Genomic DNA, 57,671 nt, shown 5'->3' on the forward strand with positions numbered 1-57,671 from the left:
AATTTTGGGACGACGACATCGACAGAATGCTGAAGGCTTTGGCGCAGTTGGTGGACGACATTGCGCAGAAGAGCGACAGAACTCAATACGACGTGTTCAGACATTCAGCATGCAGAGAGTTGGAGGTGTATTACAAAATGGAGGATAAGGCCTCGACAATAGCGGAAATTGTGGTCGGATGGATTGCCAACCTTAGAAAGGAAATGAAGGAAGCGATGAAGATTATGAACAATCCTACGGAGAAAGCACGACTGTTTGACAAGATGCTGGAGAATTATACCGATGAGACGATGAATGACGAAGATCTGTGGATGGCTAACGACTGCCGAAAGGCTCTTGTGGATATGGCTTCGCTGAGTGACTATCTGAAAATGGCGTTGATTTTCGGCAATAATCATATTGCCCTGATGTCGAACCTGATGAAAAGCGGATGCACAGAGAGGCAGTTGACGACCGTGATGGAGTATGTGAAGTTGACAGAAAAAGTGAGGCAGAGAAACAAAGGCGCACAGGGTGATATTGGACTCGTTAATGTGGGCGGAACGGAACGAGACCGACGCTTCGCCTATGCCGTGAACAACGTGAAAAAGGAAGGGCTGATAAAATTCGGCTACGACTGGACTTGGATTGAGCTTTACTGCGAAGGTGAAATGAAGGATGCCAACTTTTCTACGCCAACTTCGTTTCTCGACTATCTTTCGGTGCTTGGAATCGACTCGTTGCCCGACAGGACAACATTGGCAAAGAAGGTGGATGTGGTAAAAGGCGAATTCCCAAACTGGACGTTCACAGACTCAAAAAGTGCATCGGAAACGATGAGAAGAATACATATTGTCAGAAGGTTTATTTTCCACTACAACAAATTTTTGAGACAATAATTTGGTGTTATCTTCCAGGGCGTGAACTATCGTTGTTATATGCTTAAGGCGATGCCACTGCCTGAAAAGGATAATAATGATTAGTTTCACGCCTTTTTTGTGTTTTTAATCGAAAAATTCACTCAAATATTCACTCAAACGTGCACAAACGTTCACTATCGTTCACGCTGACATCGTCTCTCGACTATTTTTCTGTGCTCGAAATCGACTCATTTACCGACAGAAAACATATATTTTAGTGTATAAAATGTCGTTTTTACGTTTTTAATGGCGATTTTACTGCCTGAGAAGGATAATAACGATTATTTTCATGTCTTTTTTGTGTTTTCAATCGAAAAATTCACTCAAACATTCACTCAAACGTGCACAAACGTTCACTATCGTTCACGCTGACAATTTTGCTATTGCCAGCTATCTTTTCTTGCCTTACCTTTGCATCGTGAATCAGACAAAGATAGTTGCAACTTATTTACTGACCACATAAAACAAAATGTGAAACTTAATAATAAAAGGTATGTTTATAAATTTTTCGATTACAGTATGGAAATACAGATTTTCAGTAACAGTAAGTTTGGGCAACTGAGAGTTGCGCTGAACGAGAAGGGAGAAACGGTGGTTTGTCTCGCGGATGTGTGTAAGGCGTTGGATATCGATAATCCGAGCGATGTGAAAAGGAGGCTCGATTCTAGTAACATCGATACAATCGAGGTTTCTACAAAGTCGGCTAATCGTTTCGGTGAGTTTACCCGCACTACAAAGATGACCTACATCGGCGAGCCTAACCTCTACCGCTGCATCTTCCAGTCGAAAAAGGAGGAGGCGAAGGAGTTTCAGGACTGGGTGTTCAACACGGTGCTGCCGCAGATAAGGAAGACTGGAGGGTACATTCCGGTGAGTGCGGAGGACGACGAGAAATCAATTCTGGCTAAGGCTCTCAACATCATGCAGCGCACACTGGAAGAGAAGGACAGGCTGATAGAGGAGCAGCGACCTATGGCGAAACTCGGCAGACAGGTGACAGGTTCGGAAGAGAACATCATGGTGGGCGAGATGGCGAAACTGCTTTACGAAAACGGCATCGACATCGGACGACAACGACTCTTCAAATGGCTGCGCGAGAATGGCTACATCTTTAAGCAGAGCCGTGAGCCGATGCAGAAATGGATTGAGCGTGGGATAATGACCGTGAGAGAGTGTTGGGTGACAACCGACCACGGCATGGAACTCTCGGTGACGCCGATGATAACGGGCAAGGGTCAGCAACATTTCCTTAACTTGTTTTGCGGAGAGAAATAACATTATTAACTTATTAACTCAAGTTTCTGAAGTGATAAATCCCAATGTATAAGGGTTTTATTTAAACCACAGAGATAAAGAGGGAAAGAGTTTTTTTGTTGATAGAGCAGGTCGCAAGCGACAGAGGAAAAGAGGTTTTGCGCAGCTCTCTATAAGCTCTAAATGCCTTGGCATTCACCCTCTTTCATTAGTATAAATACTCTATATCTCTTAAACTCTGTGGTTTAAAATAACTTCCGAAAGTTGAGTTATTAAAAATAATCACGTATTTAAACATTTCGAACATTATAAACATTTTAAACTTTTATCAATATGCAAGTAATAGCAAAAATCGAGAAGTGGGCGCAGCTGCCCGACGTTCAGACTCAGAACGGAATGACAAGTAAGGCACAGGTTGTGTTGCGCATGTCTGGCGGACGCAACGCCGAGGGACTGGTTGGCACAGCCTTCGGCATCGTGGCGGGAAAGCCGCTGGCTGAAGGCACAATAGTGGTTGCCGACGTGAGATTCTACACTCACGAGTATGAGGGCAAGATTTTCCAGGACGTGAACATCTTCGACCTGATGCAGCTGAAGTCGCCACAGCAAGTTGGTGAACATTTTTAAATTTTTTTCTTATGGCAAAAATTAGTATCAATGGTGTGGGCACTGCCCACGATGGTAACGTGTTTGAGTTTACGCCTAAGTGTAAACGAGTTAGAAGCTGCAAGTCGTTCCGCCGACGTGGGTTGGGCATCATGACCGAGTCGGGCAACTTCGAGTTTTCCACTCCTCCTTCCAAACCGCGAGGAAAGGGAAACAGACTGAAAAAGACTGCCCACGGAGGGCTGTCGGTGACTCTGGATGGAGCATACTATTTCTATTGCAAAGTGTATAAGGACGAAGGTCTTGACTATGCGGAAGTGATGCGTAAAGAACTGGAGGAGGCATTGTCATGAGTTGTTTCGAGGTATATTATGATGGTGGCGTGAAGAAAATGCGCCCCATCAACAGTTTCAAGGACTATGCAGCCATTCGTAACTCGCAGAAAAACCGCCGCAACACGAAAGCAGCACGTGGTGGTGACAGCGAGGCGAAGAAACACATGGTGCAGTTTTGCTACTCGTGTCTGCCTAACGACGATGGTACGCTGAAGGGTACAAAACGTGTGTCGAACTCGGTGGGAATGGACATAGACTTCACGAAGGATATGCCGAAAAAGGAGTTTGAGACTGCATTCGAGATTATGAAGGACAACATTCTCGACAATGCTGAAAAACTCCACCTTCTGATGCTGGAACGCTCGGCTACGAAAGGACTTCACCTCGTGTTTGAACGTCATCCCGATCTCTCTCAGGAAAAGAACCTTGAGTGGGCTCAAAAACTACTCGGTGTTGAGTTCGACAAAGGTGCAAAGGACATCACGAGAGTTTTCTTCACGCCGACAGCCGACCCGAAAGACCTGTTCTTCTGCAAGGACGAACTGTTCATTAATGAAGAAGGTGGAGTGAAGAAGGAAGAAGAAGGTGGAGTGAAGAAGGAAGAAGAAGGTGGAGTGAAGAAGGAAGACCCGAATGCAGCCCAACCATCTGAATTGAAAGAGAGAGTGGGTGAGAGGCTTTACAATGGGTTGCCTTACTCTCATATTGTGAAGGAGTTTTTGAGGCAGTTTAATAACGGCGAAACTCCTGTGGAGGGGAACCGCAATGTGATGACGTTTGAGCTGGCTAAGGCACTCCGTAGTATCTGCGACTACAACATCGATATAATGAAGCAGGTGATACCTCGCTATGATAACTTCCCCGTAGATGAATATACACGCACTTTGCAGAGTGCACTCGACGAACCTCGCCGTGGAGTGAGCTATAAGCTACAAAAGGTGCTTGAGGCGCTTTACAAGAATGAGAAAAAAATGGAGGGAAATGTGGATTTCGAGGCAGAAAATGAACTACCGCCAGAGATGCCGAAAAAGCTGCCTTATCCGCTTGGACTGCTTTCGTCGAAAGTGCCTGAAATGTACAAGGCGGCCGTCTGTGAGGCTGTGTTTGCACCGCTCTCTACTTACGTTCACGGAGTTAAATTCCGCTACTGGGATGGCGTGGAACATGAACCTACTTTTATGTCGGTTCTCTGTGCTCCAATGTCAATAGGTAAGGGCTGCGTGAGAAAGCCGATAAACATCATTCTCGAAGATCTGCTGAAGCGAGACGAGTCGAACAGGGCACGTGAGGCTGAGTGGAAGGTGAAAAACCCGTCTGCGAAACAGAAGAAAGACCCGCGTCCCAGCGACATATGTATACAAGTGCTCATCGATAACCTTACAGACGCCGTGTTTAATCAGAGAGTTTACGATGCCGACAAAAACGGGCAGCGCTATCTCTATACGAGCGTTGACGAGATCGATACGCTTAAAAACATAACGTCACGTGGCACAGCGAGCGAGGTAAGCGTGATAATCCGCAAGGCTTTCGACAACTCGAAGCACGGCCAAGAACGTGTGGGTGCTGACTCAGTGACTGGCATCGCTCCGCTGCGCTTCAACTTCAACGCCTCAACTACACCTAGGAACCTACAAAAGTTTTTCTGTCACGAAATGACCACAGGTACAATAACACGACTCTCTTTGTCTACCATCATCAAGCCTGCCGACGCAAAACGCCCAGTGTTTAAGGAGTATGACTCTGAATATATAGATGAGGTAAGAAAGATAACACAGAAACTATCATCGCTGTCTGGAGAAATACCATGTCCGAATTGCAATGAGTTTGCCGAGCAACTCTGCGACGAGAACGAAAAATTGGCTGCACTCTACGGCTCTGACTCGTATCTGACATTGAGTTACCGCTCAACGGTGATTGCATGGCTTAAAGGCATGATGCTATACGTGATGAACGGCGAGAAATGGACGAAGGAGATACAGGACTACATGGAGTGGTCGCTTCGATATGACCTTTGGGTTAAGATGAACATCATTGGCAAAATGCTCGACGAAGCCCAAAATGAGGAAGTGAACGCTACTTCAAGTCGTGGACCTAAAAATATGCTTCTTATGCTAAAAGATGAGTTTAAAATTGAGGACCTGATTATCCTTAGAAAGAGGTTGCATAAGTCGGTTGATATGGGAGCTATAAAAAACCAGCTCCAAGTTTGGAGGAATCGTAAACTCGTTGATTTTGACAACGTTAATGATGTAATCAAAAAGGTAAAGAAACAATAGTATTACAGAAATACAGAATTACAGTTTAATATTATAAGGTATGAAACTATTATTAGTAAGAAAAAAGTTCTTGGCGGACAGGACTCTCGGAGAGCTATACGTGGAAGGGATCGGGTGGTATTGCGACACGCTTGAACCTCATTGCATCGACTGGAGCAAGGAGAAGAAAGTGAAGGGCAAGACTGCCATACCGGAAGGTAAGTACAAGGTGAAAATCGCATGGTCGCAGAAGCATGGCCGCATGGTTCCATGGCTTCAGGATGTGCCACACTTCGATGGCATACAAATACATACCGGCAATGTGCCGAAACATTCGGCTGGATGTATCTTGGTGGGCATTGAGTCTGCAAACTGCCTCATAGACTCAAACTTAGTGTTCCGCAAACTGATGGACCACATCAAGAGAGAAAAGGAGATAGAAATCGAGGTGACATCTGAAACTGAGGACACCAGTTCTGATGAATACTTCAACAATGTAATCTCAAAATTCCTATAGCCATGTGTAAGCAGTGCTGGCGACTGGGGGTGCGGGCGAGACGCCCACACCCCCAGTGTCCACACCCCCAAAATGGTGGAAATATGACTTTTTTTCCGTTTTGAACGGTGTTTTTCCGTTTTGACCGATTTTTTTCCCGTTTTGTCTTTTCTGTTTCCCCTTTTTTCATTAATTTTGCAGCACAATTTTGTAAATAACTTAAAAAAAATAAATTAGGAATGAAGAACATGGTTCTTTCTGTGATATGGCTTGCGATAGCGGGATTATTCACAACAATGACAATGTCGGCTTGCTCCGACGACGACGAGAACAACAGCAGTAATGGTGGTGGCATTACCATCGAAGGTGTTGACCAGGCGGAGTATTTCCGCAAGAACCTTGGAATCTTTGCCGAGAACGACAGCATCCTCCTTCCAATGCGAATGACTGTCATGGACGCGCTCACTCCTACCGTCTATAGCTTCTTTGTAGAAGATATGGAGGAGGCAGAGAGGTTGTTCCATAACTTCAATAAAGATGAATTGGTTTGGGGCTCATCGTTTACTAATTTAACTCCATATGATGACTATTGGCTTCTTCGTAGCTATGCTGTTAAGGACGGTCAAACACATAGTATTCCACTGATGAATTAACGTGAATCACAAATGAATGGTATCATAACGAGGAATGTTATCCGTGTAGTTTTTATAGTAGCCATCCTTTTTTCTATTATAGGGTGTTCGGATAACGATGAAAACAACACTACACCCTCATTGACTTCCACTAATGTGGTGGAGGTCGTGTTCTCGCCATCCGGCTTCGGTGACTTGGGCTATAACGACATCATACTCACGGGACTTGAGGAGTCGCGCAAGCGGCTGGGCTTCGACGTCATGATGCATGTGCCCGCATCGGTGGAGGACGGTATCGCCATCTACAACAAATGGGCGCAGAAGACCGCCAAGGACGAGAGACGGCTGTTCATCTTCGCCAGCAACCAGTATGAGAGTGCCTTGCGTAACTCCTCGGTGCGCCCTTCGGACGCCAACAGCTCAGTGCTGCTCTACGAGACCCACGAACCCATCAACGGCGTATATACCTTCCGCATAGGCATGTATGGCGCGGCATATCTCATCGGTGCATACACAGCCCTAACCAATAAGGATGAATCTGACTACAAGGCAGCCGTGCTTGCCGCCAATCCCTTCGACCGTAATGTTGACGGAGCCGCACAGGGATTCCGCGACGGGTTCATTGAGGCAGGAGGAGCGGATGCCACCATATCTTATATCTCCGACAAGGAAGGCGACGGCTACAACATGCCCAATGAAGCATACGCCCTCTGCAACCGCCTATACGAATCAGGACACACCTTCTTCTTCCCCGTGGCAGGCGGCAGCAACAAGGCTGTATATCAGTTCTCGCGCAACCAAGGTGTCTATACTGCGGGTATCGACGGTGACATGTCTGCATATTCGGGTCTGATGAACTGCTCTCTCGTCAAAAATATCGGCAGTGCCACCAAAGACTTCATCGCCCTGTGGCTTGATAAGAAGGAAATACCCCAACACCAGGATTTCCTCTGGGATTCGGGTTATGTCAACGTCATCTATTGTCACGACTGGAAGGAAACTGACGCACAAGGCATAGAAACATTCAAGAACAATATCTTAGGAAAGGAGACAGAGTATGAAAAGAGCAAGTAACTTCTTTAACTCCCTATTAATAATAATCTTCCTCCTCCTCTTCTCCTGCTCCGACGACAACAACATCGCCACCGACAGTCCTGAGGTCATCTCCAACCGCGAGGTGAAAATAGCCGTGGTGCTCAAGAAGGGCGACCGCCAGGAGCGCGTGCAGCGCATACTCGACATGGCACGCGAGAACATCACAATGGCAAGGGGTGGGGTAGTGCCATCCTACGAATACTACGACGAGGACACCACTGCCCTCGCTTCCTTGGCCGTGGAACTTGCCACGCGCCAGGACATAGCAGCCGTGGTGGGTTGCTATGACGACCAGCACACCAAGACGCTCGCCTACGAGTGCGCCAAGACCGACAAGACCATGTTCACCTTCAACACCTCGCAGGAGCTGGCGCGCATCTTCGGTCAACACGGCAACTACTGGGGACTCTCCGAGAGTGACATCACGCAGTGCGAGATACTGCTCTCGCTCATGGCTGATGGAGGGGTTCAATTTGATGTAGCCCTGCTTGCCTGCGACAACGACTACGGACAGACCTTCGTGGATTGGTTTGCCTTCCAGGCAGCCGAGATGGGACTTAATCCCGTGGGCCTTGCCACATATAAGGACAAGTCGGAAATCCCCGATGCCTATCTCAAGGCGTGCGCCAATAATCCGATCTTGACATTATGCGTGCCAAACAATGCCGAGGAGGCTTCCATCATGTACGAATGTACCAAGATGGACAACTTCTCCCATTTCTCTGTACCTTTCTTCACCGACCGTGCCTACGAGCCCGCCATGCTGAAGAACGAGGGACTTGTGGGACTCAACCTTGTGGCTGACCCCGCTTCGGGCTTTGGCGTGGTGTATAAATCTCGCTTCGGCGAGGCTCCCATCCATGGCGATGCCGAGCTGTATGATGCCATCATGCTCACCTGTCTTGCAAGCCGTTATGACGAAGTGCATAATCTCGACAACCTCAACTATGCCGTCGGCACCCTGCTCTACTACCACTCCGACAGTCAGGGCGGATGGATGTCGGGCAACATGAAGCAGGCTTTCGAGACGATTGCCGAGGGCGGTGTACCCGAGGTGAGCGGTGCCGTGGGCAAGCTCGATTTCGATCCCAAGAACTACACGCTCATCACCCATTCCACCTACGACTTCTGGATGGTGTATGAGGGACAGTTCCTCTCGCTCAACTATATGAAGCGTTCCGAGGACGAGCACTCCTCGTCTCCCATAGTCAGCTGGGAATGGAACAAGACCTACCAGCAGCAGTTCGACGAGCACATGTCCGACATTGGCTATCCTGCCCTCACGGGCAACAAGGCGGTCATCATTGCCGGTTCGGGCGGTTGGGAGAACTACCGTTTCCAGGCCGATGCGCTCGAATACTACCAGATGCTCCGCAATTCGGGCTATAGCGACGACGACATCATACTCATCATGGCTGACGACCTCGCGCAGAACGCCAACAATCCCGAGAAGGGAGTGGTGCGCCGCTCGGTGGATGGAGACAACCTGTATAAGAACGTTGTCGTTGACTACCGCCTTGAGGACATCACCTACAACGACCTTGCCGTCATCTTCTCGGGCAAGGCGGACGCTGCCCACCCCGAAGTGCTCGACAGTGGCGCAGGCGACAACGTGCTCTTCTTCTGGAGTAGTCACGGCACGCAGGCAGGACTTGCCCTTGGCGACATCGACCTTGTGTCGGGTAAGCAGATGGCGCGCATACTGCAGAAGATGAGCGACGAGCAGCGGTTCCGCAAGATGATGTGGATAGTTGAGGCATGCTATTCAGGCGGAGTGGCAAAGGAGTGCGAGGGCATTCCCGGACTGCTCGTGATGACGGCAGCCAATGCCAACGAGTCGTCGAAGGCCGACCTGTGGTATGCCCCCTATAATGTCTATCTTACCAACCGCTTCACTTCGTCCATCATCTCCCGTCTGTATTCCGACCCTGCGACATCTCTCCGCGACCTCTACAACGTGGCGTTCACAGGAACTCTCGGTTCGCACGTCACGATATACAATGCCGACAACTACGGAAACCTCTATCAGAACACAATGAGGGAATTCTTGGGGAAGTAGGAATTAGGGATTAGGTCACTTCAGTACGTAGGTTCGTTATTTGTCGCGAATCAGTGGTACCTGTCCCTATGCCCCGTTCCGTTTACGTGCTCTTTCGTCACATTTTTGTATATTTGGGGCCTATTATTAACAGGACAGGGGACAGGTCACTGTCCCCTGTCCCCAATGAAATATAATAAGGAATACTCATCACCATCTAAACTTATATTCATACTTTATCCTTTTCTCTTGACTCCCAAGTCAGAACATATTTTTCTGTTCCCAAAAATAATGTGAAAAGTTTGGAAGTAATTGTTTTTTTTCGTATCTTCGCAGCGTTTTTCAATAAAAAGAAAGGGGAACGATATGCAGATAAACATCGACGAGTTTAACGCACTTATCGACAAGAGACTGGAAATGTCGGAGGAGATATGTGCACTAAGAAGCAAGCTACAGCGTGCGGAGGAGGAAATCTTAATGCTGAAAGAGGTCAAGGTAGAGCAGGACAGGATTGTGGAGGAACTGAAGCAGGAACTGGAGAAGAAAGAGGCGCGGATAATGGAACTGACAGACATTATTGCTAAATCGACACAAAACGTGAACGTCTTTGCCGTAATAACCGACAAAAACATGTTACCCTTGGCTCTTGAGAAGTTTGACAGGACATTTCACGGCCTGCCCGAGGACTTGCAGTTGGCAACGGCAGGCGTGGTGATGAAGTCGCTGCCCACTGAACTGCCTCCCGGAGAGGACAGGGGACAGGTCGCTGTCCCGCAGGAAAAAGGAAAAAACGGACTTACATAAAGTAAAGTCCCTACAAGCAGAAACATAAATAACAATACGCTAACACCCGACCTCGTGGCTGAAATATGTGTCGGGAAAAATATTATGAATAAAAGATTTACTGCATTAATGACAACGCTCATCCTTAGCGTTTTATTCTCAATCTCTGCATCCGCAGATGTTGTTGAGGTAGATGGAATTTACTATGACATTTCTGAAACAACCGCCACAGTGACGGACGGCGACAATGAATATTCAGGTGACATAGTGATTCCCGAATCTATTACTTATAATGGTTCAAAATATTCCGTAACAAGTATTGGAGAAATGGCTTTTTATGATTGTACCAGCTTGACATCAATCACGATTCCTAATTCCGTGACAAGTATTGGAGAATCTGCTTTCGATGGATGCATCGGCCTCACCTCAGTCACGATTCCTAATTCCGTGACAAGTATTGGAGCTTGGGCTTTCTCTGATTGCAGCAGCTTGACATCAATCACGATTCCTAATTCTATAACAATTATTGAAAAGAGGGTTTTTAACGGTTGCAGCGGACTCACCTCTATCACGATTCCTAATTCCGTGACAAGTATTGGAGGATCTGCTTTCGGAGGATGCAGCGGCTTGACATCAATCACAATCCCGAATTCTGTAACAAGTATTGGAGATTATGCTTTCTGGGATTGCTACGGCTTGACATCAATCACCATCCCGAATTCTGTAACAAGTATTGGAGATTTTGTTTTCAGTTACTGTACAGGCTTGACATCAATCACCATCCCGAATTCAGTAACAAGTATTGGTGATGGCGCTTTCTCTGGTTGTTCGGGCTTAACATCTATCACCATCCCGAATTCTGTAACAAGTATTGGAGAGTTGGCTTTCGATGAATGTTCAGGCTTGACATCAATCACAATCCCGAATTCTGTAACTAGTATTGGAGATTACGTATTGAACCGTTGTGATGGAATAAAAAATACGATAATTGTAAATGATTTGTTTGTATATTTGCCAAAAACATATACTGGCCATTATTCTATTCCAGAAAATATTACAAAAATTATAGGAGGTGCTTTCGATGATTGTTCTGGCTTGACATCAGTCACAATCCCAAATTCCGTGACAAGTATTGGAAGTCATGCTTTCTTTTACTGCAGCGGCTTGACATCAGTCACAATCCCGAATTCCGTGACAAGTATTGGAGATTGGGCTTTCTCTGAATGCAGCGGCTTGACATCAGTCACAATCCCGAATTCCGTGACAAGTATTGGAGATTGGGCTTTCGATTGTTGTGATAATTTAAAAAACGTTTATTGTTACTCAGAGGAAGTTCCATCAACTAATGTTTGGATTTTCAATGGAACATATATAGAAAATGCAACACTTCACGTTCCTGCATCTGCAATCGAGGCTTATAAAACAACAGCTCCTTGGAGCGACTTTGGAACGATTAAGGCTATCGAAGAAACCGTAGGTATTGAATCTGTAGAAGCCCGTGGCATCGCCATCCACTCTGCCGGTGGTTTCATCTACATCTACGGCCTCGACAACAACGAGAAGGTCAGCTTCTATGGCATAGATGGCAAAGCCCTCGGCTCCGCCACCGCCATCAACGGCACAACATCCTTCGCCGCGCAATCCAGCTCTATCGTAGTCGCCAAGATTGGCAAGGAAAACATAAAAATCGCAGTGAAATAACATCCGCATAGATACCCATCCGCTGTAGAAACAGACAGGAAGGGGACAGGTCACTGTCCCGCAGGAATATTCAAAAATATAATCTCAAATGTTACAAAAAATGAGGAGGCAGGACACGGACTTGTCCCCTGTCCCTCCCAATGTCATTGGAAATCATCGGAAGGAGCCATTGGCTCACCGGAATGAAACCCGCACCAAAGGTACGAATGATATACGAAAAGAGAAAACTTTTAGAGGATATTTTTCTCAGAAGAGCATAATTTTAACACTTCCCCTTTGATAATTCATAAAAAAGCAGTATATTTGCAGCGAAAAATATTATATATATGATAGAACAAAATATTCATAATAATGAAGCTGAAAAAGTACATTTTGCAGTGATGGCAATAGGAGCCGCTGCTGACCTAATGGGGATTACCCCTTCGGAAATGCACAATCGCCTTGATAAGGTGGGGCTTGTCAAGAACCTACTCTTTGATTTATATGATGTAGAACACACCCAAAGTTTGGAGTATGTGGCAGAGGATGTTGTTGAAGCTCTAAATAATTGGGAAAAAACATAATAATTCTTATTCTTATGATACTGTTTCATGGTTCAATACTTAAAATAGAACGTCCGCTTGCTCATGTCGGCAGAGAGCACCTTGACTTTGGACGTGGGTTTTATCTAACCAAAATTGAAGAACAGGCTTATGGATGGGCAAAGAAAGTCAAAATTATTAAGAAATCCAATACAGCCATAATAAACATATTTGATTTTGACTATCAAACCACCATAAATGCCGGGTACAAATTTCTTTGCATGGACGAATATAACAAAGAATGGCTGGATTTTATAACTAATAGTCGCAAAGGACTAAAACCATGGAGTGGGTATGATTTTATCGAAGGAGGCGTGGCAAATGACAGAGTTATTGACACTGTTGAGGACTATATGATTGGGAGAATTACCGCAGAACAGGCATTAGGACAACTTAAATATGCAAAACCTAATCATCAAATTTGTATTCTCAATCAAGAGATAATAGACAAATATCTCAAGTTCATCGGATCAAAAGAATTAATATAAAAAGGAGGATTTTGCAATGAGAAAAGATGTACTTTGGAGAAAAACAGGAAGAATCATCATGATGTTGTCCGAAGAACTTGACATATCTCCAGCAAGGGCACTGAACCTGTTTTACAACTCGGAAACGTGCAAGCAACTCAGCGATGACAGGATTGAATTGTATCTTATGAGCGACAAATATATTGTCGATAACATAATAAATGAAATAAAAACGTGATATTTGCAGAACAGGACAGGGGACAGGTCACTGTCCGTGTGCCACGAGGCGCACATCTATATATAAAGGGTTGGCTACCTTCCATATAAGATGTAGCCGTAACTGCCAATGAGATGAGAGAAGGTCTCTCGGTGTCGGTGTGCAGGCACTGGCATCAAACCCTCTGCAAGCTGCTGCAGTCGGAAACGTTGCGTTAATCCGAGAGGACAGGGGACAGGTCACTGTCCTGTCATAGGTTTGCTGTCAAACAACTCTTTTCGGGATGCAAAAATATAATAATAATACGAAACAGCAAGGACTTTTAGCAACTTTTTACGGTTAATTTTCTATAATTATATAATGTGGTTTAATCGTAATCGCAGAAAAAAAAAGTATTTTTGTAGGCAAGAATCGTATAAAAACAAGACCCGATAGCTTGACGAATCAGAGGCTACCGGGAATCAACGCTACAAAGATAGTGTTTTTTCTTGATACAACCAAGTAAATGAACGAATTTTTATGGAATATTTAGAATTTGAAAGAATCTTGTCTGCCAAGCGAATGCAGAGATATAAGGATGCTGCGAATGGTGACACTCGCAAGGCTATGGCTTTGTATCGCTACAACTTACGTCTGTCGCAGGAAATGTTTACAATAGTCAGCTGCTTTGAAGTGGCATTGCGTAATGCAATTGATGGTCTTTTGGTGACGAACTTGGGAGAGAATTGGCTGAAAGATTCTGTTCAAATCAATGGAATATTCACCAACGGTCGCATGAACGAGACAAGAAAAATAATAGAAAAAGCATGCAACCGATTGGATAGACAAGGCATATACTCACATTCCAAACTGATAGCTGAAATGGAATTCGGAGTATGGAAATATATGTATTCCTCTCTACAATATCGTGCGACAGGGCAATGTCTGTTAAGGGCATTCCCAAACAAACCCCGTTCATCGGCTGCCATTCAATACAATAACACCTATATATTCAATGAACTTGACAAGGTGAACAGTTTGAGAAACAGAATTGCGCACCATGAACCTATCTGTTTCAGACTTCATACATCGGAAATAGATACAAGTTACATCGTTAATGAATACCAGAAAATTCAGACATTATTCTCTTGGATGGGAATAGATTCTCGTTCAATGTTATATGGACTCGACCATGTGCAGAGTGTCTGTGCCAAGATTAACAGTTTAAAAAAGTAATATTCAGAATAGCTTATCGCAAGTTCAACATAGAACTGCAATTTTCTGGTAGATGAGAATAAATAATCTAATACCAGAAAACACCGAGGGGTTTGGGGGCGAGAAGCCCCCATCAGAAGAAAATTCAACTAGCAATGCTAAAAAAATAAAAAGGGAGACCGCTGTCTCCCAAAGATTAATTAATTTTGCATTGCTTATGTACAAACAATTAACCGCGGATGCTCTCTTTCTAACATTAGCGTTAATAAAACACAATTTTGAGAAAATATTACTTCATATTATTGGAATGTAAAATAAAAGTTGTATCTTTGTAGTAATAATGGTGCAAGACACATGAAACCTGTACTGTTTATTCGTATAAGTTATTTAATAATTATGATTATGAAGACATTTTTCATTTCGCTTATATTGGCCCTTGCCATAAGCCCCAAGTCGGCATGGGCTCAAAAGACATACTCCACCTTGTGGAAACAAGTGACTGAAGCGGGGAATAAAGACTTGCCTAAAACCCAACTGCAACTGCTCAGCCAAATAATGGATAAGGCAAGGCTGGAACAAGCCTACGGCCAGATGATGAAGGCGGAGGTGATGGCAATGAAATGCCACTACGAGATTTCTGCTGACTCGCTGAAGCCTGCCGTGGATAGGCTTGAGGCAAAAATGGCCGCTACAGACGATGAGGTGGCTCGTGCGGTGATGGCCGCCGTGCTGGCGAAAACTTATTCTTCGTACGGCAATACTCTTTCGAAAGAATGGCAACAGACCGCAAGGCTGTTTGCAAAGGAAGCTATGAAGTCGCCTGAAATACTTGCAAAAACAAAGGCCGACGACTACAAGCCTCTCGTGGTGGAAGGCTATAACGCATCGGTGTTTGCCGAGGACTTGCTGAGCGTGGTGGGATACGAGACTGGGGAATTTGCTGCCATGAGCAGATATTATGAGATGGCGGGAAACAGAAGGGCTGCCTGCATCACCGCTCTTATGGCCTTGAAAGCTGACAGAAGCCGTACAGACAAATACGGAGTGTATACCATAAACAAGTCGCCTTACGTCTATTCGCTCGACTCTCTCGTAAATGTATACAAGGATATTGACGTGGCTGGAGAAGCGGCAGTAGAACGCTACTATGCCATGGACTTCTGCAAGGACTGCAAACCGGAGAAGAAGATAAAATACATACACTTCATACTCGAAAACTGGCCTGGATGGCAGCGCGCGGGAGAGATGCGAAACGAGGAAAAACAACTGACCAGACCAAGTCTTTGCGCCAAAATGACACAGACTACGGTAAGGCCTGGAGTGCCGGTGAAAATTACTCTGGAGAACGTGCGTAACCTGAAAAACGTGACCGCAAGCATTTATACAACCAATCTCGCGGGAAACGACGACGTGCATGTTTATGACGCCAAGACGTTTAAGAAATTCAAGCAGAACATCAAAAACCCGCAGATGCCGCTCACGGAAACACGACAACTGCCTTATCGCCCGAATTACGAACAGTATGACGACACTCTGACCATACAGGGATTGCCATGCGGCGTGTATCTCGTGGAACTGACCTCGCAGCCCACAACCGAAACGGCTTATCTCGCCATTCACGTGAGCGATGTGACCCTCCTGAAACAGGCTTTGCCGGGAAACAAGGTGAGATATGCTGTGGTGAACTCTACAACAGGTATGCCCTTGGCAAACGCTTCAATAGAACTGAAGGAAGGGAAAGATGTGAAGACATTGCGGTGCAACAAAAACGGCGAGGTGGTTTACAAATATGAGAAGAGGGTGCCAACAATAGAGTATGCATACACTAACGACGACAAGGCCGCGCCACGATGGACGCTGCCGTCATACTTCTACAACGAGAAAGACAACGGAAAGGGCACGACAATAAAAGTGTTTACCGACAGGGCCATATACAGGCCGGGACAGACTGTACACATGTCGGCTGTGTGCTTCCGCAAGGACGACTGGATTACTTCTGTGGCAGACGAGAACCGAAAGGTGACTGCACGACTGCTCGACGCTAACAGAAAGACCGTGGCGGAGAAAAGTCTCGAGGCTGACAAGTACGGAACAGTGACAACTGACTTCATACTGCCTGAAGGCGTGATGAGCGGCTCGTTTACGGTGAAGGTGGAAGAGGCGTCGACTATAATAAAGGTGGAAGAGTACAAGCGCCCGTCGTTTAAGGTTGAGATTCCAAAGGTGAACTCGCCATACCACAACGGCGACACTCTCTATGTGGAAGGTAGGGCGATGTCGTATGCTGGCGTGCCGGTGCAGGGGGCACGCGTGGTGTATCGTGTGGAAAGGAAGGCGGCATTATGGTGGAGGGCCAGCGACCACGGCGCAAGCGAGGAACTGCTGACCGAAGAGACCATAACCGACGGCGAGGGACGCTTTGAGGTGGAACTGCCTCTCGTCTTGCCCGAAGAAGCCTTGGCAACAAGACGCTTCTACAACTTCCAGGTAACGGCCGACGTGACAGACATCAGCGGAGAAACCCGAGTGGGCACGATGACTCTGCCTCTTGGAAGCCGTACGACTGCCATCAGCTGCAACCTGGGCGACAAGGTGCTGGCAGACAGCCTGAAGAGTGTAATCGTGTATCTGAAGAACTCCGCGGGAATAGACGTAAGCACCGACGTGAGAATGAGGGTGGACAACGGCGTATGGCTCAACGGACGCACCATGCTGCCCATAGCCCTGCCGGAACGCCTCGCGTCAGGAGAACATACATTGTTTGCCATCTGTGACAGCGACACACTGGAACAGAAGTTTGTGGCCTTTGGACTTGACGACAAGGTGCCGTGTGTGAAGACCGACGACTGGTTCTATTGCTCTTCAGAAAAGTTTACGGAAGGGGGAGACGTGGTGCTTCAGGCAGGAGCCTCCGGCAATACACACATATTCTATACCGTTTTTGCTGAAGACAATGTGGTGGAACAGGGATATGTGGACAAGAAAAACGAACTGATAAACCGTAGACTGAAATACAAAAAGGAATTCGGCAAGGGAATAACCGTCACCTTGGCATGGGTGAAGGATGGGAAGTGCTATAAGCATACGGCAAGGATTTCACGGCCAACACCCGACAAGCGACTCAAGCTGAAGTGGACTACTTTCCGCGACAGGCTACTGCCAGGACAGAAGGAACAGTGGAAACTCACGGTGACTCGCCCTGACGGCAAACCCGCAGACGCAAGACTGATGGCCACGATGTACGACAAGTCGCTCGACGACCTGCGCCAACACCAGTGGACACTCAACGTGAGCCAATGGCTGCCACTGCCACAGTCTACATGGAACAGTTCATTGGCCAATCGATATATGACTCGTTTCATGCAGCAGAAGTTCAACAGCTTTACTTTCCATAACTTCGGCTTCAGTAGCTTCGACGAGTCGCTCTTCGAACGTCTCATGAGACCAATGGTGAGGGGATTAAGCAAGGAGAAGCTTTACATGTCTTCTGCAAAAGCCATGAACGGTGTAGCGGCAAAAGTAATGGACGATATGGCTGTGGAGGAAATGGTTGCCGCAACGGAAATGGACAATAATAAAGCGGAAAAGAAGGAAACCGGATACGACAACTCTACACCGCAGGAAGAGAACATAAGAGAAAACATGAACGAAACGGCTTTCTTCATGCCGATGCTTACCACCGACGAAAACGGATCGGTGAGCCTGACCTTCACACTGCCCGAAACACTTACCTCATGGCGAATGATGGGACTGGCTAACACCACGGACATGATGACCGGATACATAGAAGGGGAGACCGTGGCGCAGAAAGAGGTGATGGTGCAGCCAAACCTGCCGCGATTCTTGCGTACAGGAGACTTGACGCAGTTCACGGCAAAGATATTCAACACTGGAAACCAGGATATACAGGGCACGGTGAGAATGGACATCATCGACCCGGAAACGGAAAAGACCTTGGCAACGCTTTCAAAGCCGTTCAGCGTGGCTGTGAACAAGACTACGGTGGCCGCCTTTGACTATAAGGCCGACGGAAGCCACACTCTCCTCGTTGTCAAGATAGTGGCTAACGGAAACACCTTCAGCGACGGAGAGCAACACTACATTGCGGTGCTGCCTGACAAGGAAAGGGTGACGGTGACTAAGACGTTTACACAGAACAAACCTGGTTCGGTGAGCGTGGACCTGACGAAAATGTTTGCAGTGAAAGACGAGACATCGAGACTGACAATAGAGCACACCAACAACCCCGCATGGCTGATGGTACAGGCTCTGCCGACAATGGCACAGCCACACACAAACAACGCCGTGGACCTCGCAACGTCGCTATACGCCAACACCATAGCCCGACACATTGCACAGAAGAATCCGGAAGCCGTGAAGACGTTCAGACTCTGGAAGGAGGAAAGAGCGGGCGAGGGAACACTGGCCGCCAACCTTGAGAAAAACATGGAACTGAAGGACGTGCTGACAAGCGAGACACCATGGGTGGGCGACGCAGAGACGGAAACAGAACAGAAACATGCGCTCGCGATGCTCTTTGACAACAACGCCATGGAGGCAAGGCTAAATGCTGCGGCTGACAAGCTGAGAAAGCTGCAGAACACCGACGGCTCGTGGAGCTGGTGGCAGGGAATGAAGGGTAACGCATGGATGACTCAGGGCATAACGACTATTCTCGCAAGGATGAAGACTGCCACCGGAGATAACACTCACGACACAATGCTCAACAATGCGCTGAACTATCTCGACACCGAGATGACAACAATGGTGGAGAACATGAAACGGGAAGAGAAAAAGGGTAACCAACAGACTTTCCCAGGTAGCTCAGCCCTCGAATATCTCTATACCAACGCCATACTCGACAGAACGCCAAAGGCTCAGGCCAAGGCGGCATCTGACTATCTCACAGCCCTGCTGAAGAAAGAGTCGAAGACCATGTCGATGTTCGCAAAGGCTTTGGCGGCCATCGTGCTCCAACACAACGGCGACACCAAAACGGCAAAGACTTATGTGAAGAGCATAGAAGAACATACCGTGGCCACCGCCGCCAACGGACGATACTTCGACTCCTACCGTGCCGTAACCACCTGGCGCGACTATACCATACCCACTCAGACGGCTGCCATAGAGGCTATAATAAGGTGTGGAGACAAGGGTGTAAAGGAAAAGTCGATAATTGACGAGATGAGACGATGGCTGTTGCAGCAGAAACGCACGCAGGCTTGGGACACTCCGGTGAACAGTGTGGATGCCATAAATGCCTTCCTGCTCGACAACAAGACTGCTCTCTCGGCTTCGGGACAGACCGACGTGAGCATTGACAACAGAAAGGTGGAACTGCCAAAGGCTACGGCGGGAATGGGATATCAAAAGGCTGTGATGGCATACGAAGGTGAGAAAAAACTCACTTTCACCACCACTTCCGACCACACCTCATGGGGCAACGTATATGCTCAGTTTATGCAGAAAACGGATAAGATTGCCGCAAGCGGAGAAGGGCTGAAGGTGAAGCGTGAGATGGTGATGCCAAAGGAAGGACTGAAGGTGGGCGACAGGGTGAAAGTGCGTATCACGGTCATTGCTGAACGAAACATGGACTTCGTGGAGATAGTGGACAGAAGGGCTTCGTGTATGGAACCAATAACGCAGCTCAGCGGATACCGCAACGGCTATTACTGCATGCCGAAAGACAATGCCACTTACTACTTCTTCGACCGGATGGCGAAAGGAGAGCATGTCATCGAGACAGAATACTTCATAGACCGCAACGGGACTTATTGCAGCGGCTCATGTACTGCCCAATGTGCTTATGCACCAGAGTTTAAGGCCTCAAACGGCGGCACAACGCTCATCGTAAAATAATAATAACCAAACAGAAAACCGTATAAACAAGAATATGAACAAAAAGACAACAGTAGCACTTCTGATGCTGCTTGCCTCCGCAACAGCAAACTCACAGAAGATAATAGTGAAAGACAAGGACATGAACTGTGGCAAAATTGAATACTCAAAACCTGCTACAGTGACATTCAAAATGAAAAACAAAGGCTCTAAACAGTTGATCATCGACGACGTGAAAGTAAGCTGCGGATGCCTAAAGGCTGAATATCCAAAACAAGTGGTGCAGGCAGACCAAGATTTTGAGATTAAACTTACTTACGACGCAAGACAGATGGGACACTTCTTTAAGGAGGCCGCAGTGTATAGCAACGGGTCAAAGACGCCTATTTACCTTACAATGAAAGGTATTGTGGTGGAAGAGGTGACTGACTATTCGGGCGAATATCCATATAAGATAGGCGACTTGAGAGTGGACAAAACTGACTTGGAATTTGACGACGTGAACAAAGGTGACAGACCTTCTATCGTGCTACACCTCATAAACGACGGGACAAAAGTGCTGCAGCCTAACATCATGCACTTGCCGCCATATCTCGAAGTTGCCTCGTCGGTGGAATACCTGAGACCTGGGCATCAGGGAAAACTTACAGTGACGCTCAACTCCGACAAACTTAATGAATATGGCATAACTCAGACATCGGTGTATCTTGCCAACAACCCAGGAGACAAGGTTAGCGCAGAAAATGAATTAACGGCTGCCGCTGTACTTCTACCGCAGTTTGCACAACTCACTGAGACACAAAGACTGAACGCTCCAGCGATAAAACTCTCGGCTAACAACATAAAGGTCGACTTCTCGCAAAAGGATAAGCATACGGAGAAAATAGAGATAATGAACACTGGAAAAAGCAATCTGCAAATATCGTCGATTCACATGTTCTCAAAGGCACTGAAACTGACTCTTGGAAAAAGGGAACTTAAACCGGCTGAGAAGACAACACTAAAGGTGACCGTAGAAAAAGAACCTTTCGTAAAGGCTCGTACTAAACCACGTATACTCATGATAACCAACGACCCAAACAAACCTAAGATTGAGTTGAAGGTGGAGGAATGAATAATACAATAGATATTTACATAAAAACACGATAATTATGATACATCCAGAGAATAGCGAAGAATATAAGGGACTGACAGTGAACAGCGGTGTGACTCAACAAGCCACAGTAAACCCATACCTCAACCGCATGAGATTTCGCCGTAGACAATTATCGGTGGCAGATATGGTGGAAGGTATAGTGAAGGGTGACGTGACTATTCTCAGTCAGGCGGTCACTCTCGTGGAAAGCGTTAACCCTGATCATCAGGCTAAGGCGCAGGAAGTAATTGAGAAATGTCTTCCTTATAGTGGAAATTCCATAAGGGTGGGCATCAGCGGGGTGCCTGGAGCCGGAAAGTCTACGTCGATAGACGTGTTTGGGACTCATGTGCTTGAAGAGCATGGGGGAAAACTGGCGGTGCTTGCCATTGACCCTAGTTCTGAAAGGACAAAAGGTTCTATATTGGGTGACAAGACTCGTATGGAGAAACTGTCACAGCATCCGAAGTCGTTTATTCGACCTAGTCCTTCGGCTGGCTCTCTTGGAGGCGTGGCAAGGAAAACACGTGAGACCATAATACTTTGTGAGGCTGCCGGTTTTGACAAGATATTCGTTGAGACTGTCGGGGTGGGGCAGAGCGAGACTGCATGCCATTCGATGGTGGACTTCTTCCTGCTTCTGCAAGTGGCTGGGACAGGAGATGAACTACAGGGAATAAAAAGGGGAATAATGGAAATCAGCGATGGCATAGTGATTAACAAATGTGACGGAGAAAACGTGGACCGATGCCATATGGCTGCTACAAATTATCGTAACGCCCTGCATTTCTTCCCGAAACCTGAAAGCGGATGGCTGCCAAAGGTGTTGTGCTATAGCGGATTCTACGGCACTGGAGTAAAGGAAGTGTGGGACATGATATATGAATATATCGACTTTGTAAAGCATAACGGATATTTCCAGTATAGAAGAAACGAGCAAAGCAAATACTGGATGTATGAAACAATTAACGAACAATTACATCGTAGCTTCTACAACAATCCAGAGATAAAGGTAATGATGAAAAACGCTGAACGGGCGGTGCTCAATGGAGAGAAGACCAGTTTTGCGGCTGCAGGAGAACTGCTCGACCACTACTTCTCATAATTTACTCCTTGAAATCCAATTATTCAGCAAAACAAATAATTGAGCTATAATGCTAAAGATAGAAATAGACAACGGAAGCGGATTCTGCTTCGGGGTTACTACTGCCATAAAAAAAGCGGAAGAAGAACTGGCTAAAGGGTCTACGCTTTATTGCTTGGGCGACATTGTGCACAACGGTATGGAATGTGAACGACTGAAGATGTTAGGACTGATAACAATCACACATGAGGACATGGAGACCTTGCATGACGCAAAGGTGCTACTCAGGGCTCATGGAGAACCGCCTGAGACTTATGAACTGGCAAAGAGAAACAATATTGAAATCATAGACGCCACGTGTCCGGTGGTGCTACAGCTGCAACGCAGGATACTTAAGCAATATGAGACTTGTCCTGACGCGCAGATAGTGATATTCGGGAAACCCGGACATGCTGAGGTGCTCGGACTGGTGGGACAGACACAGAGCCGCGCCATCGTGGTGGCTCATTTTGAGGATGTGATGAATCTCGACTTCAACAGAGATATTTATCTGTATTCGCAGACAACAAAGTCGCTTGACGAGTTTCACCGTATCATTGATTACATACAGAGCCATATCTCACCAAAGGCCACGTTCAAAAGCTTTGACACCATTTGCAGACAGGTGGCTAACCGCATGCCAAATGTGAGCAGTTTTGCCAGCAGGCATGACCTGGTGCTATTCGTTTGCGGAAGAAAAAGCAGCAACGGAAGGGTGCTTTTCGACGAGTGCCGGAGGGTGAACAATAACAGTCGCCTGATAGAGGGCCCGGAAGAAATTATGCCGGAATGGCTTGACAATATTGGCACAATAGGGATATGTGGGGCAACAAGCACTCCCAAATGGCTTATGGAACAATGTCGGGATGCTATAGTGAAACTACATCCAGGAGCAACAGAATGACAGATACGACAATATGCAGAAATCCCATGACCTAAGGCCATGGGATTCTGTTGTTTGTTTGGAATAAATTTTGTCTTGATAAATTATTGTTAGGCTTCTGCGTTTGGAATGACAGATACAACGCTCTTGTTATAGCGTGTCTTCTTGAAATTCACAGTGCCGTCAACCAAAGCGTACAGGGTATCGTCCTTGCCAATACCAACATTATTGCCCGGGTTGTGCTTTGTACCACGCTGGCGAACGATGATGTTGCCTGCGATGCACTGCTGGCCACCCCAAATCTTTACGCCTAATCTTTGTGAAGCTGATTCACGGCCGTTCTTAGAACTACCTACACCTTTTTTATGTGCCATTTCTTACTTCCTCCTGAATTTAAGCGATTACTTGTTTAACTTCAATCTGTGTGAACTGAGCGCGATGACCATTCTTCTTACGATAGTCCTTGCGACGCTTCATCTTGAAAACGATGACCTTGTCACCCTTTACAAGTGGGTTCACAACCTCACATACTACTTTTGCACCATCTACGGTAGGTGCACCAACCTTGACTGCTCCGTCATTATCCACGAGCAGTACTTTCTCAAACTCAACAGACTGGCCTTGCTGAGCGTCCTTCATGTGATGGACGAAGAGCTTTGCTCCCTCAGTTGCCTTGAACTGCTGACCGTTAATTTCTACGATTGCGTACATTTTTATTTATTAAACGGGTTTCCTCTGCGAGGCGGGCATACTTCGTGCAGCCGCTTGACCAAGCCCCAACAGACTAAAATCGGCTGCAAAGGTACAAATAATTATTAAGATATGAAAATAATGTTGTGACAAAATGTTTCGTATTCTGATAATTTAACCTTTTTTATCCCTTATGTTGGGAGCTTGGTATAAAAAGAATTGGTAACTATGAATGTCCTATACCATATATTGTATAGGGCAATTCATAATTACCAATAATACTATACGAAATTACACAAAACAATTATTAAACTGTCGGTTTTAAACGATGCCCTGAGCCATCATGGCCTTGGCTACCTTCATGAATCCTGCCACATTGGCACCCTTCACGTAGTTGATATAGCCGTCGGGTTGTGTGCCGTACTTCACGCAGTTCTCGTGAATGTCTTTCATGATGAGCTTCAGACGGTTGTCAACCTCTTCTGAAGTCCAGCTCAGACGCTCAGAGTTCTGGCTCATCTCAAGACCGGAAACAGCCACACCACCAGCATTTGACGCCTTACCAGGAGCGTAGAGTATCTTTGCATCCTGGAATGCCTTTACGGCCTCTGGTGTAGAAGGCATGTTTGCACCCTCTGCCACTGCGAATACGCCGTTGTTGACAAGTGTCTGAGCCTGCTCGCCGTTGATTTCGTTTTGTGTGGCGCAAGGAAGGGCAATGTCGGCCTTCTCGCCCCATGGACGCTCGCCTGCATGATATACTGCGTTAGGATATTCTTCTACATACTCCTTGATACGTCCGCGCTCAACGTTTTTCAGTTCCATCACATAGTCGAGTTTTGCACGGTCGATGCCATCCGGGTCGTAGATGTAACCATCTGAATCAGAAAGCGTGAGAACCTTTGCACCAAGCTGGATGCACTTCTCTGTGGCATATTGTGCTACGTTACCAGAACCAGAGATGAGGACCTTCTTGCCTTCGAGGCTTATGCCGCGGGTCTCAAGCATTGACAGAAGGAAGTATACTGTACCATAACCAGTTGCTTCAGGACGGATGAGTGAACCTCCGAACTCGCGGCCCTTGCCTGTAAGCACACCGCTCCACTCGTGGGTGAGTTTCTTGTACATGCCAAACATGTAACCAACCTCACGGCCACCAACACCGATGTCGCCAGCTGGAACGTCCTCGTCAGGACCGATATGACGATAAAGCTCTGTCATGAAAGCCTGGCAGAAACGCATTACCTCAGCATCGCTCTTGCCGCGTGGAGAGAAGTCGGAACCACCCTTGGCACCACCCATAGGAAGGGTTGTCAGGGAGTTCTTGAATGTCTGCTCGAATGCGAGGAACTTCAAAATACCAAGGTTCACCGACTTGTGGAAACGGATACCTCCCTTATAAGGACCAATCACGTTGTTGTGCTGGATGCGGTAACCCATATTGGTGTGAACCTTGCCTTGGTCGTCGGTCCATGTAACACGGAACTCGATGACGCGGTCTGGAATGCAAAGACGCTCAACGAGGTTTGACTTTTCAAACTCGGGATGCTTGTTGTACTCTTCCTCGATGGTGGGAAGTACTTGGCTCACTGCCTGGATATACTCAGGCTCATTGGGGAATCTTTGCTTAAGTTCCTCTACTACTTGTTGTGCATTCATAATTTATTCTTCTTTTAGTTGTTTATGTGTTATTGTTTTCTTTCTGTTTTTTTTGTTTTCGGTTGCAAAGGTACAATAAATTCTTGAAAATGCAAACATTTTTCTTGAAAAAATTACAAAAAACTTTCTTTTTGCTACTTTTTGTCTGTTTTATCTTACCTGTAACTTATTATTTTTGCAATAATATGCATTTTTTCTGTTTCTTAATACATTCTCTTAATAAAAGATATACTTATGCTTTTCTTTGCCGAACCGATATTTTTTAGTACCTTTGCGCCCGATTAATATTAATTTAATAATGTGTATGGGTTACAAGCACGGATACAACACGAAAGGTGACTATAAGTACTTCGAGGTTACAGAGGAGATGCCACTGCTTGAATATCTTCTTGCTACAGTAGGTGAGTCTCGCTCAAAGGTAAAGGCTACATTGCAAGGACGTGGCATAAAAGTGAACGGGAAATGTGTGACACAGTTTGACTTTTTGCTCAAGCCGGGCATGAAGGTTGCTGTCAGCCAGACAAAACGTAATCAGGCGGCGTTCAAAAGCAGGTATGTGAAGATAGTATATGAAGACAGATGGATAGTGGTGGTGGAGAAGAATGTAGGAATATTGTCTATGGCTGCTGGTCATTCGTCGCTGAATGTGAAAAGCGTGCTCGACGACTATTTTCATAAAAGCCGTCAGAAATGTAGGGCGCATGTTGTGCACAGGCTTGATCGTGACACAAGCGGACTGATGGTTTATGCCAAGGATATGGAGACTGAGCAGATTCTTGAACATAACTGGCACGACATCGTGTATGACAGAAGGTATGTGGCTGTGGTTAGCGGGGAAATGGAACAGGATAATGGTACGATTGCTAACTGGCTGAAAGACAACAAGGCTTATGTGACTTATTCGTCGCCTGTGGATAATGGGGGAAAGTATGCCGTTACGCATTTTTTCACTCTTGACCGCACCACTGACTATTCGCTGGTGGAATATAAGTTGGAGACGGGGCGAAAAAACCAGATTAGGGTTCATTCTGCTGATATGGGACATCCTGTATGTGGCGACGTGAAATATGGTGACGGTAACGATCCTCTTCACCGTCTCTGCCTTCATGCATTCCTCTTGTGCTTCACTCATCCTGTGACCCACGAGCGTATGGAATTTGAAACTCCCATACCTACACAGTTCAGGCAGTTGTTCAAGTAATCATGTAATCTGTTTTTTACTTTACGTTATGGAATCATTTGTATATTATATTTTTATCTTGCTCCTCGTGGTAGTGGGCTTTTTTGTGATAAAGAAAGTGGCTGGATGTCTGATAAAAACTGTTGTGACAGTGGCTGTGATTGCTGCCCTTGCCGCCATATATTACTTTTATCTAAGATAGAGGGCTTATGGCTTAATGAAAGGGAATTGGTGTCAGAGCAACAAGCCGATTGTTACTGTCAGACCATAGATGAAGATATTGCGTGCGGTTTCCCCAAGGCAAATGTTGAGGGCCTTCCCGCGGTAGATGCGTTTTATCTTTAGCCAGGTGAAACTGTGAAGAACAACGTAGATAGTAGGAAGGACGAATGCAAGAGGGTGGCCTTCTGCCCAAAACAGTAAACAGAGGGCGTAAGCTATCCATCCTGTAGCAAGATATAAACGAAGGGCAGTAGTGGCACCAAATCTCACAACGATGGTTTGTTTGCCTGATTCCCTATCGGTGTCGCGGTCGCGGAAATTGTTTACAATGAGCAATGCATCGATAGCAATGCCGCAACCGACTGAAGCCCAGAACACGGTCCAAGTGACGGTGTGGAACTGAAGGTAATATACTGTTGTAACCGGAACTATGCCGAAGAATACTAAAACCAAAATGTCGCCCATGCCCATATAAGACAGATGGGTGGTATATAGAAAACTGAATATTACGCACAAGAGTCCGATGAGTATCATTTCCAGTCCGCCAAAAAATACTAACGGCAGTCCGGTGACGCAGGCTAAGCAGGTGGTGGCTGCAATGGCATGTTTCATCCGGTCGATGCTTACCCATCCTTGTGCGCAAGCCCTACGCGGACCAAGTCGTTTTTCGGAATCATCGGTACCTTTTGCAAAGTCGAAAAAATCGTTGATGAAGTTTGCGTCAATCTGCATTATCATTGCAAAAAGAAAGCAAAGCACTGCTGCTGTCACGTTGAACGACACGAGGTCTGACGACATTGTGTCGTTATATGTAAGTGCAAGGCCAATCATTACCGGGACTGCAGCTCCAGAGAGTGTCTTGGGACGGGCGGCGAGAAGCCAGGCTTTGGGAGAATCACGTTTTACATCGTGGTGTTTTCTGATGTTATTGTCATTATCTTGCATGGTTTACTGTATTTTTGTCTTGTTTTGTTTGCAAAAGTAGAAATATTTGATTATATTTGCAAACAAATTGAGATTTTTTTTGTGTGTTAATCATAAATATTATCTTTTCTACTACATTATGCAAGGAAAAACAGCATCTCTTGATTTGGTAGAGTTTGTGGAGAAACATATTTTGCCAAAGTATCAGGACTTCGACAAGGCTCATTCCACGGGCCATGTCACGAGGGTGATACGACGTGCCTTGGAGTTGGCGCGTATTGTGGGGGCCGACATTAATATGACATACGCCATTGCGGCATACCACGATATCGGGATGTCGGGGCCAAGGGCTGTTCATCATATTACCGGTGGCAGAATTCTTGCTGCTGATGCAAGGTTGAAGAAATGGTTTTCGGCAGAACAGATAAAAATCATGAAAGAAGCTGTGGAGGATCATAGGGCATCGGCATCGCATGCACCACGTAGTGTATATGGAAGGATTGTTGCCGAGGCTGACCGTGACCTTGATCCCGAACAGGTGTTCCTGCGTGCTGTACAGTTTGGATTGTCTAACTATCCTCAGTTGGACAAGGAAAGGCAGTGGAAGAGATTTTTGGAGCATATGGAGAACAAGTATTCTGTAAATGGATACATAAAACTATGGATTCCACAGTCTGACAACGCAAGGAAACTCTCACTGCTTCGTGACACTATTTCCGACCGTGAAAGGCTACGCGATGTGTTTGACACTATCTATGATAAAGAATTGTCAGGAGAGTAGTAGTGGATAAACAAAAAAACGATGCCATCAGAAACATTGTCCTAATGGCATCGCCTATCGCAAATTATTATTATCTCTCAAATTCTCCTTCGCTTTCACTATGGAGAAATTTTCAATCCTCCTCCCACGAAAAGGCTCAGCCTCACGGCTTTGCCTACGTCTGTGTTATCCTAACAATGAATCAATCTTTTTAACTTAACTAATACCAATGTTAAAACCTAAACTAACAATCTATTACCTAACTAAAACCTAAAATCAAATAACCTAAAACTAACAATCTATTACCTAACCAAAAACATTGTCTATGAAACAAATTATCTAAATAACTAAAAACCTATTCTTACTATTGTTTGGCATTCTCATGCCCTTTTGTCTTTTGACGTTGCAAAGGTACGACTTTTTTTGTAATCTGTCAAGAGAAAATCGTCACAAAGTGTAAGAAATATCATGATAATTGATACAAGTCAATCTATTGTGTGCGAACACGGCTTGTTTTTATGCTTTTTCACAGTTTTTTATTGTGTGCGAACACAATGGCTTGTGTCATGCATATTAAGCCTATTAAAACTCTTTGTTTTCTCTCCAGAACTTAGGCGTGATGTCTATGAAGTTGTTTTTTATGTCTTTTTTATATATCCTTTGGTTTGTAGTAGGCTTGCGCAGGCTTCCTAAGTGTTTAATATAAGGCCCGAGCTTGATGTAGTCGAAGTTTTCCTTATTAATTTTATAAGGTACGCGCGCGCGACCGCTATACCATCCCACTTTTATCTCTGGATATTGTCGATGTATGAACTTTGCGAGTGTCTCCACGTATTCTGGTTCGGCGTCGCCACCCATAAAACAAATGCAAGTGATTTCGTTTTTGCATTCTTTTGCCATTTTGTCAAGGCATGCGACGGTGAGTGGCTGCCCGATGTCGTCCCAAAGGTATTGGCTATGGCAACCGGGGCAATGGCATGGGCAGTTTGCTATGTTGATTGATAGTGTCACTTCGTCAGGTATCTCCTGAAAAACGACACCCGTATTTACATATTTCAGCATATTTTTTTTGAGTTGACGAGTTGACTTCTTTAACTTCCCTAACTTCTTTAATTTCCCTTTCCTGCGAAAGTTGAGTAATATCTTCTGCTTGCTTCTTGTTGCCTTGCCTGCGAGAAGTTGCTTATTCGTTTCAGATATCCAATGATGCGTGTCATGTAGTCTACATCCTTTGATTTGCAGTGAGGACATTCCTTGAGGTATCTTTTGTCGATGTGTCCGCAGTCGTTGCAGATGGTGTTGGGAATGTTGAATGTGAAATAGTTGCAACCTTCTTTTGCGGCAATACGCAACAGTTGGCGATATTGTTGTTGTGAAAGATGTTCTTCAAGGTTCATGTGCAGAGCCGAACCGCCTGTAAGGTGTTCGATATATGGTGCGCCATGAAGCTGGAACTTGTCGATTATGCTAAGCGAGTCGTCTTCCACTATATAGAAATAGCTGTTGTAACAGTCTCGTGGAACGAAATATCCGTCTTCCCGATCCCATTTGGCATGTTTTACTCCTACGTTTTCTGCTGGTATCATCTCGCAGTTGAATAACACATCCTTTGTTCGGTACTGCTTGTTGTATTTTTCTATTATTCCAAGAATGTCTTGTACGAATTGTTTGTAGTCGGGGTTGTTTGTTATCTGAAGGCCGCAGAATTCCGCAGCCTCTACGAGTCCGTTTACTCCAATGGTGAGATATTGTCGTGATATATTGATGTATCCAGCATCGAATAGTGGCAGCATTCCGTGTTTTTGAAGCTCTTTGAGGTTTTCGTTGTATGCGAGTTGTACCTTATGACAAATGTCTACAATATCTGCAAGGTATTCCTTGTAGTCGATGTTATTGTTTACTGCATACTGTATGCAACGGTTGAGGTTGATGGTGAGTACACTTTTTGAGCCAGTAGATACACCACCGGCTCCGAGAGTATAGCTGAATCCGTTATCTTGAATCTCGTTGCGCAGTCGGCAGCAGCTTGACAAAGAGTCGGCATTGTCGCTCATGTAGGTAAAGAAGCTGTGGCCTTGGCTGTACATCTCGGCTGTAAAGTCGCCCCATTCCTGGTCTATCACGTCGCCGTCTTTGCAAAGCAGCGCCATGGTTTCAACGGGGAAGGTGAGCACGGTTTTTGTGCGTTCGGCATTAAACCATTTCATGAATCTCTTCTGTAGCCAAGACAGTCCGTCCCAGTCGGGTTTCGACCCATCGGGGAAATAGAAGTCGCCAAAGAGACTATCGAAATATGGCTTGTCGTAATATGCTATATTCCAGAACACGGCTTGGTAGTTGCGGGCGCCGGTAGGTTGGTTTATGGAGTATACTATCTGTTCAAAACAGTCGGTAATCATTTTGTCGATGGTGCGTTGTCTTAGAGAGAGGTCGACTACTTTGTCGGCTTCCTTGTAGTAATCCTTACCATATTCCTTACCAATGAAGTAGTTCAGGTACATAAGAAATTCCGGTGTGGCGCATGCTCCGCTCAACATGCTCGACACCATGAACACCATGTTTACAAATCCGCCGCAGAATGATTTTAGGTTTGTTGGTGCCGTGGAGTTGCCTCCAATGGATGTTGTTCCTCCTATCAGCCATGGGTACATGGTGATGGAAGCACAGTAATTGGCCAGTGAAGTCTCGTCGTTCTTATATATAAAGTGGTGTGTGAGCAGGTCGATGTATCTTTCAGAAAGTTCCTTGCCATACATAACCTTTATTCGGTCGGTAAGCAGTCGACGATTTAATCTTATGAAATTTGACTTTGGCAGTTCTCCAATGAGTGTTGCAATGTTTTTGTGTTCAACATTTGCATTGGCATCATATTTAGAACCTGTAGCTGCGTTGGCTGCCTCGCAGTAGTCGGTGAGAAACTTCAGCTTCTCCATTGTCTCACGGTCTTCTGTGTGTCTTTGTCTATAAAGCATGAATGATTTTGCCACTTTGTAGAATCCCTCTTTCATAAGAGCCTCTTCAACTTGGTTTTGAATGTCTTCCACCTTTATTCCTTCGTGAATGTCAAGATGGCTGATGATTTTTGAAATAAGACTTAGATCAGCCTGTACTTCAACGCTTTGGAATGCTTTTACAATAGCATTCATGATTTTGTCGAGTGAGAATCTGTCTTGCGATCCATCTCTTTTTGTAATAGTAAAACTCTTAAATTCCATATTGCGGTTGCTTGTTTTGGGAAACTTTTTTAAATTTTTACTGATTAAAGTTTTCCGTTTTGGAAAACTGTTGTTTGACTTTTAGTGATTATATTTTCTAATATTGAAAATCTAACCGGTTGCAAAGGTACTATAAATTCTCAAAACTGAGAAATTTTATGATTATTATTCTCTAAATAAATATTAATTTTAGAGAAATATTAATCCCCAAACCTCATGTATGTTTGTTGAGGTTTGGGGATTTTTTTTATGTCGCCTTTTTTTGGGGGTATAATGTGCGTTGTATTTTTGTGGCGTGCTATTTCTTTTTTGTAGCTTTCTTATGACGCAGTTTAGGTATTTTTATTTTAGTACCTTCTTTCAGGGGTTCGTTTTCGGTTACGCCATTTAATACTTCTATGTAGCAAGACATTCCGGGCCCTAATAGTGCTTTGGCTATTTTTCCTACTGTTTGTCCTTCGCGTACTATGATATATTTGTCGATACCTACGATGACGTATGCTCCTGTTCTTACTCGTGCGTCCATGGTGTCGTATTTCGAGAAGTTGTCGTCGTTGTTGTCTTCTTTTGTCTTATTGTTTTCTTTCGGTTGATTATTTGTGGTTGTGTCAGTCTTATTGTCTTTTGCCGTTTGTTTAGTTGTGTCGTTCTTTGTTTTTTCGGCTTCTTTGGTAGCTTTAGCCTCTTCAGCCAATCTTTTCGTCCTCAATTCTTCGTTTTGTTTATCGAGATATGTTGAGTATTTTGATATTTGCGAAGTCTTTTCCTGATGTCTTCCCTCTTCTATTCCGTACAGATAGCCTATATAGGCTGAGGCTGCCATGAGTAAAAGGCATGAAGCTATTGATAAGAGAATTGTTGTAAAGTTATGGCTATTCTCTTCTTTGTCAAAGTCTTCAATTGGATCCTCGGCGGGTTCCTCAATCTGTTTCTCGGCGGGTTCCTCAATCTGTTTCTCGGTGGGTTCCTCAATCAGTTCCTCGGCGGGTTCCTCAATCTGTTTCTCGGCGGGTTCCTCAATCTGTTTCTCGGAAGATTCCTCAATCAGTTTCTCGGCAGTTTCCTTGGTAGATGTCTCGGCAAGCTCTTTGGTAGGTGATATGGTTTTTTGGTTTCTTACCACATCATCGTTGTTGGAGCTTTCTTGGGGAGTGATGTCATGAACTTCCTCTTTCCCCTCCTCTTTTTTTTCCTCTTCTTCTTGTATTATCTCCTGTAATTCTTCTTGAGGTTCTTCTTGTTTGTCAATGTTTTCGTTGATGTTTGAAAGTTTGTCAATGTCAGAGAAGTCGACACCATCGTTGAGTACTACTGTTTCAAACTGTGCGAAAGGTCTGTTTACCATTTCCTTCATCACACTGTCGGGAGTGAATGTAATTTTTTGATGTCCATTTATGAGAACCCTTTCTCCCGTGTTTACGTTTACGCTTTCCCTTGGATCAACGTCAATGATTTTGAAAGTGCCGAAACCTTTGATTTTTACTAATTTATCGGTTTCGAGTCCTTCTTTCACTATGTCGAATATTGCGGTGACAAACTTTAATGCTTCATCGTTTGAAATTCCGTTTTTCTTTACCAGTATAGTGGCCAATTGCGTAATTGAGTATTTGCCCATGACTATTTGTTTCCTCCTTTCTTCACTTTATCTTTCCATATGGCTGCCGGTTTGAAGTTCAGTACGAGTTTAGGAGGTACGAGCATTCTCTGTTGCGTAGAAGGGTTGACCATGATGCGTTCCAGTTTCTTTTTTATGTCGAAAGTTCCGAAGCCAGGTATAGTGACACAATTACCCTCTTGGAAACCGTCGCTCATTTTGTCAATGACGTTGGTCACCATGCGTTGAGTGTCTGATGCTGTATAGCCCATTCGTACAGACAATCGTTGTATGAAATCCTTGTTGTTCACGTCTCTTTAATATTTTGTGTATACACACATCTATTCAACTTTGGCATAGAGGTCGAATTCTTCAGAGTCTGTTATGGTAGCATCTACCATTTGTCCTGTTCTTAATTTCTTTTCACCAACAGGAATGAGCACTTCAGGGTCGACTTCCGGTGAGCTGTATTCTGTTCTTCCCACGTAGTAGTTGCCTTCTTTTCTGTCAATTACAACCTTCATTGTTTTTCCCACTTTTTCCGCTTCCAGTTCAGCGCTTATTCTCTGTTGCAGTGCCATGAGTTTGTCGAGTCGTGCCTGTTTAATTTCCTCAGGTACGTTGTCTTCATATTTTTCGGCAGAGAATGTTCCCTCTTCTTCTGAGTAAGCGAATGCTCCCATTCTTTCAAATCTTACTTTTCGTGTAAACTCCATGAGTTCTTCGAAGTCTTCCTCTGTTTCCCCCGGGAATCCAACCATGAGAGTTGTTCTGAGATGTATTCCCGGCACTTCTTTCCTTATTCTTTCTATCAGGTTGTAGGTTTCTTCTTTTGTTACGTGTCGGTGCATTCTCTGTAGCATGTTGTCAGAGATGTGTTGTAGTGCAATGTCGAGATATTTGCAAACGTTAGTTTTCTCTCTCATCACTTTCAGCAAGTCCCACGGGAAGTGAGTAGGGTAGGCGTAGTGCAGTCTTATCCATTTTACTCCTTTTATGTCGGCCATTTTCGACACGAGTTCCGCAATATGTTGTTTTCCGTCGATGTCTATTCCGTAGTATGTGAGTTCTTGTGCAATGATTTGAAATTCTCTTGTGCCTTTTTCCGCGAGTTGTCTCACCTCTTCTAAAATTTCGTCCATGGGTCTGCTTACGTGTTTTCCTGTAATGATAGGAATGGCACAATATGCGCAGTTACGGTTGCATCCCTCGCTGATTTTTATGTATGCGTAATGTTTTGGAGTTGTGAGTCGTCTTGGTCCGTCGCAAGTCTTTGCCTCTCCGTTTCCGAGGTCGAAAAGAAGTTGTTTGTAGTTGAACTTTCCGTAGTATTTGTCTACTTGCGGTATTTCCTGTTCCAGTTCTTTTTGGTATCTTTGCGACAGGCATCCCATAACAAAGAGTTTTTTCAATCTTCCTTCCTCTTTTGCCTGGGCGAGTTCGAGTATAGTGTTGATGCTTTCCTCTTTGGCGTCTTGTATGAATCCGCAAGTGTTTACCACGGCAATATCCCCTTGTGGGTTTTTGCTGTCATGTACGCAGTGGTATCCGTTTGCTTCAAAGAGTCCCATAAGAGTCTCGCTGTCAACGAGATTCTTTGAGCATCCCATAGTTATTATGTCTATTGTGTTTTTTTTCATTCAGTTGTTATTCTTCGCGCATTACGGCTGATTGTGTCATTTTTTGAACAGAGAGTCAACAAATTGAGCCTTGTTGAAGAGTTGCAGGTCTTCCATCTTCTCTCCCAGTCCGATGTATTTCACTGGAACTTTTAGTTGGTCGCTAATTCCAATTACCACTCCTCCCTTTGCTGTTCCGTCAAGTTTTGTGATAGCCAGTGACGTGATTTGTGTTACGGCGGCAAACTGTTTAGCCTGTTCAAAAGCATTTTGTCCTGTACTTCCGTCGAGTACGAGTAGCACTTCGTCAGGCGCCTCTGGCAGTACTTTTTTCATCACGTCCTTTATTTTCTTCAGTTCGTTCATCAGTCCCACCTTGTTGTGTAGTCTTCCCGCTGTGTCGATAATTACCACGTCGGCATTGTTTGCCTTTGCGCTGCTGAGAGTGTCGAAGGTGACAGAGGCCGGGTCGCTTCCCATCTGTTGTTTAATGACAGGTACTCCCACTCGTTCGCCCCAGATGCAAATTTGGTCAACTGCAGCAGCTCTGAAGGTGTCAGCTGCACCGAGATAGACTTTTTTTCCTGCGTTTTTGAATTGGTATGCCAGTTTTCCGATGGTCGTAGTCTTTCCTACTCCGTTTACTCCTACGACGAGTATGACGTATGGCTTGTGGTCAGTAGGCAGTTCCCAATTATCGTTGTCTTCAGTATTGTTTTCCGACAAAAGCGCGGCGATTTCCTGACGTAGTATTGAGTTGAGTTCAGAAGTGCTTACGTATTTGTCTCTTGCCACTCTATTCTCTATTCTTTCAATAATTTTTAGTGTGGTGTCAACTCCCACGTCGCTTGTTATCAATACTTCTTCGAGGTTGTCGAGCACTTCGTCGTCAACCTTAGATTTTCCTGCCACGGCGCGTGCCAGTTTATCGAAGACGCTAGTCTTAGTTTTCTCCAAACCCTTGTCAAGAGTTTCCTTTTTGTTTTTGTTGAAAAATCCGAATATACCCATGATTGTATAATTTGACTGCAAACTTACTAATTTTTTTTTATATTCCAGCAGATTTTCTGAAAAAAGTGATAATTATGATGTTGAAAAGTTGTATATGCTAAGAAAGAGCCCATAATAATTGAAAAAATATAGGGCTACAACCACAAGAGTGATTGTAGCCCTACTAAATAATTATTATCGGATTCTATTAGTTCTTGAAGAAATCCTTAACGGCCTCATTAGGAACCATACGTTCATCAAAAATGTAAGCGCCAGTCTTTGGACTCTTAACCATCTTTATTACTTTTGAGTAAGCGCGACCATCCTTTTTACCTTCGCGGAGGGTAGCGACGACTTTCTTTGCCATGTGTCTAAGTGCTTAAAAAGTATTATTATTTGATTTCCTTATGAAGTGTCATCTTTTTCAAGATGGGGTTGTACTTCATGAGTTCCATTCTCTCAGGAGTGTTTTTACGATTTTTTGTCGTAATATAACGGCTTGTGCCTGGCATGCCGCTATTTTTCATTTCTGTGCACTCCAGGATAACCTGTACTCTGTTGCCTTTTGCTTTCTTTGCCATCGTTGTTACTCTCCTATCACTTTAATGTCCTTCCAGTCAACGAAGCCTTTGGCAACAGCCTGCTTAAGAGCGGCATCGAGACCAACTTTATTAATCATACGCAGACCAGCGGCGCTGATCTTCAAGCTAATCCAGCAGTCCTCCTCTACATAGAAGAACTTCTTGCTGAAAAGGTTGACGTCAAAGCTGCGCTTTGTGCGGTGCTTTGAGTGAGACACATTACAACCTATCTGTGCCTTCTTTCCCGTAATCTGACAAATCTTCGACATTTCTATCTAAGTTTTTTGTTTTCTTTTTTATAACTTATTCCAAACAGGGTGCAAATTTAGTGACTTTTTTTGATATATGCAAATATTAGCCATTAAAATTCAACTTTTTAAGGAATATTTTGATTTTTCGAGCTCTATAACATACTATTAGTGGGCTTTTTAGCCTTCAAATGGTTGTTTTGTGCTTTCTTCTTCATTTAGTAGTTCGCAAAACATTTGCATTGCTTTGTTGGTGGCGATAGAGAGGTTGATGTCTCGTCCGTAATCTTCTGTCAGTTTCATCGTGATCACCTTGTCGGGAGTGCCGCAGGCGAGCCAGATTGTTCCTACGGGTATTTCTTTTGTTCCTCCACCAGGGCCGGCAAATCCTGTTGATGCTATTGCATAGTCGGTGTCAAGTGTCTTGCAAGCGCCTTTTACCATTGCTATTGCTACTTCTTCGCACACTGCGGTTTTTTCTTCCATAAGCAGCATGTCGACACCGAGGAGCTTGTTTTTCACTTCTTCGGTATAGGACACTATTCCTCCCTTAAAGTATTTTGATGCTCCTGGAATGGCTATGAGTGCCTCTGCTATTCTTCCGCCGGTACAGCTTTCAGCTGTTCCTACTGTTTTTTCCATTTCCCAGAGTTTCTGGCTTACTTCTCTGCTGATGATTTTGCTTTCAAAGTCCATCTTTTAATTTTTGAATTTGTTTATTATATTTTTGGAGTCAAGGAGTTAAGACAAATGTCTTTCCTCACTCAAAAGTCGTCTTGGCGAAGGCTGGGGCTTCTATGCTACAGAACTCCTTGTTCAGATACTTGTAATAACCGGTAATGCCTATCATTGCTGCATTGTCGGTGGTGTAGCTGAATTTTGGTATGTAAATATTCCATCCGTAGCGTATGGCATGGTCGTGAAAAGCATTGCGTAGTCCGTTGTTGGCACTTACTCCTCCTGCCACTGCTACATGTTTTATACCAGTGAGTTTCACAGCCTTTCGTAGTTTTTTCATCAGTATGTCAACGATGGTCCATTCGAGACTTGCAGCTATGTCTTCCTTGTTTTTCTCTATGAAGTCTGGGTCTTCTGCCACCCACTCGCGCAATGAGTAGAGAAAAGACGTCTTTAGCCCGCTGAAGCTGTAGTTCAGGTCTGCTATCTGTGGTTCGGCAAATTTAAATCTCTTTGGGTTGCCTTGGCGTGCCAGTCGGTCTATAATGGGGCCTCCAGGGTATCCCAATCCCATCACTTTCGAACATTTGTCGATGGCTTCTCCCGCCGCATCGTCAATGGTTTGTCCTATCACTTCCATCTTGTTGTATGCCTCTACCTTGACTATTTGTGAGTTTCCTCCGCTTACGAGAAGGCAGAGGAAGGGTAGGGGAGGTGCCGAAGTGTCATCGTCGCTTTCCTTTATGAAGTGTGCCATGACGTGACCTTGCAGGTGGTTGACATCTATAAGCGGAATTCCGAGGGCTCTTGCAAATCCCTTTGCGAAACTCACTCCCACGAGAAGTGAGCCCATCAGACCTGGACCACGTGTGAATGCTACTGCTGAGAGCTGTTCTTTTTCAATGCCTGCTTTCTTTATGGCTTGGTCCACCACAGGCACTACGTTTTGCTGATGTGCCCTTGATGCCAATTCGGGCACAACACCGCCGTATGCCTCGTGTACAGCCTGGCTTGCTGTTACGTTGCTCAGGAGAACTCCGTCGCGCAACACGGCTGCAGATGTGTCGTCGCAGCTGCTTTCTATTGCAAGAATGTATATATTCTTTTTCTCTTCCATTACCTTATTATATATTAAACTCAAGTTTCGCATGTCTGTGACATGCTGTCACTCTCTCTTATTAGCCAACCAACGGTCAGGAGTCGAACGTAAAGGCGTCAATGGCTCAATATTTCCAGTCCGTGTTCGGTCATGAGGAATGTGTGTTCCCATTGTGCGCTGGGCAGTTCGTCGCCAGTGATAACCTCCCAGCCATATTTGTCGTCAGCGTCGATAAATACTTTCCATGTGCCTTGGTTTATCATAGGCTCAATAGTGAATACCATTCCAGGAACGAGAAGCATTCCCTGCCCTCTGTGTCCGTAGTGCGCCACTTCTGGTTCTTCGTGGAATTGGATTCCCACTCCATGTCCGCATAGGTCGCGTACAATGCCGTAGTGGTATCTCTCTACATGTTTTTGTATGGCGTGTCCTATGTCTCCCACAAATCCGTATGGTTTAGCGGCTTCGGCTCCAATTTCCAGACATTCTTTAGCCACTCTTACGAGTTGTTCTTTCTCAGGGGTAGTCTTTCCCATGATAAACATTCTCGAAGCATCTGCGTAATATCCGTCGAGTATAGTTGTAAAGTCAACGTTTATGATGTCACCTTCCTTAAGTATATCTTCCTTTTTGGGTATACCGTGGCACACCACCTCGTTGATACTGGTGCATACGCTCATGGGGAATCCTTCATATCCCAAGCATGCAGGTGTAGCACCTTGTTCCTCGCAGTATTTTCTGCATATTTCGTCAATTTCCAGTGTCGACATTCCGATATGTATCTGTCGCGCCACCTCGTCGAGCACTCCAGTGTTTACGACACCGCTTTTGCGTATTCCTTCAATCTGTTCTGGTGTTTTTATCAGGTCTCTGGTAGGCACCAGCTTACCTTTGTTTTCCCAGTACAAAATTTTCTTGTCCATTTCTGTAGGCTCTTGCCCTTTTAGCAGATGCCATCTTCTTTTTTTTCCAAACATAATTAATGATTGTATAATATCGCGTGCAAAGTTACACCAAATAAGAGACAATACAAAATAAAAAGTCAAAAAACTTTCTTTTTTTTCTCGTTTTAAAGTGCAAGTGACTCCTTCTGCAAAGTATATTCCTTAAGAAAAAGTATTGGAAAAGACATAAAAAATGCCCCAGAATACAGTAATCACTACTCTTTCTGGGGCTCATTACCTTAAAAAGACACCTATTGAAATTGATATTTTGTATTTTTCTACCTCACATTTATTCCTTGCACCACATGTTGTAGTGCCGTGGCTTTTTTGAGACACGATAAAGTAGACTTTTCATATATTAAATAGATATTTTGTAATATGTCTGCTTTTAGGCGGTGCAAAGATAATACAATTATTTGAAATCCAAACAGTTTGTGCCACTTTTTTAGAAAAAATAACATAAAACCATATTTCCTTCTCCCTTTTGTTTCGTAAATCACGAAAAACTAAGCCATTATGGTGTCGAACATCATCATCAGTACAAAACCTGTAGCAAATCCTATTGTGCTCAAATTGGTATGAGTGCCGCTTGATGCTTCGGGTATGAGTTCCTCGACAACAACGTAAAGCATGGCTCCCGCTGCAAAGGAGAGCATGTATGGTAATAGTGGTATTGAAGCGGTTGACAAAAGTATTACGGCTATAGCTCCTATAGGCTGTATGGCACCGCTGAGACAGCCTAACGTAAACGATTTCCATCTGCTTTTTCCTGCGGCTCTCATTGGTATTGAAACGATGGCACCTTCCGGCACGTTTTGTATGGCAATGCCTGCTGCTACTATAAGTGCGCTCATTGATGTGATTCCTGTCTCTGCATGCTCAGCTCCTGCCAGTACCACCCCCACAGCCATGCCTTCCGGCAGGTGGTGTATTGACACGGCAAGTAGCAGCATGGTGGTGCGAGAGAGCCTTGAACGTGGTCCTTCGGGCTTTGTTGTGCCGAAATGAAGGTGGGGCGTTATAATGTCTATAAGCAGCAAAAAGCCAATGCCGAGCATAAAGCCTAATGCAGATGGTACTGTTGCCCATTTTCCCAAGTCGTCGCACATCTCTATAGATGGAAGCAGTAGCGACCATACAGCAGCAGCCATCATTACGCCAGCAGCAAACCCGAAGAGTGTTTTCTGCAGCAGTTCAGACATTTGATGTCGTGTAAAAAAAACGATGGCAGAGCCAAGTATTATGCCTGCCATCGGTATTAGTAGTCCAGTGATGATCATTTTTTTGCTTCTTCCATTGTTCCTTCAACGTATAGCCTAGTCATCTCAATGGCGCCATTTGTTCTTACGGTTATAGACTTCTTGAAATGTCCAGGAAATTTGCCTGCTCCGTTGTATGTCACCTTTATCTGTCCCTTCTCGCCGGGCTTGATGGGTGTTTTAGGATATTCTGGCACCGTGCATCCGCAACTCGCAATAGCTTGGTTGATGACGAGTGGCAGTGTACCAACGTTAGTGAAGTTGAAGACACATGTCACCTTGGGTGATGAATCAGGGAATGTTCCGAAGTCGTGTGTCAACTTTTCAAACCTTATTTCAGCTTGCGACTTCTCTGCCGTTTGTGCAAATGTAATCATGGAACATAATACCATGACAGTCAAAAATAGTATTTTCTTCATCATATAATTTGAGATTAAACCATATTTGCGTACAAAGTTACGTCAAATTATATATATATCAAAACAAACACTCTGATATTTTTGTTTTTTTAATTATTTTTTGTGGTGAAAGGGTATAAAAAATCGCCAATGGTCGAAACCGACTGGCGATTTAGGTTTTAATAAACTTGGAGTAGTGGATAGGGGAATCGAACCCCTATGCCAAGATTGAGAATCTTGTATCCTAACCATTAGATGAATCCACCAAAAAAATTGTTGCTGATTTTGCATTTTAGGTAGTGGATAGGGGAATCGAACCCCTATGCCAAGATTGAGAATCTTGTATCCTAACCATTAGATGAATCCACCTTTTCGAGACTGCTGCGGAAGCTGGGGGATTCGAACCCCCGGTACGATAAACTCGCACGGCAGTTTAGCAAACTGCTGGTTTCAGCCACTCACCCAAACTTCCTTTTCCGGTGTTTACCGCAGCACTTTCTCTCAAATGCGGTGCAAAGGTACTAATTATTTTTTAGTCTACCAAATGTTTTTTGCTTTTTTTTTTGCAAAATAGCGAAAAAAGCGCATTTTGTCAGTTGTTTTTTACCACTACCACATTCTTAAGCGACTTGTCGAGGTAGTAAGTGTCGCACATTTCCTCTTTTCCTATCATATAGTTTACTCTCAGCATATACAACATTGTAGGGTTGTCGGTATTGGCGTATGTTATTCCTTTTTTATATCGTCCGTTGGTTTCGGTTGCTTTTCTGATAGCTACTATTACTGAGTCTTTTATCTTTGAGGTAGAGTCAAGACGGCTGAATCCTGTAATTCTCATTTCTTCAGGCTTTGTGATATGGTTTTCAAGAAAATCGCTCACTGCTTGTTCCGCATCGCTTTGTCTTGGATTACATGCCACCAGCGTCAGGGCTACACCTATTATTATATATATGGATTTCATTTTTTTAGCATTTTGGGGAGTTAAGAAGTGAGGAAAGGTTTTTATTCCTCACTTCTGAAAAATTATTTCTTTGGAATCTCCTTAAGCACTGCCAGCAGGTGATCCCATACCATTTGCACTGAAGGAATATGAATTCTTTCCTCAGGAGTGTGGACGAAACGGAGGGTCGGGCCGAAAGACACCATGTCGAGGTTCGGGTATCGCTCAGAGAAGAGTCCGCATTCCAGTCCGGCATGAATACCGCGCACGATAGGCTCTTTGCCAAACAGTCTTGTGTAGCAGTCTACCACTGCCTTTGTGAGCTTGCTGTTTGGGTTCATCTTCCATGCCGGGTAACCGTCGTTCTGCTCCACCTTGGCTCCTGCCAACTCAAATAGCGCCTTGACGGTGTTGCACTGGTTGTCGAGGTTGCTCATCACGTTGCTGCGTTGTGAGCTCACCACTTTTATCTCGTTTTCTTCAGTGACGATGCTTGCAATGTTGCTCGATGTCTCTACCATGCTAGCCAAGGCCTCGTCCTGACACATGGCAAACACTCCATTGTCCACGGCCTGCAGGGCGCGTACAAACCTTGCGGTGTCGCTTGCCGTTATCACCTTTTGTGCGTCGGTGCTTTGCATCTGGGCCACTATCTGTGTGTCGCTCACGTGGAATTCCTCCTCCACCTGGCTAATGAACACGTTCCAGTCCACTCTTACTGTTTCCTTTTCAGCCGAAGGCACAGCTATTACGAATCTTCCGTCGCGAGGAATGGCATTGTGCATCTTTCCTGAGTTAAACTGAGCCAGCATCACAGGCATCTTCTGCATTTCGTTGTAGAGGAAACGTGCTAGAATCTTGATGGCGTTGCCACGTTTCTTGTCGATGTCATCGCCTGAGTGTCCACCGGTGAGTCCCTTTATCGAGCCTTCTATGAAGAAGAAACCTTCAGGAGCAGCCTCTCGTGTTACGTAGAACGTGGCGAATGTGGAGCGTCCGCCGGCGCAGCTCACGAATATCTGACCCTCGTCCTCGCTGTCGAGGTTGATAAGCATGTCACCGGTCATGAATCCGGCTTCCATACCGCTTGCACCTGTGAGCTGTGTTTCCTCATCGCGTGTGAACACACACTCCAGTGGTCCGTGCTCTATGTCGTTGCTGTCGAGTATAGCGAGTTCCATGGCGCAGCCGATGCCGTCGTCGGCACCAAGAGTAGTTCCTTTTGCAGTCAGCCACTCTCCATCGACATAAGTCTGTATTGGGTCGTTGTCAAAGTCAAAATCCACGTCAACGAGTTTGTCACACACCATGTCCATGTGACTCTGCAGTATCACTGTTTTTCTGTCTTCATATCCAGGAGTTGCAGGTTTTCTGATGATGACGTTTCCTGTTTTGTCAACCTTTGTGTCAAGGTTATGGCTTTCGCCCCAGTTTTTCAGGTACTCGATCATCTTTTCTTCTCGCTTTGAAGGACGCGGAATTTCATTAATTCTGGCAAAGTGTTCGAACACACATGCCGGTTTTAAATTACTTTTATTCATAATTTTGTTATTTTTATAGGTTATATGTCCTTATTTTAATTTATTTGTATTACCTTTGCGGCGCAAAAGCACTGCAAAAGTAATAAATATGTTTGAAATATTGTTATGTAGCGCGTTAATAATTGCTATAAGTATGGCATTTTTATGCGTAAAACTGGTTTTCCGGCGAGATGGCCGCTTTTCGTCGCAACATATTCACGATAGTGAGGCGATGAGACAGCGTGGCATCCATTGTGTAATGGACCAAGATCGAGAGTTGAGAACGAAAAGGAAAACTGCGGTGAGCGAATCTTGATAATTATAATCATACAATTCTGAATTATGACAAAGACATTGAGAAGGGCTTCATTGTGCATCCATTCTGGATATGAACCCAAAAATGGTGAGCCTATAGAATTGCCCATCATACAGAGTACCACTTTTAAGTATGACAATAGCGACGAGATGGCGTTGTTGTTTGACCTAAAGAAAGACGGATATTTTTATACCCGATTAGCCAATCCTACCAACGATGCCGTGGCAAGGAAGATTGCCGCCCTCGAAGGCGGTGTGGGCGCTGTGCTTACATCCTCTGGCCAAGCTGCAAATTTCTATGCGGTGTTCAATATCTGTGAGTCGGGCGACCATATCGTGTCTTCAAGCGAAATCTACGGAGGCACGTTCAACCTCTTCGGCGTAACAATGAAGAAACTTGGTATCGAGTGTACGTTCATCAGCCCCGAGGCATCGGAAGAAGAGATACAGGCTGCTTTTCGTCCTAACACCAAGGCTCTTTTTGGAGAAACTATATCAAATCCGGGATGCAAAGTGCTCGATATAGAGAAGTTCGCACGCATTGCCCATGCTAATGGCGTGCCACTCATTGTTGACAATACTTTTGCAACACCCATCAACTGCCGGCCCTTTGAGTGGGGATGTGATATCGTTACACATTCCACTACAAAATATATGGACGGTCATGCCACACAGGTGGGAGGTTGCGTAGTGGACAGTGGTAACTTCGACTGGTTTGCACATGCGGAGAAATTCCCTGGACTATGCACACCCGACGAATCATATCATGGACTTACCTATGCAGATGCTTTCGGAAAGATGGGATATACCACAAAGCTCGTGGCACAGCTCATGCGCGATCTTGGCTCTATACCCGCTCCGCAGAACTCTTTCCTGCTGAATCTCGGTCTTGAGACTCTTGCCTTGCGCATGGAACGCCATTGCAGCAACGCTCAGCGTGTGGCACAGTTCCTTCACGACGACCCGCATGTGGCATGGATAGATTATCCTGGACTGGACGACGATAAATGCCACGCCCTGGCTGAGAAATACCTGCCCAACGGCAGTTGTGGCGTGATGGCGTTCGGACTGAAGGGCGACCGCGATACAGCCATCCGCTTCATGGACTCGCTGAAGATGATAAACATCGTCACCCATGTGGCTGACCTCCGCACTTGTGTGCTACATCCAGCAAGCCATACCCACCGCCAGCTCTCAGACGAACAACTAAGAGAAGCCGGAGTGGCTTCTGACCTCATACGCCTATCTGTAGGTATAGAAGATGTGGAAGACATAATCGACGACCTGAAGCAGGCGATGGGAAATTAAAAATTAAAAAATTAAAAATTAAAAAAAAAGATAAAACAATGAACAAAAAGAACATTTTCCGTACACTAAGCGTTGCAGCTTTTTCGGCTGTGATGTTCACATCTTGTAACAATTCAGCTCCTAAGATGGACGAGAAGCAAGACGCTGCACAGCCAGCAGGTACAACAGACATGAAAATCGCTTTCGTGGAAGTTGATTCCATTATGTCGCAGTATAAGTTTTGCAAAGAATATTCCATCGAACTTCAAAAGAAGAGCAACAATGCACGTAATACATTGTCTGCAAAAGAAAAACAACTTCAGACAGCAGCGGCAAACTTCCAGCAGAAACTCCAAAATAATGGCTTCAGCAGCCGACAGGAGGCCGAGAGCGTACAGGCTGCAATCCAACGTCAGGGACAGGCTCTTCAGGAACTGCAGAATCGTCTGGGCTCTGAGCTCGACACCGAGACTGCCAAGTTTAACGCAGCTCTTCGCGACTCTATACAGAACTTCCTCAAGGATTATAACAAGACAAAGAAGTACGATCTCATTATCTCAAAGGCTGGCGACAACATTCTCTATGCCGACAAGCGTCACGACATTACCATGGACGTCATCAATGGCTTGAACAATAGATATAAGGCAAAGGTAGAGAAGAAGTGAAGGTAGAAGGAAGAGGGTAGACTCTTTCCTCATCCCTCTTCCCTCCTTTAAAATACTATCTAACAAAAACTATAATATTATGAACAAAAAACTATTCGTTACAATCTTCTTGGGGTGTATGGCAGCCGGACAACTTTCGGCTCAGAAAGCCATGGCTTGGAACACACCCGAACTTAATCAGCAAAACCGAGAACAACGACGCGCCAACTTCTTCGCCTACGAAAACGAAACGCTGGCACAGAAAGGCGACAAGGCGGCTTCCAAACGCTACATGTCGATGGAAGGCATGTGGAAATTCAATTTCGTAAAAAACTATTACGACCGACCAGTAGACTTCTTCAAACTACAATACGACGACTCAAAATGGGTGGACTTCCCTGTGCCGGGATTGTTTGAAATCAATGGATATGGCGACAAGATATATCGTAACGTAGGTTACTCATGGGCAACCACATTCAAAAGTGACCCACCATACATCGGAGAACAGGACAACTACACAGGATCCTACCGCAGGGAATTTACATTACCCGAATCGTGGGCAGGACAGGACGTGTTCTTCCATGTAGGATCTGCCACCAGCAACCTCACTCTTTGGGTGAACGGAAAGTATGTGGGCTACAGTGAGGACTCTAAGATAGCCGCCGAATTCAACATCACAAAATACTTGAAAAAAGGCAAAAACCTCATTGCCATGCAGGTAATGCGCTGGTGCGACGGCTCTTATCTCGAAGACCAGGACTTCTGGCGATTCACTGGCATTGCACGTGAGGTGTATCTCTACAGCCGTCCGAAGACTCGCGTGGCTGACCTCGTGATAAACGCCGATCTTGAAAACTCTTATCGCGACGGACGCCTCACATACGACGTGAAGCTACAGGGAAAGAAAGCTAACCTGAAAGTGACTCTCAAGGACGCAACAGGAAATACGGTGGCATCCTCAGCCTCTACGGCGGCAAAGGGAGTTCTTGAAGTGAAAAACGTAAAGCCATGGTCGGCGGAAACACCTTATCTCTACACTCTCGACATCGTGCTTGCCAACGGGGAAAACACCGTGGAAGCTATATCAAAGAAGGTGGGATTCAGAAAAGTGGAGATAAAAGGCGGACAAATGCTTGTCAACGGACAACCTGTACTCATCAAGGGTGCCGACCGACACGAACTCGACCCGGACTTTGGATATGTGGTAAGCATAGAGCGAATGGTTCAGGACATAAAGATTATGAAGCAGCTGAACATCAATGCTGTCAGAACATGTCACTATCCCGACGACCCTCGCTGGTATGACCTTTGCGACCAGTATGGACTATATGTCACTGCCGAAGCAAACATTGAATCACATGGAATGGGCTATGATGACAAGACCTTGGCAAAGAACCCGCGCTTTGAACTCGCCCACCTCGAACGCAACCAGGCCAACGTTCTCACCTTGCGCAACCATCCTTCAATCATCGTATGGAGTCTTGGCAACGAAGCTGGCTACGGCATTAACTTCGAAAAGGCTTACGACTGGGTTAAGGCCACCGACGCCACACGCCCATGCCAGTATGAACAGGCAAGACAGAACGGAAAGACAGACATCTTCTGCCCAATGTACTACGACTACAACGGATGTGAGAAATACTCAAAAGGCGACAACCCACGACCACTCATACAGTGTGAATACGCTCACGCCATGGGTAACTCCATGGGAGGTTTTAAGGAGTACTGGGACCTCGTGAGAAAATATCCAAAATACCAGGGTGGATATATTTGGGACTTTGTCGACCAAGGCTTGCGAGACAAGAGCCCCATCACCGGACGTACCATCTTCACTTACGGAGGCGACTACGGACGCTATCCTGCCAGCGACTATAACTTCAACTGCAACGGCATCATCGCTCCCGACCGCCGACTTAACCCGCATGCCCACGAGGTGGCTTATTATTATCAGAACCTTTGGATAGAAAACGTGGACATAGCCTCTGGCAAGTTTACTATATACAACGAAAACTTCTTCCGCAATACCGACTATGCCGTGCTCGATATATCGGTGGAGGTAAACGGAAAGCCACATTTCGCCATGACACAGCAGAACATAGACGGCATAGCACCACAGCAGCGCAAGACTTTCACACTGTCTAAACTGGCAGAAAAAGTGAAGCAGCTCATGGCAGAAAATCCCGATGCAGATGTCACCGTGGCATTCTACTTCAAGTCGAAGAACGGCGAGCCGCTTGTGGATAAAAACCAAACACTTGCAAAATATCAGCATGTGGCACAAGAATACAAGTTTGCCGACCTCTCAGCTACTGTTGACGGACAACAGCCCACACTCACCGAGACGGAGGCTTACATAAAGATGGAAGCAGCAGGCATGACAGTGACTATTGGCAAGTGGACAGGATGGATAGACTATCTCGATGTAAACGGAAAGGAAATGCTTATAGACCGTGAGTCGGTGACTCCTGAGTTTTGGCGAGCTCCTACCGACAACGACTATGGAGCACAACTCCAACGTAGGTTCGCCGCATGGAAAGAGCCAGGCTTTAAGGTGAAGAATATCAGCCACCTGACAGAAGGTAACAACCTTGTAGTGAAGGTAGAACTGACAATGGATAATGTGAAAGGTGGACTCGAAATGAAATACATTCTGCGTCCCGATGGCACACTCATAGTAGAGGAAAATTTCAATGCCGATAAGAATGAAAAAGGCCCGGAGATGTTCCGCTTTGGTATGCAGCTGCAGATGCCGGAACGTTTCAACCATATAGAATATCTTGGTCGAGGCCCAGTGGAAACTTATGCCGACCGAAAGACAAGCGAGTTTATCGGCTTATACAATGCCGACGTGAAAGACGAGTACTTCGAGTATATACGTCCGCAGGAAAGCGGCAACCATACCGATATCCGTACTTTCTCGGTGGTAGACAAGGCAACAGGCGAAGGACTCACATTCTATAGCGAGGCACCAATGGAGTGCTCGGCACTCAACTATCTCGTTGAAGACCTCGACGATGGCATGCACAAGGATAAGAAATGGGGACGTCATAGCGGCGACCTCACCCCAAGAAAACTCACCCAAGTACATGTGCAGAAGCGTCAGATAGGTCTCGCTTGTGTCAACAGCTGGGGCGCATGGCCTCTCGAGCAGTATCGTCTTCCATATAAGGACTACAAGTTCCGCTTTGCAGTGAAGGCGTATAAGTAATAAGAAATGAATACACTAAAGAAGATATATCGTTTCTATGCCGACGGATTCCGCAATATGCGTCTAGGAAGAATACTGTGGTTGGTGGTACTGGTAAAGCTTTTTATCATCTTTGCCGTACTAAAGCTCTTTTTCTTCCCCGACCATATTGGGGAAAACGCAGAGAAAGGTCATGAGGCTGAGTTCGTGGCCGACGAGATACTGAAATAGAAATCTGTACCAATCCTAAAGTCATCAACTTAAAACTATTATAATATGACACAACTATTTCTGAACATCGACCCCGCAGCCGTGGATTGGGCAAGGGCACAGTTTGCCCTCACCGCCATCTACCACTGGCTGTTTGTGCCGCTCACACTGGGATTGGCACTTGTTATGGGTATTATGGAGACGTGCTATTATCGCACAAAAGACGAGTTTTGGAAACGCACTGCCATCTTCTGGCAGAAACTTTTCGGTATCAACTTCGCCATGGGCGTTGCCACCGGCATCATTCTTGAGTTCCAGTTCGGTACCAACTGGAGCAACTACTCATGGTTCGTAGGCGACATCTTTGGAGCCCCGCTTGCCGTTGAGGGCATTGTGGCGTTCTTTATGGAGTCTACTTTTGTAGCCATAATGTTTTTCGGCTGGAAAAAAGTGTCAAGGGGCGTACATCTCGCGTCCACTTGGCTCACAGGTCTTGGAGCTACTTTTTCAGCTTGGTGGATTCTTGTGGCAAACTCATGGATGCAGTATCCCGTCGGTTGTCAGTTCAATCCCGACACCATGCGCAACGAGATGGTGTCGTTTGCCGAAGTAGCACTGTCTCCATTCGCGGTAAACAAGTTCTGCCATACTGTTACTTCTGCTTGGATCATCGGTGCTCTCTTCACTGTTGCCGTGAGTTGCTACTACCTGCTCCGCCAGCGTGAGAGACAGATGGCTCTCAAGAGTATCCGCGTTGGCTCCATAGTGGGACTCGTGGGTATCCTGTTCGCCATGCAGACAGGCGACGGTTCTGCCTATCAGGTGGCGCAGGTGCAGCCAATGAAGCTCGCGGCTATGGAAGCACTCTATAATGGCGGCAATCAGCAGGGACTTACCGCCATCGCCCTTGTCAACCCATTTGCACAACCCGACTACGAGAACGAGGACGCACCGGCGTTGAAAATAGATATACCTTATGCGCTCTCCTTCCTTGCCACACGCGACATTGATGGGTTTGTACCTGGTGTAAACGATATATTAAAAGGTGGATATAAGAATGCTGATGGCAGTGTTGAACCATCTGTCGACCAGAAAATAGCAAGCGGAAAGATTGCCATATCTTCACTGAAAGATTATCGTCAACTGAAGGCCAGTTTAAAGGGACAGCAGGCCGACGCCACGCAGAAGGCCAGACTTGACTCCCTGAAGGCCGATATAGACGCAAACATGAAGTATTTCGGTTATGGATATGTAACCGACCACTCGTCTCTTGTGCCCTCCATACCACTCTGCTTCTATGCGTTCCGTATAATGGTAGGATTAGGCACCCTCTTCCTCCTGTTCTTTGCACTGAGCCTCTTTCTCTCCATCAAGGCAGACCTCACGCTACCTAAGTTCAAACTGTTCCACATAGCGGCCATCGCCCTCGTGCCCTTAGGTTACATCTGTAGCGAGTCCGGCTGGTTAGTGGCAGAGTTTGGCCGTCAACCCTGGGCTATTCAAGACATGATGCCCACATGGATAGGAATAAGCAATGTGGGCTCTGGTAGTGTAGCTCTCACGTTCTTCATTTTCCTTGCCCTTTTCACTACTCTTTTGGCAGTGGAGATAAACATTATGCTGAAGGCAATAAAGAAAGGTCCAGACGAATAAGAAGTATAGAATATTGATTTTTAGATAATAGGAGATTTTATTATGACATACGAATGTTTGCAACAATATTGGTGGTTCCTCGTGTCGCTGCTTGGAGCCTTGCTGGTGTTCTTGATGTTTGTACAGGGCGCAAATTCGATGATTTTCTCCCTCGGCGCCAACGACGTGGAGCGAAGGCTTATCGTCAATTCCACTGGCCGTAAGTGGGAGTTTACTTTCACCACACTCGTCACTTTTGGCGGAGCCTTCTTCGCATCTTTCCCCTTGTTCTATAGCACGAGCTTCGGCGGAGCCTATTGGCTTTGGATGATCATCCTCTTCTCCTTCGTGGTCCAGGCCGTGAGCTATGAGTTCCAGAACAAGTTAGGCAACCTTCTCGGTACCCGCACTTTCCAGTGGTGTCTCGTGGCCAACGGCATTCTTGGCCCGCTGCTTCTCGGTGGCGCAGTGGCCACCTTCTTCAACGGATCCAACTTCCTTGTGGCAAAAGATAACATGGTCGACGGATTTGAGCTACAGCCTGTCATCAGCAGCTGGGCTAACGCCAGTCATGGCCTCGACGCGCTTCTCGACCCCTGGAACCTCGTTTTGGGTTTCGCCGTGTTCTTCCTCGCCCGCGTTCTCGGCATACTCTACGTGATGAACAATGTCGATGACGAGAATATACGTTGCCGCGGCAGTGTGCGTCTCATAGGCACAGCCGTTCCGTTTGTGGTGCTATTTGTGGCGTTCCTCGTCCATTTGTTGTTGAAAGACGGTTTTGCCTACGACCCTTCCACTGGAGTCATCTCCATCGTTCCAATGAAATATCTTGATAATTTCATCACCCTTTGGTATGTCAGCTTGGTTTTGGTCGTAGGAGTGGTGCTCGTGCTTTACGGCATCATCCGCACTATAGTGAGCAAGACCTACATCTGTGGCATCTGGCCAGCCGGCATAGGCACCGTTCTCACCGTTCTGTCGCTTCTGCTTTGCGCCGGACTTAACAACACGGCTTACTATCCGTCGCTTGCCGACCTTCAGAGTTCGCTCACCATAGCCAACAGCAGCAGCAGCGAGTTCACGCTTCAGGTGATGTCGGTTGTAAGCATCCTCGTCCCCTTCGTCCTCGCCTACATTGTATATGCTTGGCATTCCATCGACAAGAAGAAGCTCGACAAGGAAGAGCTAACGACCGACGAGGTATATTGATTCTCAAGTAACATACATAACTAAAGCCGGGCCATCCTCACGGACAGCCCGGCTTTCTTATGCCCCTTGCAAAGGGTGGGAGTCTTCAATTAATCATCACTGTTGTTATTGTCCAATGACTACTGTTATAATTGTATAACACAGCCTATTGTAATTTGCTTAGAACACGTTTCCGTTTTATGTTCCGCATTGCGGTTTTTATATTCCGCATTGCGGAACGTACATTCCGCACTGGTGAACGTACATTCCGCACTGGTGAACGTACGTTCCACACTGCGGAACATAAAACTAATACGCTATAAAGCAAAAATTGATATGGCTATCGTTAAAACTTACATATAAATGCCCTTGCACATTAATAACAACTAATATTCCATCATCTCGTTGCCCATTCTTCTCGCGCGCGTAAGCGCGCGCATTCTATGATTTTTTATTTTCTTCTATCACTTCTATCACTAAAAGCATTAAGTATCTATCAGTCAGTGAGTTGGTTAGTGATAGAAGCGTGATAGAAGGCGTGATAGTAGTGATAGAAGAAAGGTTTTTTAACTACAAATTCTCGTTATTTTAAGAAAACTTAGATATTTTTACCCCCTAAATCAATACATCATAGCCCTATTACGATGCAAAACATAGTAGACTGCATTATGACATTAAACCATTTGCTTGGTATTTATAGTTTTTTTTGCTGCACTTTTTGGGTTATGTCTTCATTATTTACTATCTTTGTCCCCGAATTGTAGGGTTATCACTCCTGCAACAATCGAAAGAGCCATGGGTACATATATCACAAGATAGAAACAATGTCTTTATAGTAATGATCAAAATATCTCGAATATGAACAAGGGCACTACTTCCTCTTGCCGAACATGACGCATTATCAGTCGAAGTACAGTTACATCCTGGAACTGAAATACTTGTCGAAGTCGGATTATACCGAGAAGAAAGCCCAGGAGCAATGCGACGAGGCTGTCGAGCAAATCAACAGTTATGCCGTGTCCCAGAGGGTGGAAGCCTTGCGCCAGGGCACACAGCTCCACAAAATCATTATCCTGTTCTGCGGTTGGGACATGGTGAAGATGAGGGAAGTGTAAGAATCGTGGGATGCGGTCTTACACAAGGTAAGACCCTACGTAGGCTGAGGCTGCGCATAAGCCGCAGGCGGGGCGCCCACGCTCCCAGTGGCTACGCTACCTATTAGTGTCACCCGTCACCTGGATTTCAGCAATGTTTAGGAGTCTTTCATACTCTATATCCAAATATTTTATGAGAGAATGAGCATCAAATATGCAAATTAACTCCAAAAATATTTGGAGATTAGAAAATAATTATTAACTTTGCAGCGATAAAAAAAGTGCCTCGCGGAGTTACAAGCAGCACTCTAATGGGCAACGACAGAGTGACAAAGCTGCGAAAGTGATAACTAAAAAATAATTATTAACATGCGGAATATGTAGCTGACTTTTATATTCAGTGACTTCATTAAGGGGGAAAAGTCCTCTGGCCCGAGGTCATGACATATTTATATATGGACTTTGTCCTTGTATCTTGTCCACTGAAATCGCCAAAATTCAATAGCACAAGAGAACAAGCTGACGAAGGTTCACGTCCTATGTTGGGCGTGAACTGTTCGTGCTTTTCCTTGTGTGAGGCGTTTGGCGATGCCCAGTGGACGGAAAGGTCACGAACAGTTCCGCCCAATTTTTATTCATTTATGAAACAACTAAAGTTTAGGACGTTCATCATTGCGATGCTATTGGCATCGGCAATGGGAGTGAGTGCTGAAAAGGTTGAGGCCATTGTCGGCGACCTTAAGTATGAAATCGACACCGAGACAAAAGAGGCGAGCGTGATTAAAGGAGACTATTCTGGTCTTTACTTTGTCACAATCCCTGAAAAAATTGCTGTCGAAGGGGTTGATTATGCGGTGACAAGCATTGGAGACAATGCGTTTTACAATTTGTCAAAGCTGACATCAGTGACATTATCCAACAGCGTAAAAAGTATTGGTAAAAGTTCCTTTTATTACTGTAATTAGATATATGTAACCACCTGCATACAACGAGAAACAATTGCAGATAAAACGCTGAATATCAGCTATATTTCCTTTTTAACACTTTTCAGTTGTTTTTTGGTGCTTCGACATTTTCCGTATAATTTTGCAACGTATTTCTACCGCGGAGAATGTGCGAGGCTTTATTTTTGCCTCGAAATCACAGTCAGTTGACATGGGTTGACAACGGTTCACAAACAGAGACAGGAATCTACCTGACACGTCAGGAATGCCACAGATGTTGAATCAGTTGACAACAGGCAACAATAGTTGACTTCCGTTCACTCCCCGATAGACGTGTTGCAGGGCCAAGAGCAAACGCACACGAGATACATCAGTGTATAACCTCTAACAAAAGGGAAAGAATGAAGAAGACAAGACGATGTGCATGCTGCGGCAGGGAGTTCACTGCCTACAGCGGAGTGCAGAAGTACTGCTCTGTCGGCTGTGCCGATGAGGCAAAGAAAGAGAGAAAGAAAAGGCATGAGGATTTCCTAAGGGCAGCGGAACCTGTTGTAGGACTGAGACAGCAGGAGTACCTCACTTTTTCCAGGGCGGCTATCCTCATGGGATGCTCGCGCCAGTACGTTTATAAGCTCGTGAATCAGGGCAAGCTGAAAGCCTCACGCATCAGCAGCCGCATGGCAATCATTCGCCGTGCCGACATCGAGTCCATGCTGGAAGGCAACCCATATAATAAGGTGGTGTTCGGCAACAGACCGAAACCCACGAATTCCAGCAGGAAGCTAAGGAAGCAGGAAGCAGAGACTGCCAGCAATGAACCGATGACCTACATTTCAGGAGAAGAGATCATTGCCAACTACAAGGTGAAGCCGTCATGGCTCTACACATCCGCCAAACGCAACCAAATCCCCATTTGCAGGATTGGCGGCAGGAACTACTACAGCAAGAGTCACGTGGAGGAATGCCTCGGACTGACGGCAGACATCGCCTCCATCACTGACTGGCTTACGAAAGAACAGGCTTTTGATGAGTTCGGGATGAGTGCCACCGCTGTCCATGCCTACGCCTACCGCCACCGCATCCCTACCAAGAGGGAGTTCGGCATCGTTTACTATTCAAGGACGCATCTTGCAGAGCTGCGGCAGACGGACATGCTGGCTGATGACCGCTACTGCACCGTGGACGAGGTATCTGAGAGTTATGGACTATCCAAGGCAAACATCCACCACATCACCAAAGTGCATGGCATAGAGAAGAGAAAAGTAGGCGTGAAGAATCTGCTTCTCCGTGCCGATGTGGAGCGTGCAATGGCAGAAAGAGCAGCCAAGGGACTGTAGTTTCCTCCATTTTTCGTTGATAATACGTTTTTCTGATAATTATCGTCAATAACCGTCATCAACGGCATATCATTCAGTTCCTTTGCACCGTGGAGAAGGTCTCCACCCTGTAATATTCATCAATAATCATAAAGAACAACTATGAGTAATATCTGTAAGACCGTGAACCTTTACACACGGAAAATCAAGGGCGGCAAGATGCTGTCCTACTTCCTCGACTACTACCCCGGCTACCGTGACGAGACCACCAACAAGGTGATGCGCCATGAGTCGCTCGGCATCTACATCTACGCACATCCTAAGACGCAGCGCGAGAAGGACTACAACGCCCGCATGTCGGAGAAGGCCGAAGCCCTGCGATGCCGCCGCTACGAGGAGATAGTGAACGAGCGATACGAGTTCTTCGACAAGAACAAGCTGAACGGCAGCTTCATCGACTACTTCAGGAAGCATGCCGCCAAGAAGAACTCGCGCTACGAGCACGCCTTCCGTCATTTCAGCAGTTTCACGGGCGGCAAATGCACCTTTGCCGAAGTCACCGTTGAGATGTGCAACAAGTTCCTCGAATACCTGCGCAACACGAGCCAGGCTGTCCACACCAACCGCAAGCTGCACACCAACACCATCGCCAGCTACTGGTCAGCCTTCCTCGGCACGCTCCATGCCGCCCACCGTGACAGGAAGATAAAGGAGAATCCATGCCCCTATCTGGAGCGTGTCAAGACCATCCCGACCGACAGGGTGGGACTGTCAGCCGAAGAACTCATCCAGCTGGCGGAGACCCCCTGCGATGTGCCCATCCTGAGGACCGCCTTCCTCTTCTCCTGCCTCACGGGACTGAGGAAGAGCGATGTCAAGCCGTTCTCATGGGAGCTGATACAGCCCGAAGCCGACGGCACGCTCTACATCACCGACCGCATGCAGAAGACCGACCAGATTGTCCACAACCCGATAGGAGAAGAGGCACTGGCACTGATAGACGACGGGATAAGGGAGGGGATAGTCTTCCGCGGCTTCAAGGACAGCATGACGCAGGCACCGCTGAAAAGGTGGGTGAAGGCTGCGGGCATCACCAAGCACATCACCTACCATTCAAGCCGCCACACCTTCTGCTCGCTCCAGCTTCATGCAGGCACGGATGTCAATACCGTGAAGGAGCTTGTCGGACACAAGAACATCTCCACCACGCAGCAGTATCTTGACAGTGTTGACAGCAGGAAGAAGGATGCCGCAAACCGCATCACGATAAAGCGCAAAGAAGAGCATCCCTGATGCCGTAATTTGCTTTCGCACACACGGTTTAAGTCTGATTTTCAAGTATGAAATCGGACTATTTGCTAATTTGTCATAAATAACGGCAGATATTTGCTACTTTCTGCGCATACAACCGTCCAGCCTAAGTAACTTTGCACTGAAATAATCGTCAGCAATGCGCAACTGACGCAAGAAACAAGAAGACCGCAGTCAATGTATCACAATTAAAAAAATAGAATAATATGAGAAATCTGAATACGCTTATCAGCAAAGAGACCTGCCTTATCTACGGTCTCCCCGGCACAGCCATCCTCGCCGTGTCGCTCATCCTCTCCTGCAAGGTCGCCTCTGACTTTGCAGGAAGCACGTTTGTAACCGCAGTGTCCTTCCTTGGCAGTAACGTCCTGCTGTGGATGCTTTATCTGCTCCTGTTCCAGTACCTGCCTCTTGACCTCATGAGAATCTGGCAATCAAGGAAACCTCTGTCAAACACGGAAGAGACGGACACGACAGCAGCCAAG

At 45.7% G+C, this 57,671-nt stretch carries 54 protein-coding genes and 3 tRNA genes (1 of these 57 running past the window's edge); 34 read left to right on the forward strand and 23 right to left on the reverse strand.

Going from position 1 to position 57,671, the window contains the following annotated elements:
* The 20 genes from CIK98_RS17805 to CIK98_RS00125 all read left to right on the forward strand — a co-directional run.
* The coding region (locus CIK98_RS17805; protein ID WP_172409748.1) for a hypothetical protein at positions 1-878 on the forward strand (878 nt) is incomplete at its 5' end.
* 540 nt (positions 879-1,418) lie between these two features.
* Positions 1,419-2,174: a phage antirepressor KilAC domain-containing protein gene (locus CIK98_RS00035; protein ID WP_094382263.1), complete on the forward strand. Its 756-nt coding sequence runs from the start codon at positions 1,419-1,421 to the stop codon at positions 2,172-2,174.
* Positions 2,175-2,486: 312 nt separating this feature from the next.
* Positions 2,487-2,780 (forward strand): hypothetical protein, encoded by a 294-nt coding sequence (locus tag CIK98_RS00040; RefSeq protein WP_094382264.1) that lies wholly within the window; start codon positions 2,487-2,489, stop codon positions 2,778-2,780.
* A gap of 11 nt (positions 2,781-2,791) precedes the next feature.
* The gene (locus tag CIK98_RS00045) at positions 2,792-3,112 is read left to right on the forward strand and encodes a hypothetical protein (protein ID WP_094382265.1); all 321 of its coding nucleotides are present in this window, start codon (positions 2,792-2,794) and stop codon (positions 3,110-3,112) included.
* Complete coding sequence (locus tag CIK98_RS00050) at positions 3,109-5,370, forward strand: hypothetical protein (protein ID WP_094382266.1); 2,262 nt, start codon at positions 3,109-3,111, stop codon at positions 5,368-5,370. Before CIK98_RS00045 ends, CIK98_RS00050 begins: the two co-directional genes overlap by 4 nt.
* Positions 5,371-5,410: 40 nt before the next feature.
* The gene (locus tag CIK98_RS00055; RefSeq protein ID WP_094382267.1) at positions 5,411-5,866 is read left to right on the forward strand and encodes a DUF5675 family protein; all 456 of its coding nucleotides are present in this window, start codon (positions 5,411-5,413) and stop codon (positions 5,864-5,866) included.
* A gap of 218 nt (positions 5,867-6,084) precedes the next feature.
* Positions 6,085-6,498, forward strand: a complete 414-nt coding sequence (locus tag CIK98_RS00060) for a hypothetical protein (protein ID WP_094382268.1) — start codon at positions 6,085-6,087, stop codon at positions 6,496-6,498.
* 12 nt (positions 6,499-6,510) lie between these two features.
* On the forward strand, positions 6,511-7,551 hold the full coding sequence (locus CIK98_RS00065) for a BMP family ABC transporter substrate-binding protein (RefSeq protein ID WP_094382269.1): 1,041 nt from the start codon (positions 6,511-6,513) through the stop codon (positions 7,549-7,551).
* Positions 7,535-9,631 carry a C13 family peptidase gene (locus CIK98_RS00070; RefSeq protein ID WP_094382270.1) on the forward strand — a complete coding sequence of 699 codons (2,097 nt, stop codon included), beginning with the start codon at positions 7,535-7,537 and terminating at the stop codon, positions 9,629-9,631. Before CIK98_RS00065 ends, CIK98_RS00070 begins: the two co-directional genes overlap by 17 nt.
* Positions 9,632-9,976: 345 nt before the next feature.
* A complete protein-coding gene (locus CIK98_RS00075; RefSeq protein WP_094382271.1) occupies positions 9,977-10,414 on the forward strand; it encodes a hypothetical protein in 438 nt (145 codons plus the stop codon).
* 84 nt (positions 10,415-10,498) lie between these two features.
* Positions 10,499-12,094, forward strand: a complete 1,596-nt coding sequence (locus tag CIK98_RS00080; RefSeq protein WP_253249588.1) for a leucine-rich repeat domain-containing protein — start codon at positions 10,499-10,501, stop codon at positions 12,092-12,094.
* A 326-nt stretch (positions 12,095-12,420) separates the two neighbouring features.
* Positions 12,421-12,657, forward strand: coding sequence for a DUF3791 domain-containing protein (locus tag CIK98_RS00085; RefSeq protein ID WP_253249589.1), 237 nt, complete (start codon positions 12,421-12,423; stop codon positions 12,655-12,657).
* Positions 12,658-12,671: 14 nt separating this feature from the next.
* On the forward strand, positions 12,672-13,163 hold the full coding sequence (locus tag CIK98_RS00090) for a DUF3990 domain-containing protein (protein ID WP_253249590.1): 492 nt from the start codon (positions 12,672-12,674) through the stop codon (positions 13,161-13,163).
* Positions 13,164-13,179: 16 nt separating this feature from the next.
* Positions 13,180-13,380: a DUF3791 domain-containing protein gene (locus tag CIK98_RS00095; protein ID WP_094382273.1), complete on the forward strand. Its 201-nt coding sequence runs from the start codon at positions 13,180-13,182 to the stop codon at positions 13,378-13,380.
* 498 nt (positions 13,381-13,878) lie between these two features.
* Complete coding sequence (locus CIK98_RS00100; protein WP_094382274.1) at positions 13,879-14,574, forward strand: Abi family protein; 696 nt, start codon at positions 13,879-13,881, stop codon at positions 14,572-14,574.
* A 52-nt stretch (positions 14,575-14,626) separates the two neighbouring features.
* Positions 14,627-14,866 carry a hypothetical protein gene (locus CIK98_RS00105; RefSeq protein WP_094382275.1) on the forward strand — a complete coding sequence of 80 codons (240 nt, stop codon included), beginning with the start codon at positions 14,627-14,629 and terminating at the stop codon, positions 14,864-14,866.
* Between the two features lie 89 nt (positions 14,867-14,955).
* Positions 14,956-20,415: an alpha-2-macroglobulin family protein gene (locus tag CIK98_RS00110; RefSeq protein WP_172409749.1), complete on the forward strand. Its 5,460-nt coding sequence runs from the start codon at positions 14,956-14,958 to the stop codon at positions 20,413-20,415.
* Between the two features lie 34 nt (positions 20,416-20,449).
* Complete coding sequence (locus tag CIK98_RS00115) at positions 20,450-21,508, forward strand: DUF1573 domain-containing protein (protein WP_094382277.1); 1,059 nt, start codon at positions 20,450-20,452, stop codon at positions 21,506-21,508.
* Between the two features lie 37 nt (positions 21,509-21,545).
* A complete protein-coding gene (meaB, locus tag CIK98_RS00120; RefSeq protein WP_094382278.1) occupies positions 21,546-22,634 on the forward strand; it encodes a methylmalonyl Co-A mutase-associated GTPase MeaB in 1,089 nt (362 codons plus the stop codon).
* 49 nt (positions 22,635-22,683) lie between these two features.
* Positions 22,684-23,556: a 4-hydroxy-3-methylbut-2-enyl diphosphate reductase gene (locus tag CIK98_RS00125; protein ID WP_094382279.1), complete on the forward strand. Its 873-nt coding sequence runs from the start codon at positions 22,684-22,686 to the stop codon at positions 23,554-23,556.
* A gap of 89 nt (positions 23,557-23,645) precedes the next feature.
* Here the strand turns inward: CIK98_RS00125 and rpmA are convergent, their stop codons facing one another.
* From rpmA to CIK98_RS00140, 3 genes are all read right to left on the reverse strand, one after another.
* Positions 23,646-23,909, reverse strand: coding sequence for a 50S ribosomal protein L27 (gene rpmA, locus CIK98_RS00130; protein ID WP_094382280.1), 264 nt, complete (start codon positions 23,907-23,909; stop codon positions 23,646-23,648).
* Between the two features lie 19 nt (positions 23,910-23,928).
* A complete protein-coding gene (rplU, locus tag CIK98_RS00135) occupies positions 23,929-24,246 on the reverse strand; it encodes a 50S ribosomal protein L21 (RefSeq protein ID WP_094382281.1) in 318 nt (105 codons plus the stop codon).
* Positions 24,247-24,546: 300 nt separating this feature from the next.
* The gene (locus CIK98_RS00140) at positions 24,547-25,884 is read right to left on the reverse strand and encodes an NADP-specific glutamate dehydrogenase (RefSeq protein ID WP_094382282.1); all 1,338 of its coding nucleotides are present in this window, start codon (positions 25,882-25,884) and stop codon (positions 24,547-24,549) included.
* A 304-nt stretch (positions 25,885-26,188) separates the two neighbouring features.
* Here CIK98_RS00140 and CIK98_RS00145 point away from each other — a divergent pair, with 304 nt between their 5' ends.
* Together CIK98_RS00145 and CIK98_RS17810 are read left to right on the forward strand one after the other, a co-directional pair.
* The gene (locus CIK98_RS00145; RefSeq protein WP_094382283.1) at positions 26,189-27,085 is read left to right on the forward strand and encodes an RluA family pseudouridine synthase; all 897 of its coding nucleotides are present in this window, start codon (positions 26,189-26,191) and stop codon (positions 27,083-27,085) included.
* Positions 27,086-27,113: 28 nt separating this feature from the next.
* The gene (locus CIK98_RS17810) at positions 27,114-27,266 is read left to right on the forward strand and encodes a hypothetical protein (RefSeq protein ID WP_172409750.1); all 153 of its coding nucleotides are present in this window, start codon (positions 27,114-27,116) and stop codon (positions 27,264-27,266) included.
* Between the two features lie 32 nt (positions 27,267-27,298).
* Here CIK98_RS17810 and menA read toward each other — a convergent pair whose 3' ends face one another.
* Entirely contained in the window at positions 27,299-28,231 is a 933-nt protein-coding gene (menA, locus tag CIK98_RS00150) for a 1,4-dihydroxy-2-naphthoate octaprenyltransferase (RefSeq protein ID WP_094382284.1), read from the reverse strand.
* Between the two features lie 118 nt (positions 28,232-28,349).
* Between menA and CIK98_RS00155 the strand changes: the two genes are divergently transcribed.
* Positions 28,350-28,991, forward strand: coding sequence for an HD domain-containing protein (locus CIK98_RS00155; RefSeq protein ID WP_094382285.1), 642 nt, complete (start codon positions 28,350-28,352; stop codon positions 28,989-28,991).
* Between the two features lie 561 nt (positions 28,992-29,552).
* On the opposite strand, the gene nrdG is transcribed toward CIK98_RS00155, so the two are convergent.
* From nrdG to CIK98_RS00250, 19 genes are all read right to left on the reverse strand, one after another.
* Complete coding sequence (gene nrdG, locus CIK98_RS00160) at positions 29,553-30,032, reverse strand: anaerobic ribonucleoside-triphosphate reductase activating protein (protein WP_094382286.1); 480 nt, start codon at positions 30,030-30,032, stop codon at positions 29,553-29,555.
* A gap of 47 nt (positions 30,033-30,079) precedes the next feature.
* Positions 30,080-32,185: an anaerobic ribonucleoside-triphosphate reductase gene (nrdD, locus tag CIK98_RS00165; RefSeq protein ID WP_094382287.1), complete on the reverse strand. Its 2,106-nt coding sequence runs from the start codon at positions 32,183-32,185 to the stop codon at positions 30,080-30,082.
* Between the two features lie 298 nt (positions 32,186-32,483).
* A complete protein-coding gene (locus CIK98_RS00170; protein ID WP_094382288.1) occupies positions 32,484-33,800 on the reverse strand; it encodes an HU family DNA-binding protein in 1,317 nt (438 codons plus the stop codon).
* A 2-nt stretch (positions 33,801-33,802) separates the two neighbouring features.
* The gene (locus CIK98_RS00175; RefSeq protein ID WP_094382289.1) at positions 33,803-34,090 is read right to left on the reverse strand and encodes an HU family DNA-binding protein; all 288 of its coding nucleotides are present in this window, start codon (positions 34,088-34,090) and stop codon (positions 33,803-33,805) included.
* A gap of 30 nt (positions 34,091-34,120) precedes the next feature.
* Positions 34,121-35,419, reverse strand: a complete 1,299-nt coding sequence (gene rimO, locus CIK98_RS00180; protein ID WP_094382290.1) for a 30S ribosomal protein S12 methylthiotransferase RimO — start codon at positions 35,417-35,419, stop codon at positions 34,121-34,123.
* 36 nt (positions 35,420-35,455) lie between these two features.
* Positions 35,456-36,409: a signal recognition particle-docking protein FtsY gene (ftsY, locus tag CIK98_RS00185; protein WP_094382291.1), complete on the reverse strand. Its 954-nt coding sequence runs from the start codon at positions 36,407-36,409 to the stop codon at positions 35,456-35,458.
* Between the two features lie 187 nt (positions 36,410-36,596).
* On the reverse strand, positions 36,597-36,755 hold the full coding sequence (locus CIK98_RS00190) for a DUF4295 domain-containing protein (RefSeq protein ID WP_094382292.1): 159 nt from the start codon (positions 36,753-36,755) through the stop codon (positions 36,597-36,599).
* A 25-nt stretch (positions 36,756-36,780) separates the two neighbouring features.
* Positions 36,781-36,969 (reverse strand): 50S ribosomal protein L33, encoded by a 189-nt coding sequence (gene rpmG / locus CIK98_RS00195; protein WP_091823359.1) that lies wholly within the window; start codon positions 36,967-36,969, stop codon positions 36,781-36,783.
* A gap of 5 nt (positions 36,970-36,974) precedes the next feature.
* Positions 36,975-37,238 (reverse strand): 50S ribosomal protein L28, encoded by a 264-nt coding sequence (gene rpmB, locus CIK98_RS00200; RefSeq protein ID WP_094382293.1) that lies wholly within the window; start codon positions 37,236-37,238, stop codon positions 36,975-36,977.
* Between the two features lie 159 nt (positions 37,239-37,397).
* A complete protein-coding gene (locus tag CIK98_RS00205; RefSeq protein WP_094382294.1) occupies positions 37,398-37,913 on the reverse strand; it encodes a CinA family protein in 516 nt (171 codons plus the stop codon).
* A 64-nt stretch (positions 37,914-37,977) separates the two neighbouring features.
* Positions 37,978-39,012, reverse strand: a complete 1,035-nt coding sequence (gene tsaD, locus CIK98_RS00210; RefSeq protein ID WP_094382295.1) for a tRNA (adenosine(37)-N6)-threonylcarbamoyltransferase complex transferase subunit TsaD — start codon at positions 39,010-39,012, stop codon at positions 37,978-37,980.
* A 98-nt stretch (positions 39,013-39,110) separates the two neighbouring features.
* Positions 39,111-39,971: a type I methionyl aminopeptidase gene (gene map / locus CIK98_RS00215; RefSeq protein ID WP_371683230.1), complete on the reverse strand. Its 861-nt coding sequence runs from the start codon at positions 39,969-39,971 to the stop codon at positions 39,111-39,113.
* Between the two features lie 473 nt (positions 39,972-40,444).
* Positions 40,445-41,218 carry a ZIP family metal transporter gene (locus CIK98_RS00220; RefSeq protein ID WP_094382296.1) on the reverse strand — a complete coding sequence of 258 codons (774 nt, stop codon included), beginning with the start codon at positions 41,216-41,218 and terminating at the stop codon, positions 40,445-40,447.
* Positions 41,215-41,616, reverse strand: a complete 402-nt coding sequence (locus CIK98_RS00225; protein WP_094382346.1) for a DUF1573 domain-containing protein — start codon at positions 41,614-41,616, stop codon at positions 41,215-41,217. Before CIK98_RS00225 ends, CIK98_RS00220 begins: the two co-directional genes overlap by 4 nt.
* A 173-nt stretch (positions 41,617-41,789) precedes the next feature.
* Positions 41,790-41,861, reverse strand: a tRNA-Glu gene (locus CIK98_RS00230).
* Positions 41,862-41,892: 31 nt separating this feature from the next.
* Positions 41,893-41,964 (reverse strand) — tRNA-Glu (locus CIK98_RS00235).
* 15 nt (positions 41,965-41,979) lie between these two features.
* Positions 41,980-42,067: transfer RNA gene (locus tag CIK98_RS00240), tRNA-Ser, on the reverse strand.
* A 120-nt stretch (positions 42,068-42,187) separates the two neighbouring features.
* Positions 42,188-42,556 carry a hypothetical protein gene (locus CIK98_RS00245; protein WP_094382297.1) on the reverse strand — a complete coding sequence of 123 codons (369 nt, stop codon included), beginning with the start codon at positions 42,554-42,556 and terminating at the stop codon, positions 42,188-42,190.
* A 62-nt stretch (positions 42,557-42,618) separates the two neighbouring features.
* Positions 42,619-44,076 (reverse strand): aminoacyl-histidine dipeptidase, encoded by a 1,458-nt coding sequence (locus CIK98_RS00250; protein WP_094382298.1) that lies wholly within the window; start codon positions 44,074-44,076, stop codon positions 42,619-42,621.
* A 321-nt stretch (positions 44,077-44,397) separates the two neighbouring features.
* Between CIK98_RS00250 and CIK98_RS00260 the strand changes: the two genes are divergently transcribed.
* From CIK98_RS00260 to CIK98_RS00315, 11 genes are all read left to right on the forward strand, one after another.
* Positions 44,398-45,678: an O-acetylhomoserine aminocarboxypropyltransferase/cysteine synthase family protein gene (locus CIK98_RS00260; protein ID WP_094382300.1), complete on the forward strand. Its 1,281-nt coding sequence runs from the start codon at positions 44,398-44,400 to the stop codon at positions 45,676-45,678.
* A 38-nt stretch (positions 45,679-45,716) separates the two neighbouring features.
* Positions 45,717-46,322 (forward strand): OmpH family outer membrane protein, encoded by a 606-nt coding sequence (locus CIK98_RS00265; RefSeq protein WP_094382301.1) that lies wholly within the window; start codon positions 45,717-45,719, stop codon positions 46,320-46,322.
* 79 nt (positions 46,323-46,401) lie between these two features.
* Positions 46,402-49,509: a glycoside hydrolase family 2 TIM barrel-domain containing protein gene (locus CIK98_RS00270; protein ID WP_094382302.1), complete on the forward strand. Its 3,108-nt coding sequence runs from the start codon at positions 46,402-46,404 to the stop codon at positions 49,507-49,509.
* 6 nt (positions 49,510-49,515) lie between these two features.
* Positions 49,516-49,719, forward strand: coding sequence for a DUF4492 domain-containing protein (locus CIK98_RS00275; RefSeq protein WP_094382303.1), 204 nt, complete (start codon positions 49,516-49,518; stop codon positions 49,717-49,719).
* Between the two features lie 45 nt (positions 49,720-49,764).
* On the forward strand, positions 49,765-51,351 hold the full coding sequence (locus CIK98_RS00280) for a cytochrome ubiquinol oxidase subunit I (protein WP_094382304.1): 1,587 nt from the start codon (positions 49,765-49,767) through the stop codon (positions 51,349-51,351).
* Positions 51,352-51,393: 42 nt separating this feature from the next.
* Complete coding sequence (locus tag CIK98_RS00285; protein ID WP_094382305.1) at positions 51,394-52,542, forward strand: cytochrome d ubiquinol oxidase subunit II; 1,149 nt, start codon at positions 51,394-51,396, stop codon at positions 52,540-52,542.
* A gap of 869 nt (positions 52,543-53,411) precedes the next feature.
* A complete protein-coding gene (locus CIK98_RS00290) occupies positions 53,412-53,636 on the forward strand; it encodes a PD-(D/E)XK nuclease domain-containing protein (protein ID WP_094382306.1) in 225 nt (74 codons plus the stop codon).
* Between the two features lie 620 nt (positions 53,637-54,256).
* Complete coding sequence (locus tag CIK98_RS17815) at positions 54,257-54,580, forward strand: leucine-rich repeat protein (RefSeq protein WP_172409751.1); 324 nt, start codon at positions 54,257-54,259, stop codon at positions 54,578-54,580.
* Between the two features lie 380 nt (positions 54,581-54,960).
* Positions 54,961-55,896: a helix-turn-helix domain-containing protein gene (locus tag CIK98_RS00305; RefSeq protein WP_094382308.1), complete on the forward strand. Its 936-nt coding sequence runs from the start codon at positions 54,961-54,963 to the stop codon at positions 55,894-55,896.
* A gap of 141 nt (positions 55,897-56,037) precedes the next feature.
* The gene (locus CIK98_RS00310; RefSeq protein WP_094382309.1) at positions 56,038-57,168 is read left to right on the forward strand and encodes a site-specific integrase; all 1,131 of its coding nucleotides are present in this window, start codon (positions 56,038-56,040) and stop codon (positions 57,166-57,168) included.
* Between the two features lie 224 nt (positions 57,169-57,392).
* A protein-coding gene (locus CIK98_RS00315) for a hypothetical protein (protein ID WP_094382310.1) crosses the window boundary here: on the forward strand, positions 57,393-57,671 show its 5' end (the start). The gene runs 498 nt beyond the window's last position; only the first 279 of its 777 coding nucleotides appear in the window; the start codon lies at positions 57,393-57,395; the stop codon falls past the right edge of the window.

Origin of the sequence: Prevotella sp. P2-180 (assembly GCF_002251435.1) — a bacterium.
Lineage (GTDB): Bacteria > Bacteroidota > Bacteroidia > Bacteroidales > Bacteroidaceae > Prevotella.

Coding starts and splice junctions, on each gene's coding strand:
- CIK98_RS00035 (WP_094382263.1), top strand. CDS start 1,419: ATGGAAATACAGATTTTCAGTAACAGTAAGTTTGGGCAACTGAGAGTT.
- CIK98_RS00040 (WP_094382264.1), top strand. CDS start 2,487: ATGCAAGTAATAGCAAAAATCGAGAAGTGGGCGCAGCTGCCCGACGTT.
- CIK98_RS00045 (WP_094382265.1), top strand. CDS start 2,792: ATGGCAAAAATTAGTATCAATGGTGTGGGCACTGCCCACGATGGTAAC.
- CIK98_RS00050 (WP_094382266.1), top strand. CDS start 3,109: ATGAGTTGTTTCGAGGTATATTATGATGGTGGCGTGAAGAAAATGCGC.
- CIK98_RS00055 (WP_094382267.1), top strand. CDS start 5,411: ATGAAACTATTATTAGTAAGAAAAAAGTTCTTGGCGGACAGGACTCTC.
- CIK98_RS00060 (WP_094382268.1), top strand. CDS start 6,085: ATGAAGAACATGGTTCTTTCTGTGATATGGCTTGCGATAGCGGGATTA.
- CIK98_RS00065 (WP_094382269.1), top strand. CDS start 6,511: ATGAATGGTATCATAACGAGGAATGTTATCCGTGTAGTTTTTATAGTA.
- CIK98_RS00070 (WP_094382270.1), top strand. CDS start 7,535: ATGAAAAGAGCAAGTAACTTCTTTAACTCCCTATTAATAATAATCTTC.
- CIK98_RS00075 (WP_094382271.1), top strand. CDS start 9,977: ATGCAGATAAACATCGACGAGTTTAACGCACTTATCGACAAGAGACTG.
- CIK98_RS00080 (WP_253249588.1), top strand. CDS start 10,499: ATGAATAAAAGATTTACTGCATTAATGACAACGCTCATCCTTAGCGTT.
- CIK98_RS00085 (WP_253249589.1), top strand. CDS start 12,421: ATGATAGAACAAAATATTCATAATAATGAAGCTGAAAAAGTACATTTT.
- CIK98_RS00090 (WP_253249590.1), top strand. CDS start 12,672: ATGATACTGTTTCATGGTTCAATACTTAAAATAGAACGTCCGCTTGCT.
- CIK98_RS00095 (WP_094382273.1), top strand. CDS start 13,180: ATGAGAAAAGATGTACTTTGGAGAAAAACAGGAAGAATCATCATGATG.
- CIK98_RS00100 (WP_094382274.1), top strand. CDS start 13,879: ATGGAATATTTAGAATTTGAAAGAATCTTGTCTGCCAAGCGAATGCAG.
- CIK98_RS00105 (WP_094382275.1), top strand. CDS start 14,627: ATGAGAATAAATAATCTAATACCAGAAAACACCGAGGGGTTTGGGGGC.
- CIK98_RS00110 (WP_172409749.1), top strand. CDS start 14,956: ATGAAGACATTTTTCATTTCGCTTATATTGGCCCTTGCCATAAGCCCC.
- CIK98_RS00115 (WP_094382277.1), top strand. CDS start 20,450: ATGAACAAAAAGACAACAGTAGCACTTCTGATGCTGCTTGCCTCCGCA.
- meaB (WP_094382278.1), top strand. CDS start 21,546: ATGATACATCCAGAGAATAGCGAAGAATATAAGGGACTGACAGTGAAC.
- CIK98_RS00125 (WP_094382279.1), top strand. CDS start 22,684: ATGCTAAAGATAGAAATAGACAACGGAAGCGGATTCTGCTTCGGGGTT.
- rpmA (WP_094382280.1), bottom strand. CDS start 23,909: ATGGCACATAAAAAAGGTGTAGGTAGTTCTAAGAACGGCCGTGAATCA.
- rplU (WP_094382281.1), bottom strand. CDS start 24,246: ATGTACGCAATCGTAGAAATTAACGGTCAGCAGTTCAAGGCAACTGAG.
- CIK98_RS00140 (WP_094382282.1), bottom strand. CDS start 25,884: ATGAATGCACAACAAGTAGTAGAGGAACTTAAGCAAAGATTCCCCAAT.
- CIK98_RS00145 (WP_094382283.1), top strand. CDS start 26,189: ATGGGTTACAAGCACGGATACAACACGAAAGGTGACTATAAGTACTTC.
- CIK98_RS17810 (WP_172409750.1), top strand. CDS start 27,114: ATGGAATCATTTGTATATTATATTTTTATCTTGCTCCTCGTGGTAGTG.
- menA (WP_094382284.1), bottom strand. CDS start 28,231: ATGCAAGATAATGACAATAACATCAGAAAACACCACGATGTAAAACGT.
- CIK98_RS00155 (WP_094382285.1), top strand. CDS start 28,350: ATGCAAGGAAAAACAGCATCTCTTGATTTGGTAGAGTTTGTGGAGAAA.
- nrdG (WP_094382286.1), bottom strand. CDS start 30,032: ATGCTGAAATATGTAAATACGGGTGTCGTTTTTCAGGAGATACCTGAC.
- nrdD (WP_094382287.1), bottom strand. CDS start 32,185: ATGGAATTTAAGAGTTTTACTATTACAAAAAGAGATGGATCGCAAGAC.
- CIK98_RS00170 (WP_094382288.1), bottom strand. CDS start 33,800: ATGGGCAAATACTCAATTACGCAATTGGCCACTATACTGGTAAAGAAA.
- rimO (WP_094382290.1), bottom strand. CDS start 35,419: ATGAAAAAAAACACAATAGACATAATAACTATGGGATGCTCAAAGAAT.
- ftsY (WP_094382291.1), bottom strand. CDS start 36,409: ATGGGTATATTCGGATTTTTCAACAAAAACAAAAAGGAAACTCTTGAC.
- CIK98_RS00190 (WP_094382292.1), bottom strand. CDS start 36,755: ATGGCAAAGAAAGTCGTCGCTACCCTCCGCGAAGGTAAAAAGGATGGT.
- rpmG (WP_091823359.1), bottom strand. CDS start 36,969: ATGGCAAAGAAAGCAAAAGGCAACAGAGTACAGGTTATCCTGGAGTGC.
- rpmB (WP_094382293.1), bottom strand. CDS start 37,238: ATGTCGAAGATTTGTCAGATTACGGGAAAGAAGGCACAGATAGGTTGT.
- CIK98_RS00205 (WP_094382294.1), bottom strand. CDS start 37,913: ATGGACTTTGAAAGCAAAATCATCAGCAGAGAAGTAAGCCAGAAACTC.
- tsaD (WP_094382295.1), bottom strand. CDS start 39,012: ATGGAAGAGAAAAAGAATATATACATTCTTGCAATAGAAAGCAGCTGC.
- map (WP_371683230.1), bottom strand. CDS start 39,971: ATGTTTGGAAAAAAAAGAAGATGGCATCTGCTAAAAGGGCAAGAGCCT.
- CIK98_RS00220 (WP_094382296.1), bottom strand. CDS start 41,218: ATGATCATCACTGGACTACTAATACCGATGGCAGGCATAATACTTGGC.
- CIK98_RS00225 (WP_094382346.1), bottom strand. CDS start 41,616: ATGAAGAAAATACTATTTTTGACTGTCATGGTATTATGTTCCATGATT.
- CIK98_RS00245 (WP_094382297.1), bottom strand. CDS start 42,556: ATGAAATCCATATATATAATAATAGGTGTAGCCCTGACGCTGGTGGCA.
- CIK98_RS00250 (WP_094382298.1), bottom strand. CDS start 44,076: ATGAATAAAAGTAATTTAAAACCGGCATGTGTGTTCGAACACTTTGCC.
- CIK98_RS00260 (WP_094382300.1), top strand. CDS start 44,398: ATGACAAAGACATTGAGAAGGGCTTCATTGTGCATCCATTCTGGATAT.
- CIK98_RS00265 (WP_094382301.1), top strand. CDS start 45,717: ATGAACAAAAAGAACATTTTCCGTACACTAAGCGTTGCAGCTTTTTCG.
- CIK98_RS00270 (WP_094382302.1), top strand. CDS start 46,402: ATGAACAAAAAACTATTCGTTACAATCTTCTTGGGGTGTATGGCAGCC.
- CIK98_RS00275 (WP_094382303.1), top strand. CDS start 49,516: ATGAATACACTAAAGAAGATATATCGTTTCTATGCCGACGGATTCCGC.
- CIK98_RS00280 (WP_094382304.1), top strand. CDS start 49,765: ATGACACAACTATTTCTGAACATCGACCCCGCAGCCGTGGATTGGGCA.
- CIK98_RS00285 (WP_094382305.1), top strand. CDS start 51,394: ATGACATACGAATGTTTGCAACAATATTGGTGGTTCCTCGTGTCGCTG.
- CIK98_RS00290 (WP_094382306.1), top strand. CDS start 53,412: ATGACGCATTATCAGTCGAAGTACAGTTACATCCTGGAACTGAAATAC.
- CIK98_RS17815 (WP_172409751.1), top strand. CDS start 54,257: ATGAAACAACTAAAGTTTAGGACGTTCATCATTGCGATGCTATTGGCA.
- CIK98_RS00305 (WP_094382308.1), top strand. CDS start 54,961: ATGAAGAAGACAAGACGATGTGCATGCTGCGGCAGGGAGTTCACTGCC.
- CIK98_RS00310 (WP_094382309.1), top strand. CDS start 56,038: ATGAGTAATATCTGTAAGACCGTGAACCTTTACACACGGAAAATCAAG.